The organism is Dankookia rubra, assembly GCF_004355005.1.
GTDB classification, from domain to species: Bacteria; Pseudomonadota; Alphaproteobacteria; order Acetobacterales; family Acetobacteraceae; genus Paracraurococcus; species Paracraurococcus ruber_A.
The window spans coordinates 1-50,291 of sequence record NZ_SMSJ01000041.1; the positions used below are offsets into that span (position 1 = coordinate 1).

At 68.2% G+C, this 50,291-nt stretch carries 51 protein-coding genes and 5 pseudogenes; 41 read left to right on the plus strand and 15 right to left on the minus strand.

From position 1 onward, the window contains the following. The 3 genes and pseudogenes from E2C06_RS22785 to E2C06_RS22795 form a co-directional block, all read left to right on the plus strand. Positions 1 to 110, plus strand: a pseudogene (locus E2C06_RS22785) (IS5-like element ISMex42 family transposase); the annotation flags it as partial. 312 nt (positions 111 to 422) lie between these two features. After that, the gene (locus E2C06_RS22790) at positions 423 to 1,328 is read left to right on the plus strand and encodes an endonuclease/exonuclease/phosphatase family protein (RefSeq protein ID WP_165982596.1); all 906 of its coding nucleotides are present in this window, start codon (positions 423 to 425) and stop codon (positions 1,326 to 1,328) included. A 195-nt stretch (positions 1,329 to 1,523) separates the two neighbouring features. Next, positions 1,524 to 2,906 carry a phospholipase D family protein gene (locus E2C06_RS22795; protein ID WP_206664644.1) on the plus strand — a complete coding sequence of 461 codons (1,383 nt, stop codon included), beginning with the start codon at positions 1,524 to 1,526 and terminating at the stop codon, positions 2,904 to 2,906. Positions 2,907 to 3,824: 918 nt separating this feature from the next. On the opposite strand, the pseudogene E2C06_RS22800 reads toward E2C06_RS22795, so the two are convergent. The 3 genes and pseudogenes from E2C06_RS22800 to E2C06_RS41215 all read right to left on the minus strand — a co-directional run bounded on the left by E2C06_RS22800 (position 3,825) and on the right by E2C06_RS41215 (position 6,931). Further along, a pseudogene (locus tag E2C06_RS22800) lies at positions 3,825 to 5,449 on the minus strand (ISL3 family transposase). 154 nt (positions 5,450 to 5,603) lie between these two features. After that, positions 5,604 to 6,314: an IS66 family transposase gene (gene tnpC, locus E2C06_RS22810; RefSeq protein ID WP_133290914.1), complete on the minus strand. Its 711-nt coding sequence runs from the start codon at positions 6,312 to 6,314 to the stop codon at positions 5,604 to 5,606. After that, the gene (locus tag E2C06_RS41215; RefSeq protein WP_456305188.1) at positions 6,287 to 6,931 is read right to left on the minus strand and encodes an IS66 family transposase zinc-finger binding domain-containing protein; all 645 of its coding nucleotides are present in this window, start codon (positions 6,929 to 6,931) and stop codon (positions 6,287 to 6,289) included. Before E2C06_RS41215 ends, tnpC begins: the two co-directional genes overlap by 28 nt. A gap of 37 nt (positions 6,932 to 6,968) precedes the next feature. On the opposite strand from E2C06_RS41215, the pseudogene E2C06_RS22820 reads away from it, so the two are divergent. Then, positions 6,969 to 7,238 (plus strand): annotated as a pseudogene (locus E2C06_RS22820) (transposase); the annotation flags it as partial. 267 nt (positions 7,239 to 7,505) lie between these two features. Here E2C06_RS22820 and E2C06_RS39625 read toward each other — a convergent pair. Continuing rightward, positions 7,506 to 7,649, minus strand: a pseudogene (locus E2C06_RS39625) (transposase); the annotation flags it as partial. Positions 7,650 to 7,975: 326 nt separating this feature from the next. Here E2C06_RS39625 and E2C06_RS22830 point away from each other — a divergent pair. Together E2C06_RS22830 and E2C06_RS22835 are read left to right on the plus strand one after the other, a co-directional pair. Then, positions 7,976 to 9,316: an NAD(P)/FAD-dependent oxidoreductase gene (locus E2C06_RS22830; protein ID WP_133290917.1), complete on the plus strand. Its 1,341-nt coding sequence runs from the start codon at positions 7,976 to 7,978 to the stop codon at positions 9,314 to 9,316. Next, entirely contained in the window at positions 9,313 to 10,230 is a 918-nt protein-coding gene (locus tag E2C06_RS22835) for a polysaccharide deacetylase family protein (RefSeq protein WP_206664645.1), read from the plus strand. The genes E2C06_RS22830 and E2C06_RS22835 overlap by 4 nt, the downstream gene beginning before the upstream one ends. Here E2C06_RS22835 and E2C06_RS22840 read toward each other — a convergent pair. Together E2C06_RS22840 and E2C06_RS22845 are read right to left on the minus strand one after the other, a co-directional pair. After that, positions 10,121 to 10,903: a glycosyltransferase family 2 protein gene (locus E2C06_RS22840; RefSeq protein WP_133290918.1), complete on the minus strand. Its 783-nt coding sequence runs from the start codon at positions 10,901 to 10,903 to the stop codon at positions 10,121 to 10,123. The two genes, E2C06_RS22835 and E2C06_RS22840, sit on opposite strands and share 110 nt — an antisense overlap. Continuing rightward, positions 10,903 to 11,748 carry a lysophospholipid acyltransferase family protein gene (locus E2C06_RS22845; RefSeq protein WP_206664646.1) on the minus strand — a complete coding sequence of 282 codons (846 nt, stop codon included), beginning with the start codon at positions 11,746 to 11,748 and terminating at the stop codon, positions 10,903 to 10,905. Before E2C06_RS22845 ends, E2C06_RS22840 begins: the two co-directional genes overlap by 1 nt. Before the next feature lie 61 nt (positions 11,749 to 11,809). Here E2C06_RS22845 and E2C06_RS22850 point away from each other — a divergent pair, with 61 nt between their 5' ends. The 16 genes from E2C06_RS22850 (at position 11,810) to fabG (ending at position 24,625) form a co-directional block, all read left to right on the plus strand. Then, positions 11,810 to 12,580 carry a class I SAM-dependent methyltransferase gene (locus E2C06_RS22850; protein ID WP_241671422.1) on the plus strand — a complete coding sequence of 257 codons (771 nt, stop codon included), beginning with the start codon at positions 11,810 to 11,812 and terminating at the stop codon, positions 12,578 to 12,580. Further along, positions 12,564 to 13,250, plus strand: a complete 687-nt coding sequence (locus E2C06_RS22855) for a methyltransferase domain-containing protein (protein ID WP_133290919.1) — start codon at positions 12,564 to 12,566, stop codon at positions 13,248 to 13,250. The genes E2C06_RS22850 and E2C06_RS22855 overlap by 17 nt, the downstream gene beginning before the upstream one ends. 59 nt (positions 13,251 to 13,309) lie before the next feature. Beyond that, the gene (locus tag E2C06_RS22860; protein WP_165982588.1) at positions 13,310 to 14,110 is read left to right on the plus strand and encodes a MipA/OmpV family protein; all 801 of its coding nucleotides are present in this window, start codon (positions 13,310 to 13,312) and stop codon (positions 14,108 to 14,110) included. Between the two features lie 112 nt (positions 14,111 to 14,222). Further along, on the plus strand, positions 14,223 to 14,528 hold the full coding sequence (locus E2C06_RS22865; RefSeq protein WP_133290921.1) for a phosphopantetheine-binding protein: 306 nt from the start codon (positions 14,223 to 14,225) through the stop codon (positions 14,526 to 14,528). A 20-nt stretch (positions 14,529 to 14,548) separates the two neighbouring features. Beyond that, the gene (locus E2C06_RS22870; RefSeq protein ID WP_133290922.1) at positions 14,549 to 15,058 is read left to right on the plus strand and encodes a MipA/OmpV family protein; all 510 of its coding nucleotides are present in this window, start codon (positions 14,549 to 14,551) and stop codon (positions 15,056 to 15,058) included. 112 nt (positions 15,059 to 15,170) lie between these two features. Beyond that, positions 15,171 to 15,476, plus strand: a complete 306-nt coding sequence (locus E2C06_RS22875; protein ID WP_133290921.1) for a phosphopantetheine-binding protein — start codon at positions 15,171 to 15,173, stop codon at positions 15,474 to 15,476. A 4-nt stretch (positions 15,477 to 15,480) separates the two neighbouring features. Beyond that, positions 15,481 to 16,011 carry a hypothetical protein gene (locus tag E2C06_RS22880; protein ID WP_133290923.1) on the plus strand — a complete coding sequence of 177 codons (531 nt, stop codon included), beginning with the start codon at positions 15,481 to 15,483 and terminating at the stop codon, positions 16,009 to 16,011. Then, complete coding sequence (locus tag E2C06_RS22885; protein ID WP_165982590.1) at positions 16,001 to 17,359, plus strand: AMP-binding protein; 1,359 nt, start codon at positions 16,001 to 16,003, stop codon at positions 17,357 to 17,359. Before E2C06_RS22880 ends, E2C06_RS22885 begins: the two co-directional genes overlap by 11 nt. Beyond that, entirely contained in the window at positions 17,356 to 17,652 is a 297-nt protein-coding gene (locus E2C06_RS22890; protein ID WP_206664647.1) for a 3-hydroxyacyl-ACP dehydratase FabZ family protein, read from the plus strand. The genes E2C06_RS22885 and E2C06_RS22890 overlap by 4 nt, the downstream gene beginning before the upstream one ends. After that, positions 17,637 to 18,581, plus strand: coding sequence for an LpxL/LpxP family acyltransferase (locus tag E2C06_RS22895; protein ID WP_133290925.1), 945 nt, complete (start codon positions 17,637 to 17,639; stop codon positions 18,579 to 18,581). The genes E2C06_RS22890 and E2C06_RS22895 overlap by 16 nt, the downstream gene beginning before the upstream one ends. Then, positions 18,578 to 19,147: a LolA-related protein gene (locus E2C06_RS37815; protein WP_165982591.1), complete on the plus strand. Its 570-nt coding sequence runs from the start codon at positions 18,578 to 18,580 to the stop codon at positions 19,145 to 19,147. The genes E2C06_RS22895 and E2C06_RS37815 overlap by 4 nt, the downstream gene beginning before the upstream one ends. Further along, positions 19,144 to 21,465 (plus strand): MMPL family transporter, encoded by a 2,322-nt coding sequence (locus E2C06_RS41220; protein WP_165982592.1) that lies wholly within the window; start codon positions 19,144 to 19,146, stop codon positions 21,463 to 21,465. Before E2C06_RS37815 ends, E2C06_RS41220 begins: the two co-directional genes overlap by 4 nt. Beyond that, a complete protein-coding gene (locus E2C06_RS22905) occupies positions 21,458 to 22,672 on the plus strand; it encodes a beta-ketoacyl-ACP synthase (protein WP_206664648.1) in 1,215 nt (404 codons plus the stop codon). Before E2C06_RS41220 ends, E2C06_RS22905 begins: the two co-directional genes overlap by 8 nt. Continuing rightward, positions 22,669 to 23,463 carry a beta-ketoacyl synthase chain length factor gene (locus E2C06_RS22910; protein WP_165982593.1) on the plus strand — a complete coding sequence of 265 codons (795 nt, stop codon included), beginning with the start codon at positions 22,669 to 22,671 and terminating at the stop codon, positions 23,461 to 23,463. Before E2C06_RS22905 ends, E2C06_RS22910 begins: the two co-directional genes overlap by 4 nt. Next, positions 23,457 to 23,897, plus strand: a complete 441-nt coding sequence (locus tag E2C06_RS22915) for a 3-hydroxylacyl-ACP dehydratase (RefSeq protein WP_133290928.1) — start codon at positions 23,457 to 23,459, stop codon at positions 23,895 to 23,897. Before E2C06_RS22910 ends, E2C06_RS22915 begins: the two co-directional genes overlap by 7 nt. After that, the gene (gene fabG / locus E2C06_RS22920; RefSeq protein WP_133290929.1) at positions 23,894 to 24,625 is read left to right on the plus strand and encodes a 3-oxoacyl-ACP reductase FabG; all 732 of its coding nucleotides are present in this window, start codon (positions 23,894 to 23,896) and stop codon (positions 24,623 to 24,625) included. Before E2C06_RS22915 ends, fabG begins: the two co-directional genes overlap by 4 nt. Before the next feature lie 10 nt (positions 24,626 to 24,635). On the opposite strand, the gene E2C06_RS22925 is transcribed toward fabG, so the two are convergent. Further along, on the minus strand, positions 24,636 to 25,028 hold the full coding sequence (locus tag E2C06_RS22925) for a hypothetical protein (RefSeq protein ID WP_133290930.1): 393 nt from the start codon (positions 25,026 to 25,028) through the stop codon (positions 24,636 to 24,638). A gap of 397 nt (positions 25,029 to 25,425) precedes the next feature. Here E2C06_RS22925 and E2C06_RS22930 point away from each other — a divergent pair, with 397 nt between their 5' ends. After that, positions 25,426 to 25,959: a YajG family lipoprotein gene (locus E2C06_RS22930; protein ID WP_133290931.1), complete on the plus strand. Its 534-nt coding sequence runs from the start codon at positions 25,426 to 25,428 to the stop codon at positions 25,957 to 25,959. 1,403 nt (positions 25,960 to 27,362) lie between these two features. Here E2C06_RS22930 and E2C06_RS38520 read toward each other — a convergent pair. Continuing rightward, positions 27,363 to 27,623, minus strand: a complete 261-nt coding sequence (locus E2C06_RS38520) for a cupin domain-containing protein (protein ID WP_193560492.1) — start codon at positions 27,621 to 27,623, stop codon at positions 27,363 to 27,365. 160 nt (positions 27,624 to 27,783) lie between these two features. Here E2C06_RS38520 and E2C06_RS38795 point away from each other — a divergent pair, with 160 nt between their 5' ends. The 11 genes from E2C06_RS38795 (at position 27,784) to E2C06_RS38815 (ending at position 33,140) form a co-directional block, all read left to right on the plus strand. Beyond that, a complete protein-coding gene (locus tag E2C06_RS38795) occupies positions 27,784 to 28,500 on the plus strand; it encodes a hypothetical protein (RefSeq protein ID WP_206664649.1) in 717 nt (238 codons plus the stop codon). Between the two features lie 341 nt (positions 28,501 to 28,841). Continuing rightward, positions 28,842 to 29,102, plus strand: a complete 261-nt coding sequence (locus E2C06_RS38800) for a hypothetical protein (protein ID WP_206664650.1) — start codon at positions 28,842 to 28,844, stop codon at positions 29,100 to 29,102. Positions 29,103 to 29,200: 98 nt separating this feature from the next. Further along, on the plus strand, positions 29,201 to 29,620 hold the full coding sequence (locus E2C06_RS22945; RefSeq protein WP_241671423.1) for an MFS transporter: 420 nt from the start codon (positions 29,201 to 29,203) through the stop codon (positions 29,618 to 29,620). 54 nt (positions 29,621 to 29,674) lie between these two features. Next, a complete protein-coding gene (locus tag E2C06_RS22950) occupies positions 29,675 to 29,938 on the plus strand; it encodes an FAD-dependent oxidoreductase (protein ID WP_133290932.1) in 264 nt (87 codons plus the stop codon). 242 nt (positions 29,939 to 30,180) lie between these two features. After that, the gene (locus E2C06_RS39630; protein WP_241671424.1) at positions 30,181 to 30,480 is read left to right on the plus strand and encodes an alcohol dehydrogenase catalytic domain-containing protein; all 300 of its coding nucleotides are present in this window, start codon (positions 30,181 to 30,183) and stop codon (positions 30,478 to 30,480) included. Between the two features lie 69 nt (positions 30,481 to 30,549). Then, entirely contained in the window at positions 30,550 to 30,735 is a 186-nt protein-coding gene (locus E2C06_RS39635; RefSeq protein ID WP_241671425.1) for a hypothetical protein, read from the plus strand. Between the two features lie 224 nt (positions 30,736 to 30,959). Continuing rightward, positions 30,960 to 31,523, plus strand: a complete 564-nt coding sequence (locus E2C06_RS22960; RefSeq protein ID WP_133290933.1) for a glycine/sarcosine/betaine reductase selenoprotein B family protein — start codon at positions 30,960 to 30,962, stop codon at positions 31,521 to 31,523. Then, positions 31,508 to 31,831 carry a hypothetical protein gene (locus E2C06_RS22965; RefSeq protein WP_133290934.1) on the plus strand — a complete coding sequence of 108 codons (324 nt, stop codon included), beginning with the start codon at positions 31,508 to 31,510 and terminating at the stop codon, positions 31,829 to 31,831. Before E2C06_RS22960 ends, E2C06_RS22965 begins: the two co-directional genes overlap by 16 nt. A 360-nt stretch (positions 31,832 to 32,191) precedes the next feature. Beyond that, the gene (locus tag E2C06_RS38805) at positions 32,192 to 32,653 is read left to right on the plus strand and encodes an aminotransferase class I/II-fold pyridoxal phosphate-dependent enzyme (protein WP_206664651.1); all 462 of its coding nucleotides are present in this window, start codon (positions 32,192 to 32,194) and stop codon (positions 32,651 to 32,653) included. Continuing rightward, the gene (locus E2C06_RS40850) at positions 32,650 to 32,853 is read left to right on the plus strand and encodes an aminotransferase class I/II-fold pyridoxal phosphate-dependent enzyme (RefSeq protein ID WP_206664652.1); all 204 of its coding nucleotides are present in this window, start codon (positions 32,650 to 32,652) and stop codon (positions 32,851 to 32,853) included. Before E2C06_RS38805 ends, E2C06_RS40850 begins: the two co-directional genes overlap by 4 nt. Next, the gene (locus tag E2C06_RS38815) at positions 32,814 to 33,140 is read left to right on the plus strand and encodes an aminotransferase-like domain-containing protein (protein ID WP_206664653.1); all 327 of its coding nucleotides are present in this window, start codon (positions 32,814 to 32,816) and stop codon (positions 33,138 to 33,140) included. The genes E2C06_RS40850 and E2C06_RS38815 overlap by 40 nt, the downstream gene beginning before the upstream one ends. A 288-nt stretch (positions 33,141 to 33,428) precedes the next feature. Here the strand turns inward: E2C06_RS38815 and uvsE are convergent, their stop codons facing one another. The 4 genes from uvsE to E2C06_RS22990 form a co-directional block, all read right to left on the minus strand. After that, complete coding sequence (uvsE, locus tag E2C06_RS22975) at positions 33,429 to 34,448, minus strand: UV DNA damage repair endonuclease UvsE (RefSeq protein WP_241671426.1); 1,020 nt, start codon at positions 34,446 to 34,448, stop codon at positions 33,429 to 33,431. Positions 34,449 to 34,513: 65 nt separating this feature from the next. Then, positions 34,514 to 35,602 carry a DHH family phosphoesterase gene (locus E2C06_RS22980; RefSeq protein WP_206664654.1) on the minus strand — a complete coding sequence of 363 codons (1,089 nt, stop codon included), beginning with the start codon at positions 35,600 to 35,602 and terminating at the stop codon, positions 34,514 to 34,516. 245 nt (positions 35,603 to 35,847) lie between these two features. After that, positions 35,848 to 36,924, minus strand: a complete 1,077-nt coding sequence (locus E2C06_RS22985) for an SPL family radical SAM protein (RefSeq protein WP_133290936.1) — start codon at positions 36,922 to 36,924, stop codon at positions 35,848 to 35,850. Continuing rightward, positions 36,914 to 38,029 (minus strand): spore photoproduct lyase family protein, encoded by a 1,116-nt coding sequence (locus E2C06_RS22990; protein ID WP_241671427.1) that lies wholly within the window; start codon positions 38,027 to 38,029, stop codon positions 36,914 to 36,916. Before E2C06_RS22990 ends, E2C06_RS22985 begins: the two co-directional genes overlap by 11 nt. 479 nt (positions 38,030 to 38,508) lie before the next feature. Between E2C06_RS22990 and E2C06_RS22995 the strand changes: the two genes are divergently transcribed. Beyond that, positions 38,509 to 39,783: a phosphoribosylamine--glycine ligase gene (locus tag E2C06_RS22995; RefSeq protein ID WP_165982594.1), complete on the plus strand. Its 1,275-nt coding sequence runs from the start codon at positions 38,509 to 38,511 to the stop codon at positions 39,781 to 39,783. 130 nt (positions 39,784 to 39,913) lie between these two features. Here the strand turns inward: E2C06_RS22995 and E2C06_RS23000 are convergent, their stop codons facing one another. Beyond that, entirely contained in the window at positions 39,914 to 41,077 is a 1,164-nt protein-coding gene (locus E2C06_RS23000; RefSeq protein WP_133290938.1) for an aminotransferase, read from the minus strand. Positions 41,078 to 41,415: 338 nt separating this feature from the next. Beyond that, a complete protein-coding gene (locus tag E2C06_RS37820; protein ID WP_165982595.1) occupies positions 41,416 to 41,583 on the minus strand; it encodes a hypothetical protein in 168 nt (55 codons plus the stop codon). Positions 41,584 to 42,147: 564 nt separating this feature from the next. Here E2C06_RS37820 and E2C06_RS23005 point away from each other — a divergent pair. Then, the gene (locus E2C06_RS23005) at positions 42,148 to 43,047 is read left to right on the plus strand and encodes a DMT family transporter (protein ID WP_133290939.1); all 900 of its coding nucleotides are present in this window, start codon (positions 42,148 to 42,150) and stop codon (positions 43,045 to 43,047) included. 644 nt (positions 43,048 to 43,691) lie between these two features. On the opposite strand, the gene E2C06_RS23010 is transcribed toward E2C06_RS23005, so the two are convergent. After that, positions 43,692 to 45,092, minus strand: coding sequence for a hypothetical protein (locus E2C06_RS23010; protein WP_133290940.1), 1,401 nt, complete (start codon positions 45,090 to 45,092; stop codon positions 43,692 to 43,694). Between the two features lie 1,157 nt (positions 45,093 to 46,249). On the opposite strand from E2C06_RS23010, the gene E2C06_RS39640 reads away from it, so the two are divergent. The 5 genes and pseudogenes from E2C06_RS39640 to E2C06_RS23030 form a co-directional block, all read left to right on the plus strand. Then, positions 46,250 to 48,061 (plus strand): HNH endonuclease, encoded by a 1,812-nt coding sequence (locus tag E2C06_RS39640; protein ID WP_133290941.1) that lies wholly within the window; start codon positions 46,250 to 46,252, stop codon positions 48,059 to 48,061. A 58-nt stretch (positions 48,062 to 48,119) separates the two neighbouring features. After that, positions 48,120 to 48,383 carry a hypothetical protein gene (locus E2C06_RS38825; RefSeq protein ID WP_206664655.1) on the plus strand — a complete coding sequence of 88 codons (264 nt, stop codon included), beginning with the start codon at positions 48,120 to 48,122 and terminating at the stop codon, positions 48,381 to 48,383. A 155-nt stretch (positions 48,384 to 48,538) separates the two neighbouring features. After that, positions 48,539 to 49,357 carry a hypothetical protein gene (locus E2C06_RS23020; RefSeq protein ID WP_206664656.1) on the plus strand — a complete coding sequence of 273 codons (819 nt, stop codon included), beginning with the start codon at positions 48,539 to 48,541 and terminating at the stop codon, positions 49,355 to 49,357. Then, a complete protein-coding gene (locus tag E2C06_RS23025) occupies positions 49,354 to 49,674 on the plus strand; it encodes a hypothetical protein (RefSeq protein ID WP_133290942.1) in 321 nt (106 codons plus the stop codon). Before E2C06_RS23020 ends, E2C06_RS23025 begins: the two co-directional genes overlap by 4 nt. A gap of 237 nt (positions 49,675 to 49,911) precedes the next feature. Next, positions 49,912 to 50,291, plus strand: a pseudogene (locus tag E2C06_RS23030) (IS21 family transposase); the annotation flags it as partial.

Here is a 50,291-nt window from a genome sequence, read left to right on the forward strand (position 1 = left end):
GGGCGAGGCTGAAAGAGTGGCGAGCCGTCGCTACCCGCTACGAAAAGACCGCCGCATCCTTCCTCGGCGTGCTCTGCCTCGCCGCCACCGCAGATTGGCTCAGGCGCTAACAGGGCCTAGCGCTGCCAGCGCCAGGGTGACACCGTCGTGGCGCTCACTTGGTAGCCACTGCTGAGCGCCGAACGTGAGGGAGCCCTACTATTCAGGGTCGTCTCAGGGTCGTCTGCGGCGTCTAGAACGACGCATAGCCAGCGTGCCGCCTCAATCTATGGTGTAACACGGCGATACCACCATTCTTTCCGCTGGCGGCATTGTGGGCGCACGCTGCATCGAGTTTGGAAGCTACCGCTTGGATTATTCTTACGGCAGCCAATTTGCTTTGCCGGTCGCACCCCCTTACCCCCTTGGAGTTCAACTGTCCTTTGCAGCAATCAGGTCAGCTATGCGGCGACAATTTTGGTGCGGCTACGAAAGACGGCCGACCTCCCTACGGCTTAGAAAGAACTCCGGTTTGCGTCCCGGAGGGCGTTAGGCCCAGCCCCCAGTACTCTGCCGAACGCCCCACACTTGACCGGTATCAGCTGCGGGTCGCGTCCTACAATGTTCATAAGTGTGTTGGTACGGACGGGAGATTTGATCCCGGTCGAATCACGGCAGTCATTGGCGAGCTTGGCGCCGATCTTATCGCTTTGCAGGAGGTCGATCGTCGGTTTGGCCGCCGCACGGGCTTGTTGAATACCCAGGCGCTCGAGCACGCGACGGGCCTCGTGCCAGTGCCGGCGTCAGAACTGTCCGATGGTCTCGGCTGGCATGGCAACGCGCTTCTAGTGCGTCGGGGCACCATCTGGCGCTTCCGCCGTCTCGATCTGCCCGGGGTCGAGCCGCGTGGCGCTGTGATCGCCGAACTCACCTTGCCGGGCGGCGGTCAGCCATTGCGGGTTGTCGCGGCGCATCTCGGTCTTCTCCGGCGGTGCCGCGCCCGGCAAGTCGCAGCGATCCTCGAAGCGATTGCCCATGGGGCTGGCATACCGACACTGTTGCTCGGCGACCTGAACGAGTGGCGCCTGGATCGAAGTCGCTCGTCCCTGCACGCCCTGGAGCCGCTCTTCGGTCCGGTCGGCCGAAGCCAGCCGAGCTTTCCGTCCCGCCGGCCCCTCCTCGCACTTGACCGAATTCTCGGCTGTTCTCGCGCCCAGGTTCGGTCGGTTGAAAGTCACGATAGCCCGCTGGCGCGGGTGGCCTCCGATCATCTCCCGCTCAAGGCTTGGGTCCACATCCGCGCAGCTGATCGGCATCCCTACTCCACCGGGCTGGCCGAGGCGGCCTGAAGGCGACGTTTCTCAGTAGCGCGTATCCACCAATGAACCGGTGGCCGTTCCGGCCGTTGGCATTCCGACACAGAACAATGCGGATGTCGGAGGCGTCGCATGCGGGACAGGTTGGAGGCGCTGTTGGGAGAGAGAGCGCCGGCCACCGGGACTGATGCCGCTGCGGTTCACTGCTCGCCCCAGTCAGGGGCTTCCATGGTGGCGGATGGAAGAGAGGCGTTTGCGCTCCGTGCGGCAGCGGCACGGGCGGTCCGCCACGGGCTCGACCTGCAGTATTACGCTTGGCACAGCGACCTAACGGGTCGATTGCTGGCGCGCGAGGCACTGCGCGCCGCCGACCGAGGCGTGCAGGTTCGCATTCTGCTCGACGACGTCTTTGCGCTTGGCAGGGAGCGTACTCTGGCTGCGCTCGACACCCATCCTCGCGTCGAGGTGCGCCTCTTCAACGGTACGCGCTGGCGCCGTTTTGGCCGCCTGGGCTTTGCGCTTGAGCTGCTGCTCGGTGGCTGGCATCTGAACCGTCGCATGCACAACAAGGCCTGGATCGCCGATGGGCAGCTCGCCATCGCCGGTGGCCGCAACGTGGGAGACGAGTACTTCGACGCGGCCGAGGCTTTCAACTTCCGTGACCTTGATCTGGTCGTCGTCGGCGCCACAGCCGAGGCGGTCGCGGCCGCATTCGAGCGGTACTGGTCGAGCCCGCTCGCGCGGCGTGCCGGCGAGCTGAGCGCGGCGTGCGACGCGGAAGGTGGATTGCCAACCCTTCGCAAGTCCCTCGACGCCGCGGCGTGTGATCCCGCGGCACGTGCCTTCCTGGCCGCATGCCCGGATGAGGCTGACCTATCACGGTACCTCGAATGTCACCTCGTGCCGATAGCGGAGAGTGCAATGCGGGTCGTAGCCGATCCGCCAGAGAAAGCCCGGCGCGGGCTCGGGGCGCGTCGCCGTGCACGGGCTGCTGGAGGGCTCGGGCCCGAGGTGGCAGAGGCATTGCGCGGCGCACGGCGCGAGGCGTTGCTGATTTCGCCCTATTTCGTCCCGGGCAAAGCTGGGCTGGACCTGCTCCTGAGTCTTGTCCGTCGCGGCGTACGGGTGTCGGTGGTGACGAATTCACTGGCCGCGACCGACGTTGTGGCCGTGCATGGGGGCTACGCGCGCTACCGCCGCCAGCTGCTCGAAGCGGGCGTCGAGATGTTCGAGTTGAAGCCCAGTGGCGGCGAGCCGGCAAGCATATTCGGCTCACGCGGCGCCAGCCTGCATACCAAAGCTCTTGCTGTAGATGACGGGGTGGTCTGTGTCGGCTCCTTCAACCTCGACCCGCGGTCTGCCACGCTGAATACTGAAATGGGCATTTTTGTCGACCATCCAGCACTGGCGCAAGCCTTGCGGGCCGAGCACGTCCGCCTCGCCGATCCAGTGCGTAGTTGGCGTGTGACACTGGATCAGGGACGCCTTGCCTGGATTGATAGCGACGCACAAGGGCCGCGGCGTACCCCATCGAACGAGCCCGGGGCTTCCTTGCAACGGCGAATTCTGGCCGGGCTGGTTCGCCTACTACCGATCGAGGAGCAGCTCTGAAGTAGGCGGACGGAGCAAGTCGAGCCCCATGCTACCCAGGGGTGGCAAGGATTGAGCACCAGACTTCGAGAATGCCATCTTCGAAACCCTGTGTTCGACACCCGGTGAGCCGGGTACTACCGCCCGGAGCCCCGCCGAAATGCCGGTCAGGTCAGGGCAGTGCGCTGGCGTCTACTGTGGCGTGTATCCGACGACTTGCTCTGCCCATGATCCACGCGGATTGTACGAGAATGTTCTTACAATAGGATTTGTCAGGCCGGACGAAACTGGCGAACTGCTGTCCTCCTCCCAACGTTGGCTTTAGAGCTGATGGTGGTTGAAGGAGGGAGATGGTGATGGCCAAAACGCTTCAACAGCCGAAAGCGGTAACTGACGCCGAAGACAAGGCCCGCCCAAAGCAGGGTGGCGGAGCAGCATCGAGTGACCCCTCGTGCGAGATCGCAGAAGGCTCGCCGATTGGGCTGCAGGTGACCGACACCTGGGCTGACGCAGCCGATCAGGCTGACGTGGTAGCAGCCAAGAGGCGCATGCCGGAGCCAGACAGCCTCGGCGGTTAAGACTCCGCCTTGATCGTGAGCTGCACCCGGTTTCCCTGGACATCGATTTGTCTGATCGGAGACCGGCATGATGAAGTGCAGCATGGACCAAAGGATCGAGCTGACCTGGGAGATGGGCTTGTGGTCAGCGAGGGCGGGCATAGCCCGTCCGCTCTGTCCACAGGTCATCGCAGGCCGACGAGTGCCGGGCTGTCCTAGGCCCGCTCTCACTCGGCCAACGCTTGAGTGCCGGCCGCAAGCGTAAGGTGGTTCTGCGACCTATACGGGGCGCGTTTGTCGAGTTGCTCTCCCGCGTGCTCGTTCCATGGCTTTGCTACTGAATGTTGGGTTCTCCCGCACTTTCCGTGCTGTCATTTCGGCATCAGGCCGCATGGAGGACGCGGGCGCGGAGAAGGACAAAGCCGGCTCGGCCGTACATGGTTCGCTTGATCATCTTGAGGCGGTTGATCTGGCCTTCGACCGGGCTGGTGGTCCAGGGAAGGTCGAGTGCTGCCTGCCCCGCGTCGGCGTCGCGGCGCAGGCCTGAGACGAAGCCCGCGAGGGATGTGCGCTCGGCAGTGGCCAGTGCGGCTTCGTGGCCTTCGCCACCGTCCCGGCGAAGGACACGGCGGTGGTTCTTGGCAGCGGCGACAGCCTTGGCCAGATCCGGCGCGTCGGTGAGGAGTTGCATGACGAAGGCGCGTTCGGTCTCGCCGAGCGCATGGGTATCGGCCATGAGCAGCCGTGCAAGGCCCCGCCGCGCGGGAAGTTGCCATACCAGGCGTGCCGACCCGGCGGATGCCGATTTGCTCACCTGCCGCCGGCCCGTGGCCCAGGCGCGGACCGTTGTCGGCCGGTCACTGAAACCGAGCGCGACCAGTTCGCGCCAAAGCTGCGCGGCGTTGTGGCATCCCATCGTCCATCGCCGCTCGAGGAAGGGCATGTGGGCGTTGAGCATGCCGATACGCTTCGGCTTTCGCCAGAGCGGTGCGTGACCGAGACGCAGCCAACTGCGCACCGTCTTGCGCTCGGCACCGAGCAGACCGGCGATGCGACGCAAAGACATGCCCTCATCATGGAGCTTGGCCACCTCCTCGTACCGCGCCTGCCGACGCAGGAGGGATGCCTGGCTCACCTGTTCTGCCCGGCTTAGCGGCCGAGGTGCTGGCGATGGGTCTGGTGTCGCCGTGGCGATCTTTGCCTGCCCGGAGACGACATGCCGCGTTGCGCGCCTGGCGGCAGCACCGTGCCGATCGGCAAGGGACTGCACGGCATCGCCCAGGTTCCGCAGCAGAGACCAGCGGTCTGCAACCTGCCTGGCAGCTGGGGCGCCATGTCTGATCCGATCGGCATAGGCCCCGGCACGGTCGCGTGCGACCACCTCGACACCGGGATGCTGCCGCAGCCATGTCGCCAGCGTCTCCGCCTGGCGGTCCTGCAGGAGGTCGACGACGACGTTCCGCTCCAGGCCGACCAGCGCTGTGCCGTGGCGATGACCGCGGCGCCAGGCCCAGTCGTCGACGCCGAGCACGCGAGGCGCCGGCCGCGGTACCTCGTCGGATTTGCCGGTTGCGCACGCCATCCGCAGCAGTGTGTCGCCGCTGGTCGGCATGGCCAGACGCCGCGCGGGCCGCGCGCCGGCCTCGCCGCCCAGGGCAAGGCCGAGTCAGCGCTGCACCTCGCCCAGCCGCTCTGTCCGCCGCGACGCCACCGTTGTGACGCCGGTTAGGCGTTTGGCGACGGCCCGCCTGAAACAGGCCGGGCTGAGGCAAAGGAACCGCCGGACCCTGATCCGCAGCGACACAGGGCGACCCTGCCAGGGCAGGTCGCCAAGGGTGCGGTCGTACCGGCTGTGCACCCGCGGGACAGCACGGCGCAGCCCGGACATGCAGCCGAAGGCGGGCGTGGGGTGGCAAGGATGGTCAGGTGGTCAGGAGACGGCAGGACCTGCTGAACCAGCAGCCCTGCCGGAATGAGCGGCAACAGGCGCTTGGACAAGGACAACACTTCAACGGAAGAATGGGGTTCCTCTCAAATGCTCATTCCGCCCCGGAACGACGACCCGCAGCACGGGAAGTGCGGAAGAACCCAACATTCATGGACACCGCCACGGATTGACGCCGTCGATGATGGCGGTGCCGATTCGGGTCGCGGCAATGGCTCAGGTCTCGCCGCCACCCTCGTTGCCGGCGAACAGCGCGGCCTTACGGGTGACGACGATGGGCCGGATCTCCCGCTCCACGCTGTTGCTGTCAAGTTCCAGGGAGCCGTCGCCGAGGAACCGGCACAGTCCCTCCCAGTGCCGCAGGCCGTAGCAGATCGGCGCGGCTAGTGCGGAACCCTGGCTGGCGCGCCCGCGCTGGGCGTCGAGCCAGAGACGGGGGTCGCACACTAGGGGTGCGCTGCACTCCTGCCGTGCAGCCCGGCGTTTCTCGGCGGCTTGGCTGCGGATGTCCCATTCGATTGCGTCGAGGGGGCCGATTCGGAGCAGGGCCTCGGCCGCGACCGGCGAGGCGGTGTGGGCATGGATCTTGTGGAAGGGTCGGCGCAGATGCGTCCAGCAGAAGGCGAGCGTGACGGCGCCGTCGTTCCTGCCACGGAGCACCTCCCGGAACCCGCCATAGCCGTCTATCTGCAGCGTGCCGCGGAAAGTGGCGAGGTGTCGGGCGGGGCGGATGCCCTTGCGGTTCGGGGCGTAGACATCGGCGACCGTCGGCGGCCCGGTACCGCCGCAGGCGCGCTCATCGGCGGCATAGGCCCAGATCCGCCCGTCACGCGTCCGACCCCGGCCGGGTGCCAAGGTCGGCAGCGGCGTGTCGTCGGCGAACACCCGGGCGTGGCCGATCACGTGGGCGAGGACCAGCCCGTGCAAGGGCCGGAGCCACCAGCGGGCCTGCCTCTCCTAGTTGCAGAGCGTCGCCCGGTCGAGCTGGATGCCGCTGCGGGCCAGGATTTGGCACTGGCGATGGACTGGCAGGCCGTCGCCGTATTTTGAGACCAGGACGTGCGCCAGCAGCCCTCGGTCGGCAGCCCGCCGGCGACGATCCGCGCCGGTGCGCGTGACTGAGGGACGCCCTCCTCACACCGACGGCAGGCGTAGCGTGGCCGGATGGTGACGCAGACCCGCAGTTGGGCGGGCACCACGCCCAAGCGTTCGGCCCGGTCCTCGCTCACCCTGTGCATTTCGCGCCCGCAGCAGGGGCAGGCGCGGTCGGCATTGTCGATCACCTCCTCGACGCGCTCGGGGTGCGCCGGCTGGCAGCCGCGGTTGCGGTGCCGCACGGAGGTGGGCCTGCGGTCCGGCGCAGGGCTATTGCCGTCGGCAGCCGGGGTCAGTGGCGCTGCCGTCCATAGGGTCAGCGCAAGCTGGCCGGGGTCCACGCGCTCCGCGCTCTGCCCGAAGCGCGCCCGCTGCAGGTCCTGGATGATCTGCTCGAGCTGCACGATGCGCGCCGCGGCCGCCGCGAGCGCAGCGTGCAGTTCCGCCAAGCCAGGCGGCGCGTCATCGGGTACGGCGGCATCGTGGCCAGCCCGCAAGGTCCTGCGCTCCATCCACGAAGGTGCGCGCGAGATGGCACGGGACATCGCCAGGACCGAGCCCTACGCGGTCGCGAGGCGACAGCGGAAAACGGTCGAAATGTTGTTTGCCCATCTCAAGCGCATCCTCGGTCTGGACCGTCTGCGGTTGCGGGGCCTGAACGGCGCCCATGACGAGTTCCACCTAGCGGCGGCGGCCCAGAACCTCCGCAAGCTCGCCAAGCTGGTCCCGCTGCCAACACCAGCACCAAGCGGCTGAACGCCGGGAGTGGCAATCTTCATCTGTCCGGGTCGCGGAACCTCGATCCAGCAGGCCCGAAGGGCGCCCTCTTCAATGGAATCCGACCATAACGGCTAACGGCGCCGAAACCCCGAATGCCGCCATACCCGCGACTTGGGCGTGAGCGGGCATCTGCAGAAGGCAGGCGCAGCCTGGATAGCCGGCAGCGCCAGGAGCTTCTGGCAGAACCGGATGAAAGTTCCGATCTTCGCCGAAACCTGTCGCCGTCACGGATGCACACGGCATCAGGCCGCCGTACTTCGGCTTCCATCGGTGGAACGTCGCCTCGGAGATGCCTATCTTGCGGCATACCTCCGGCACCGCCGTCCTCTCGTCCGCCTGTTGCAGCACGAACGCTATCTGCTGGTCCGCGTACTGGCTTCGCTTCATCGCCAATCCTCCCCTCGGGGGGTCAAACTAGCCGGACTTCCCATTCAGACCGGTTGGACGTTATGACAGGGGACCATCTGCGGTCTGGCACTAGCATGGCGCTATGCCGAACAGGGTGCCGAGGGGCTGCTCCGCGACCAGACAGTTAGACAGTTAAGTGCAGCAGGGTAGGAGGGAAAGCGTTGCTGCCCACCAGTGCGGTCGGTCGCCATTTGGTCAGGTTGTGAGCAAAGAGGCGGTAACCGGCGCCCCGCATAGTATGGAGCCAAGGTCCGTCGCGGCATTGCCGTCTTGACGCCGCAATTTTTTGGACGGAAGCCTTGTGCATGGAACGGACGCAAGTTGAAACCGACGTTGTCGTCATCGGTGGTGGGCCGGCCGGGTCCACCGCTGCCACGCTGCTCGCCCGCAAGGGCCGCAGCGTCGTCATGCTGGAGAAGGATTCGCATCCGCGATTCCACATCGGCGAAAGTTTGCTGCCGCGGAACCTCGATATCCTCGAGCAACTCGGCGTCCTCGACGAGGTGTGCACGATCGGCGTGCACAAGCCCGGCGCCGAATTCGTCTCCGACCGCACCGGCCGGAGCCAAGCCTTTCCCTTCGCCCGCGCCCTCAACCGCGACCGGACTTTTGCCTGGCAGGTGAAGCGGTCCGAATTCGACGAGATCCTGTTCCGCAACGCGGCACGTTGCGGGGTGACAGCGTTCGAGAATGCCAGGGCAGCCGAGGTTGTCCTCGGCGCGCCTGGCGAGGCGACGATCGTGACGGCCCGGACGGCGGACGGGGTGCTGGAGATCCGCGCCCGCTACCTGTTGGATGCTTCCGGCCGGGACACCTTCATGGCCGCGAGGTCGGATGCGAAGGTCGCCAACAAGTACAACAATACCGCCGCGGTCTATGGCCACTTCAAGCAGGTGCGCCGCCTCGGCGAGAACAAGAAAGGGTATATAAGCATCCATCTGACTGAGGATGGCTGGTTCTGGCTGATCCCACTGCAGAACGAGACCGTCAGCGTCGGCTTCGTCGGCAATCAATCGGCCTGGAAGCAGCGCGAGGGCTCGGCCGCCGACCTGTTCATGGCTCGCATCGCCCGGAGTCCGACGGTCGCCGACCGGATGCGGGATGCCGAACTTGTCTCGGAGGTCACCGCCACCGCGAATTACAGCTACCGGGCGAACCGCGGCTATGGCGAGGGCTACTTGATGATCGGCGACGCCTTCGGCTTTGTCGACCCGATGTTCTCCACAGGCGTGCTGATGGCAATGACCGCCGGGACGCTCGGCGCCGAGACGGCGGACGCATGGCTTGATGACCCGAAGCGCGGCCAGGTCCTCGCCCGGCGCACCACGCGCGAGCTTGGCCGGGCGATGGACCGCATCGGCTGGCTAATCTACCGGATCAATGACCCGGTCCTGCGCTCGATGTTTTTCTCGCCGAGCAACCTGTTCCTGATGCGGGACGGCATCGTCAACATGCTCGCAGGCAATTTAAGGCTGAACCTGCGATCGTTGGTGCCGGTGCTGGCCTTCAAGGCAGCCTACCGCCTGCTGTCCGCCCTGCACCGCCATGGCGCCGGGCCCGCCATGCCAGAAGCGGTGCCCTGCACTGCGGCGCCGGCCATGCCACGCGCCAGCGCCTACTCGAAGGCGACGGACCAAGCGAGGTGACTTCGCCCGCAGTGCCGACGCAGCATGACGTTGGCTTCGCGGATGCGCAGCGGTTGGCCAAATGGTCACCGACGCCAGTCGTCAAGGCGTCGATCTGCCTGCATGCGGCGGCCCTCGGCATCGTCGTCACCGAGCCGGCGGGATTGCCGGGCGTCACCGGATTGATCGCCGCGAACCATGCCGTCCTGGCCTGCGGCATGTGGCCGCGCAGCGCCATGCTCGGTTGCAACCTCACGCGGGTGACGCGGCCCGCGCCCGGCGCCGCTGATTCCGTTGTGCTCACCTTCGACGACGGCCCGGACCCCGAGGTAACGCCGCGCGTGCTCGACCTCCTCGACCGCAACGCGGCCAAGGCGAGCTTCTTCGTAATCGGCCAGCGGGCGGCGCGGCAGCCGCAGCTCCTGCGCGAGATCGTCGCACGCGGCCACAGCGTGGAGAATCATACCCATCGCCACCCGCTGAGCTTCGCCGGCTGGCTGCCGGGCGCCATGCTGCGAGAGCTCCGCCGGGCTCAGGAGGCGATCGCTGGGGCCTGTGGCCAAGCCCCACAGTATTTCCGCGCGCCGGCCGGTCTGCGTAGCCCGCTGCTCGATCCAGTGCTGGCCGTGACCGGGCTGCGCCTGGTCTCCTGGACCCGGCGCGGCTACGACGCGGTATCGTCCTGCCCAGACCGCGTATATCGGCGAATGACGCGCAACCTTTGTGCCGGCGACATCCTGCTGCTGCATGACCGCGCCACTGCCGGGCGTTGCATGGCGCTGCAGGTGCTGCCCCGGCTGCTGGCGCGGTTTGCGGCGGAAGGCCTCAGCGCGGCGTCGCTGCGGATGGCGCTGGGCGAGCCGCCACGCGGCGCCACAGCAGGACAGGCAGCCGACCCAGCATGCCAACCACCAGCCGCGCATGCATCCAGGTGAGCCGGACATTATCGCGGACGTAGTGGAAATGGGAGACTCCGCCCTCTTCCGGCTGCAGATAGCGCACCTGTGCGGCGAGGTTGATGGCGCGAACGCCACGCCAGGACAGCCGGACCGCTGCCTCCGGGTCGAAGTCGAAGCGGCGCATCCAGCGATTGCGCTGCATAATCTCGAGCAGCGGCGCAACCGGATAGACACGGAAGCCGAAGAGCGAATCACCGATGCCCCCGCCTAGCGTCTCCAGCCGCGCCCACCAGTTGGAGATACGCCGCCCCTGCACGCGCAGCTGCGGCGCCTCCGGGCCGAAGACTGGTAGGCCGAGCACCATGGCATCTGGTGCAGCCTGGGAGGCCGCCATCATCGCGCCAATTGCCGCTGCTGGGTGCTGCCCATCGGCATCCATCACCAGCGCATGGCTGAAGCCGCGGCGGGCCGCCTCCTCCAGTCCATGCAGCACCGCCGCGCCCTTGCCCTGGTTAGCCGGCAGCATGAAAACCTCAAGCCCAGGGTTGACCTGCGCAGCCGCCTGCAGCGCCGCCGCGGTGCCGTCGGTGCTGCCATCCACCACCACCCAGACCGGGCTCCAGGCGGCGCGCGCCTCGTGCACCACCTGCAGCACCAGGGGGCCGGTGTTGTAGCTGGGGATCAGGACCAGATGGGTGGCGCTCGGCATCAGCGCCGCGCGGTCGCGGGCAGCTCCGCCCGGAAATAACTCTCAAGGCGCGCGACGAAGCCGTCCGCATCGCCGGCCGGATCGAAGCGCTCGCCGAGCCTGACGCGGAAGACCAGGGGCAGGGGCGGACGTCGCAGAAGCGGCCAGGCCTTCGAAAGATAGGGGCTGTCGGCTTCGATCAGCACGGTTTGCACCGGCGCGCGCGTCGCCCGGGCGATCACCGCGAAGCTGCGGTGGAAGGTGTCAACCGGCGGCGTCCGGGTGCGCGAGCCCTCGGGGAAGATCAACAGGTGGCGGCCGCCCTGCACAGCCAGCCCGGCCCGTCGGATCATCGGCAGCGGCACATCGTTGCGGATATAGGAGGCTAGCCGGATGCCGCCGCCGAGGAACCAGTTGTCCCAGAGCGTCGCCTTGGTGATGCAGACGACGCGCGGCAGGCGGGAAATCAGCAGCACGGCATCCATCATCGTCGGGTGGTTCGGGGCAATGACCAGCCCGTCCTGCTCCCGCAATCGGTCGAGCGCAGAGAGATCAGCCCGCAGCACCCCGGTGGCGCGCATGACGAAAAGCGACCAGCGGAACCCCGCCATGATCCCGAACTGCCCGAGCGGTTCGCCCCAGCGTCGTGGAAGGAGACGATAAAGCAGGCCCGCCGGAAGGCTCCAGATCAGGCAGCTTAGGCCGAACACCAGAACGCAAAAGTAGAAGGCAAGGCTGTAGTAGACTTCCAGGAGCCAATTCGGCCTGTCCGTCGTAACGGCCGCCTGATGTGCGCCACTGGTTTGCATTCTTGCCTCATTTTCACCAACAGAGTAGATGGGTGCGGCCTTACGGCGAAGCGGCAATATGTCCGCGCAAACCCGGTGACAGCCGGGCGTGACCAGATCGACGCCGGCGGATGGATCGATGGATATGGCTGACTCCGACCCGCTGGTCGCCCCGCATCCCCCCCTCGCGGCCTATTACCACGGCGGCGCCGCGCGCGACGGTTTCGTCCGCCGACTTTTCGACGAGACTGCCGACTCCTACGACCGCATCAACACCGCTTTCTCGCTCGGCTCCGGCGCCTGGTACCGCCGCGCCGCGCTGCGCCGGGCCGGGTTGCGGCCTGGCCAAGCAGTGCTGGACGTGGCGATCGGCACAGGGCTGGTGGCGCGGGAGGCAGTGCGCATTCTGGGCGGGCCGCGCGGCGTCGTCGGCATCGACCTCAGCGAGGGCATGCTGCGCCGCGCCGGGGCGAGCCTGCCAATCCCGCTGATCTGCGGCCGTGCCGAGGCGCTGCCGGTGGCCGATGTCAGCTTCGACTTTCTCAGCATGGGCTATGCGCTGCGCCACGTGGCGGCCCTGCCGGCCGCCTTCGCGGAATACCGCCGGGTGCTCCGGCCGGGTGGCCGCCTGCTGCTTCTGGAGATCGCCCGGCCGGAGGGACGGCTGGCCTATGCCGCCACGCGGCTCTACCTCGGGCAGGTGGTCCCGGGCATCATTGCCCGGCTGGGTGGCGGGGAGCGTGCGCGGCTGCTGATGCGCTACTATTGGGACACGATCGACCGCTGCGTACCACCGGCAGTCATCCTGGAGAGCTTGGCGGCGGCCGGCTTCACCGAAATCGGCTGCGAGGTCCAGCTCGGCATATTTCGCGCCTATACCGCCCGGCGGCCCGATGCCGGCCAGGGCTGAGGCCAGCTTCGCGGCCGCGGTGCTGGGCCGCGTCGCCGAGCAGGTTACCTGCCGCTATGCCGGGGCCTCGCGCTTCGCCCGGGGCTTCGTTCGCGGCAAGCTGCGTGGCGACCCGGCGACGGCGACGATCCTGCGCCTGGCCGCTGCCGCCCCCTTCGGCTCGGTAGTCGATCTCGGTTGCGGCCGCGGCCAGCTCGGCCTGGCGCTGCTGCTGACGGGCCTCGCCGACCAGCTCACCGGCCTCGACCGCGATGCCACGAAGATCTCCGAAGCGGCCGCCGCCGCTGTCGGCCTGCCGGCGTGCTTCGCTGTCGCCGATCTCACCACCGCGCCGGTGCCAGATTGCGACACGCTTCTCATAATCGACGTGCTGCTGCAGATGCCGGAGGCGGCGCAGCGCGCGCTGCTGGGCCGCATGGTCGCGGCGGCGCGGCGCCGCATCCTGATCCGCGCCTTTGACCCTGACTGCGGCTGGCGCGCGCAGGTCGGCTTCGCCATGGAACGGCTCGGCCGCCGAGTGCGGCGGGACGGGGTCGAAATCCGACCGCTGCCGCTGCCGCTGCTGCAGTCCCACTTGACCGCCGCCGGCTTTGCGGTGCGGGTCGTGCCCTGCTGGGCCGGCACGCCGCTGCCCAACGTGCTGCTGATTGCCGAGCGTCCCCCGGCATGAGGCGCTTGGTCCAGGCCGCGACGGCAGCCATCCTGGCCGCCTTGGGCGGAGCGCCCGCCGTGGCACAGGCGCCGGCGCCCGCTCTGCCCGTCATTGAGGCCGGCGTCTTTGGCGGCGGCGCCCTGCTGCCGGACTACCCCGCCGCCGGCCAGTCGCATGCACGCGGCGTCGTCCTGCCCTGGCTGATCTATCGCGGCGAGTTGTTCCGCAGCGATGACCGTGGCCTCCGTGGCCGGCTCTGGCGCAGCCGCGATCTGGAATTCACGCTGAACGCCAACGGCGCTGTCGGCAGCCGCTCACGCGACAACCGGGCGCGCGAGGGAATGCCCGACCTCGACTGGCTCGGCGAGATCGGCCCCTCGCTGCGTTGGGTGACCTGGCGCAGCGCACCCGGCACCACCCGACTGACGCTGGAGACGCCGGTCCGCGCGGTTTTCTCCACCGACTTTTCCAGCGTGAAGTACCGCGGCTACGTCTTCGCCCCGGAGCTGGCGCTGGAACGCTCCGGGCTCGGCCTGCCGCGGTCGCGGGCGCGGATCGGCCTCGGCCCGGTCTTCGCCTCCGGCGGGCTGATGGACTACTGGTACCGGGTCGAGGAGCGCTACAGCCGGCCCGGCCGGCCGGCCTATGACGCTGCCAGCGGCTATCTCGGGCTCCGCCTGCAATTTTCCTACCGGGTGCCGCTCACCGAGCGGATCTCGGTCTCGGCTGGCGGGCGGCTCGAGAATTTCAGCGGCGCGAGCAATGCCGGCAGCCCGCTCTTCCGCTCGGAGTTGAACGCGACGCTGGTCGGCGGCCTGTCCTTCGCCCTTTACCGTTCGCCGGCGCAGACCGGCTCGGCCGCCGAACCCTTCGACTGAGCGCAGGGCCACACTTCACGCCTTGCACTGGCAAACAAGCTTCTGATAACCGTGATAAAACGCTGCTGACGACAAGCTCGGCGCCCACGCTACTTACGCGGATACAACGAACATGTCCTCCGGCGCTTCCGTCCCCGAACTTGCGGCGCCTTCGCCCGCCTCGCCGCAGCAGGAAGCCGAATTGGCCAAGCTGATCGTGTCTGTCCTCTCGCTTGAGGTGGTGCCCGAGGATATCCAGCCCGAGGCACCGCTGTTCAATCAGGGGCTGGGGCTCGATTCGATCGATGCGCTCGAGATCGCACTGGCCGTGTCGAAGACCTACGACGTCAAGCTGCGCTCCGACGATGAGCGCAACCACCGCATCTTCGCCTCGCTGCGCAGCCTCGCCGCGCATATCGAGAAGCACCGGACGCGGTAGCGGCATACTGGCTCGGCGAGATCGGCCCCTCGCTGCGTTGGGTGACCTGGCGCAGCGCACCGGGCACCACCCGACTGACGCTGGAGACGCCGGTCCGCGCGGTTTTCTCCACCGACTTTTCCAGCGTGAAGTACCGCGGCTACGTCTTCGCCCCGGAGCTGGCGCTGGAACGCTCCGGGCTCGGCCTGCCGCGGTCGCGGGCGCGGATCGGCCTCGGCCCGGTCTTCGCCTCCGGCGGGCTGATGGACTACTGGTACCGGGTCGAGGAGCGCTACAGCCGGCCCGGCCGGCCGGCCTATGACGCTGCCAGCGGCTATCTCGGGCTCCGCCTGCAATTTTCCTACCGGGTGCCGCTCACCGAGCGGATCTCGGTCTCGGCTGGCGGGCGGCTCGAGAATTTCAGCGGCGCGAGCAATGCCGGCAGCCCGCTCTTCCGCTCGGAGTTGAACGCGACGCTGGTCGGCGGCCTGTCCTTCGCCCTTTACCGTTCGCCGGCGCAGACCGGCTCGGCCGCCGAACCCTTCGACTGAGCGCAGGGCCACACTTCACGCCTTGCACTGGCAAACAAGCTTCTGATAACCGTGATAAAACGCTGCTGACGACAAGCTCGGCGCCCACGCTACTTACGCGGATACAACGAACATGTCCTCCGGCGCTTCCGTCCCCGAACTTGCGGCGCCTTCGCCCGCCTCGCCGCAGCAGGAAGCCGAATTGGCCAAGCTGATCGTGTCTGTCCTCTCGCTTGAGGTGGTGCCCGAGGATATCCAGCCCGAGGCACCGCTGTTCAATCAGGGGCTGGGGCTCGATTCGATCGATGCGCTCGAGATCGCACTGGCCGTGTCGAAGACCTACGACGTCAAGCTGCGCTCCGACGATGAGCGCAACCACCGCATCTTCGCCTCGCTGCGCAGCCTCGCCGCGCATATCGAGAAGCACCGGACGCGGTAGCGGCATGGCGGCCGCGCCCTCTTCCGGCGTCGCAGCACTGCGGAACCGACCGGCCACCTCGATCGGGCCGGCCTTCCTGGCGCTGGCGCTGCTCCTTGCCCTGGAGTCCGCCGGCGGCGCCGCCATCCTGCGCTTGGCGGGGGAGGCGGGGCCCGCCCTGCTCGCCGCGCTCGGCAGCCTCGCCGCAGGCATCCGCTTCGGCTGGACCCTGCGACCGGGCGCCGAGCCGTTGATCTCCCGTTACAGCCGCTTCGACGCGGCCGGCCTGCCCGACCCGGACGGCCATTATACCCGCCGGCTGACCGCTGCCTGGGCGGTGCTGCTCGGCGGCTTCGCACTGACTTTCCTGGCCGCCGCACTCGGCCTTTTCCCGGCCGCGCCGCTCTGGCTATTGCAGCCGGCGCTTTGCACCGCCCTCTTCTTCGGTGAGCATGTGCTACGCCGGTGCTGCTTCCCTGAACTCGGCCGAGTCACGCCGCTGCGGACGCTCCAAGCCATCTATCGGTGCCACCGGCAGGTCAGGCATGCCGCCTGACCTAGTTGGCCAGGGGCTCGCCTGGCCACTGATCGACCGGCCCATGTCCGACGTGGTCTGCCGCCGCGCCGGTCGGGCGATCACCGTCGGCCAGTTGTTGGCCGAGGCCGCCACCCTGGCCGCCCGGCTGCCGGCTGCAGCGGAGGCGCATGCGATCAACCTTTGCGCCGACCGCTACCGGATGCTGGTCGGCTTCGTCGCCGCCCTGCTGCGCGGCCATGTGACGCTGCTCAACGCCGATGCCTCGCCGGCCCGGCTGGGCCTGCTCGCGGCGACGCATGCCGGCTGCTACGTCCTGGCGGATGGCACCGCGCCCAATGGACTTCCCATGGTGGCAATCCAGCTCGACCCGGAGCCCCCCGTTCCCGGCCCGCTGCCGCCAGTCCCCGCCATTCCGCTCGACCGCATCGTCGCGGTCGGCTTCACCTCGGGCTCGACCGCCGAGCCGACTGCGCATCCGAAGCCCTGGGGCGCATTAGTCGCCGCTGCAAGCGCGGCCGCCGAGCGTTTCGCACTGCGCGCCGCGGACGGCCCCCGGGCCACCATCCTGGCAACCGTGCCGCCGCAGCACATGTATGGCTTCGAGACCACGATCATGCTGCCGCTGCAGGCTGCGGTCACCATCTATGCCGGCGCCAGCTTCTTTCCCTCCGACGTGCTCGACTCGCTCGCCGCGCTGCCGCCGCGGCGGCTGCTGGTCACCACGCCGCTCCATTTGCGCGCGCTGCTGGCCGAGGGCCGCCGGCCGGCCCCCCTCGCGGCCGTCATCTCCGCCACCGCACCCCTGGCGGCCGGCATCGCCGCCGCGGTGGAGCGCGACTGGCACGCACCGATGCTGGAGATCTACGGCGCCACCGAGGCCGGCTCGATGGCCAGCCGCCGCACCATCCAGGAAGCCGACTGGCTGCCCTATCGCGGCGTCGAATGCCGCGCCGAGGGCGTCTACGTCCCCGGCCTCGGCGAGGTCCGGCTTGGCGACCTGCTGAAGGCGGGGCCGGGTGGCCGTTTCCGCCTGCTTGGCCGGCGCAGCGACATGGTGAAGCTGGCCGGCCGCCGTGCTTCGCTGGCCGACCTCAACCGGCGGCTGCTGGAGGTCGAGGGTGTGCGGGACGGCGTCTTCGTGGCGCCGGACGACATCGAGCGCAACCCGGCGGCTCGGCTCGCCGCCTATGTCGTGGCGCCTGGCCGCTCGGTGCAGGAGATCCTGGCCGGGCTGCGCGCCAAGCTGGAGCCACTGTTCCTGCCGCGTCCGGTGTGGCTGGTGCCGAGCCTGCCGCGCGACCGGCTGGGCAAGTTATCGCAGCGCGCCTTGTCGGATCTGCGCCTGACGACCGCGAGGAACGGATGACCGCGCCGTTGGCCGGCCCGGCTACCCGCGTGACCATCCCGGCCGACCATCCGGCGCTGCCGGGACATTTCCCCGGCCGGCCGATCGTGCCTGGCGTGTTGCTGCTGGATGCGGTCATGCAGGCGGCCGGGCTTGGCCAGGGCCTGCTGCGGCGGGCAAAGTTCCTGGCCCCCGTGCTGCCGGGCGACGCGATCGAGATCGACCTGGTGCCGGGCCCCGGCAGGCTCGGCTTCGCCTGTCGCTGCCGCGGTACCACCGTGTTGAGCGGTGAGTTCGCATGGCCACCCGCCTGAACGCCGAAGCCCTGGCCGCGGAGCGGACGCGGCCGGAATGGACCCGGGTGCCGGAGCGCGGCAGCGTCACGCTGGCGCGCTTCATGCTCTGGTTGGTGCATGGCATCGGCTGGTGGCCGGGCCACCTGCTGCTCTACCCCATCGCCGGCTATTTCCTGCTCGCCTCGCCGCGACCGCGCGCCGCCGCCCGGGCCTATCTGGCGCGGGCGCTCGGCCGCCGGCCGGGGCTGCGCGACCTTTACCGGCTCTACTTCACCTTCGCTTCCACCATCCTCGACCGCGCCTTCCTGGTCAGCGGCCGCGCGGAGCGCTACCGCGTCGAGGTGCATGGGCTGGAGGCGCTGCAGGCGCAGATCGCCGAGGGCCGCGGCTGCCTGATTTTCGGCGCGCATCTCGGCAGCTTCGAGGCGCTGCGCCTGGTCGCCGACCGCGGCTGCCCGGTCGAGCTGGCGATCATGATGCATGAGGCCAATGCGGCCCGGCTGAAGGCGGTCTTCGACGCTGTCGGTGGCACTGCCCGCACCGCCGCGGTCATCCCGCTCGGCACGGCGGAGTCGATGCTGCGGGCGCAGGAATGCCTGCAGCGGAACGGGCTGGTCGGGCTGCTGGCCGACCGGGCGCCGCGCGCCGAGCGGGTGCTGGAGGTGCCCTTCCTCGGCCAGCCGGCGCCGCTGCCGACCGGGCCGCACCTGCTGGCCGCGGTGCTCGGCGCACCGGTCATGCTCGCCTTCGGGATCTGGCGTGGCCCGCGCCACTACGAGGTCCGCTTCGAGCCCTTCGCCGAGCCGCTGCCGCCCAGCCGAGCCGGCCGCGAGGCCGCCATCGCGGAACGCGTCCGCCGCTATGCCGAGCGGCTCGAGGCGCTCTGCCGCGAGCACCCTTACAATTGGTTCAACTTCTACGATTTCTGGCGGCGGGACGCGACATGAGCCGGCGCGGCTTCTTGTTGCTGGCCCTGCTGCCCTGGGCACCGGCACGGGCGCAGCAGCCGGGTTTCGAGGCGCTGATGCGCCGCTTCGCCGCGCTGCCCGAATCCCGCGCCACCTTCACCGAGGAGAAGGCGATCCCCGAGCTCGACCTGCCGCTGCCGAGCACCGGGCTGCTCGCCTGGCAGGCGCCCGACCGGCTGGAGAAGCGGACCACCAGCCCGATCGAGGAGGTGTTGCGGGTCGAGGGCGGCCGGCTGGACTATGCGCGCCCCGACCGCGGCATCCACCGCGAATTCAGCCTGGAGGACCAGCCGGAGATGCGGGCACTGGTCGAGGCGATCCGCGGCACCTTGGCGGGCGATGCTGCGGCGCTGCGGCGCCACTACGAGGTCGGCTTCGCGGGTGCGGCGGAGGGCGCCTGGCGCATGGACCTCGTGCCGCTCTCGCTCCGGGTCCGCGCCGCGGTGCAGCGCATCCGCCTCGCCGGCCGCGGCGCCCAGATGCTCGAGGTCGATACCGAGGGCAATGGCGGGGTCACCCGGATGCGGATCACCCCCCAGCCTTGAGGCGCCTGCTGCTCGCGCTGGCGGCGCTCGCCGGGCTCGGCGCGGCGCTCGGCCTCGGCATCGGCCTGCGCACCGATCTTGCCGACTTCCTGCCGGCCGGCCGCACCCCGGCCAGCGCCTTCCTGGTCCGGGAACTGCAGAGCGGCGCCGCCACCACCCTGCTGCTGGCGGGCATCGAGGGAGCGCCGCCGGCCGAGCTTGCGCGGATCTCGCGTGAGACCGCGGCCGGCCTGCGCGCCTCCGGCCGCTTCGACTTCATCGGCGACGGCACGCTCAGCCTCTCGGAGGCTGAGCAGGCCTTCCTGTTCCGCTACCGCTACCTGCTCTCGCCGGAGACGCGGCCGGAGGCCTTCACGGCCGCCGCGCTGCGGGAGCGGCTGCAGGCGCTGCTCGACGGGCTGCGCTCCGCCGCCTCCCCGCTGCTGACCCGCTTCGGCTTTGCCGACCCGACCGGCGCCTTCCTCGGCCTCGCCCGGGAATTCCTCGGCGAGACACGGGTCGAGACCCGCGACGGCGCCTGGCTCGCCGCCGGGAAGGGGCCGCCGCGCGCGCTGCTGCTCGCCCGCATCGCCGGCAGCGGCGGGCTGGACGCGGCGAGCCAGCAGGCGGCGATCGCCGCCTTCCGCGCCGCCTACGACGCCGCCCGGCCCGGCCCGGCCCGGCTGCTGCTGAGCGGCCCCGGCGTCTTCGGCGCCGAGGCCGCCCGGGCGATCCGCGGCGATGTCGAGCTCATCAGCCTGGCCTCGCTCGGGCTGCTCGGTGGCTTCCTGTGGTGGCGCTACCGCTCGCTGCTGCTGCTCGGCCTGGTCGCCGTGCCGCTCGGCGCCGGCACGCTGGCCGGCTTCGCCGCCACGGCGCTCGTGGCGGGTGGGGCGCCGCACGGCATCGCCTTCGGCTTCGGCATGACCATGCTGGGCGTGACGGTGGACTACCCGATCCTGCTGGTCAGCCTGCGCCGGCCCGGGGAGGCGCTCGCCGACGCCGCCGCGCGCATCTGGCCGACCCTGCGCCTGGCGGCCGCCGCTGCGGCGACGGGGTTGGCGGCGATGCTGGGCTCGGGCTTCCCCGGCCTCGTGCAGCTCGGCGTCTTCGCCGGCAGCGGGCTGCTCACCGCTGCCTCGGTGACGCGCTGGGTGCTGCCGGCGCTGGTCCCGCGGGCGCGGATCGCGCCGCAGCCGATGCCGCGCCCGGTCGCCGCGGCGCTGCGGGCGCTGCGGGGCCGGCGCCGGCTGGCGTTCGGCCTGGTGGTGGTGGCGCTGCTGGTGCTGGCGGCGTCGGGCGGACCACGCTGGCAGCGCGACATCGCCGCGCTCAGCCCGGTGCCGGCCGCGGCCCAGGCGCTCGATGCCGAGCTCCGCCGCCAGCTCGGCGCGCCCGATGTGCGGCTCATCATCGCCGTCGGCCCGGGGACGGAGGCCGCGGTGCTGGCGGCCTCCGAGCGGCTCGGCGCCGCGATCCGGCCGCTGCTCGGGCCCGAGGGGGCGCTGGAGGCGCTCGACCTGCCGAGCCGCTGGCTGCCAGGCCCGGCGACGCAGGAGGCCCGCCGCGCCGCCCTGCCTGGGGCGGACGCGGCCGAGGCGGCGCTGCGCGAGGCGATACAGGGCCTGCCTTTCCGGCCCGGCGCCTTTGCCCCCTTCCTCGCCGCACTGGCGGAGAGCCGGGCCTTGCCGCCGCTGACCACGGCCGGCTTGGCGCAGGAGGCGCCGACGCTCGCGGCGCGGCTCTCGCCCCTGCTCACCCGGCGGGACGGGACGGTGCGCGGCGTGGCGCTGGCCCAGGGGGTGCGCGACCCGGCGGCCTTGGCCGCGGCGGTGGCGGCGCTCGGCGACCCGGCCATCCTGCTGGTCGACGTCAAGGCGGAGACGGAGGGACTGCTGACGGATTACGGCCGGGCGACGCTGCTTTGGGCGCTGGCCGGCGGCGGCGTGGCGCTCGGCCTTCTGGCGCTCGGGCTCGGCGGGCCGGGCGCCGCGCTGCGCGTGGCGGCGCCGATCGGCGGCGCGCTGCTGGTCACTCTGGCCGCGCTGGCGGTGCTGGGGGAGGCGCTGACGCTCTTCCACCTCGCCTCCCTGCTGTTGCTTGCCGGTCTGGCGATCGATTATTCTCTCTTCCTCGCGCGGGCGCCCGACCCTTTCAGCGACGCCGAGGTTGCCCTGGGAGCCGTCTTGAACTGTGCCGCCTGCACGCTGCTGACCTTTGGGCTGCTTTCCCTCTGCGGCACGCCGGTGTTGCGCGGCATCGGGTTGACAGTGAGCTGCGGCGTGGCGAGTGCCTTTCTGCTGGCCTGCATGCTGGCGCCGCGCCTTGCTGATGCCTGAACCCGCTCCCCTGTGGCCGCTGGCGCTCGGCGCCTGCAGCGCCGTCACGGCCATGGGCGCCGGCCTCGCGCCGCTGCGCGCGGCGCTGCATGAGCGCCGGACCGGCCTTCGCCCCTGCACGCTGGAGGGCATGCCGGAGGATATCTGGATCGGCCGCGTGCCGGGGCTCGAGGCGGTGGCGATCCCCGCGGCGCTGGCCGGCTTCGCCTGTCGCAACAACCGACTGGCAGAGCTTGCCCTGGGCACCGACGGCTTCGCCACCGCGGTCCAGGCGGCGCGGGAGCGGCACGGCGCCGAGCGCATAGCCGTGGTGCTCGGCACCAGCACCGCCGGCATCGAGGAGACCGAGCAGGCCTGGCGCCGGCGCGAGCCAGCCGGCGGCGCCCTGCCGACGGATTTCGATTACGCCCGCACCCAGGACCTGCAGGCGCTGCCGCGCTATGTCCGCGCCCGGCTCGGCCTGCGCGGCCCAGCCATCGCGGTTTCCACCGCCTGCACCTCCGGCGCCCGGGCGATGATGGAGGCGGCGGCGCTGATCGCCGCCGGGGTGGTGGACGCGGCGGTGGCGGGCGGGGTCGACACGCTCTGCCGGATGACGCTGCACGGCTTCGCCGCGCTGGAACTGCTGAGCCGCGGCGGGCCGACCCGGCCCTGCGCCGTCGACCGCGACGGCATTTCGATCGGCGAGGGCGCCGGGCTGGTGCTGCTGCAGCGGCCCGCGGAGGCGCCGCCGGGGGCGCCGCTGCTGCTCGGCGCCGGCGCCAGCAGCGACGGCCACCACATGTCCTCGCCGCATCCCGAGGGGCTGGGCGCGGTGACGGCCATGCGGGCGGCGCTGGACGCCGCGGGGCTGGCACCAGACGCCATCGACTACGTCAACCTGCACGGCACCGGGACCCGAGCTAACGACGCCATGGAGGACCGCGCGGTCCATCACCTGTTCCAGGACCGGGTCCCCTGCAGCTCGACCAAGGCCTGGACCGGCCACACGCTTGGTGCCTCCGGCGCGATCGAGACGTTGATCTCCGCGCTCTGCCTCGAGGACGGGCTGGTCCCGGGCTGCCTCGGCGCCGCGTCGACCGACCCGGACTTCCGCAGCGCCGTCGCGCGGGACAACCGCGATCTGCCCGGGATGCGGCGGGTGCTCAGCAACTCCTTCGGCTTCGGCGGCAGCAACTGCGCCCTGCTGATTGGCGGGCCGGCGTGAGCCTCCTCCAGTGCCGGGTCGATGGGATCGGCCTGCTGGGACCGGGCCTGCCCGGCTGGGAGGCGAGCCTCGCCTGTCTTGCCGGCCGTGCGTCCTGGGCACGAGGCGAGATCTCAGCCCCGCCGCCGGGGCTGCTGCCGCCGACCGAGCGCCGCCGCACCGGGCTGCCGGTGCGGCTGGCCCTGGCCGTGGCGGCCGAGGCCACGGCGGCCGAGCCGGACCGCGCCGGGCTGGAGACGGTCTTCGCCAGCGGCAATGGCGACGGCGCCATCGTCGGCGGCATCCTCGAGGCGCTGCACGACCCGGCTGGCATCGCCATCTCGCCGACCGCCTTCCACAACTCGGTGCACAACGCGCCCTCCGGCTACTGGCACATCGCGGTCGGCTCGACCGCGCCCTCGGTCAGCCTGGGTGGGCATGACGGCAGCTTCGCTGCCGGCTTGCTGGTGGCGGCGACGGCGGTCGCGACGCGCCGCCGGCCGGTGCTGTTCTGCGCATATGACGTGCCAATGGCGCCGCCGCTCGACCGCGTGCGGCCGACCGGCTGCGCCTTCGCCGCGGCGCTGCTGCTGCGGCCCATGGGCGCGGCCGGCAACCTGCTGGCGCTGCGGTACGTCGCGGCGCCGGCCGAGGCGACGCCAGCCGCGGATGCGCTCGACCTGCTGGCAGCGGAGAACCCCGCCGCACGCGCCTTGCCGCTGCTGCGCGCCCTGGCCATTCGGCGGGAGGCGGCGCTGCAGCTGCCGCTGGACGAGTCGGCGCATCTGGCGCTGGAACTCGCGCCGTGCTGACGCCGCCGCTGGACCATGCGGCCATTGCCCGGCTGGTGCCGCACCAGGGCGGCATGTGCCTGCTGGACCGGGCGCTTGACTGGAATGCGGAGCGGATCACCTGCGAGGCGGTGGCCCATGCTGCGCCGGACAATCCGCTGCGGCGGGACGGCATGCTGCCCGCCGTCTGCGGCCTGGAATTCGCGCTGCAGGCCATGGCGCTGCACGGCGCCCTGATCGCGGCGGCGCCGCAGCCTGCCGGCTTCGTCAGCAGCCTGCGCGAGGTGCAGCTCGGCGCCGCACGGCTCGACACCGTCCCCGGGCGCCTGCGCATCACCGCCGAGGCGCTGATCGCCGAGGCGCGCGGCTTCATCTACCGCTTCGAGGTCACCGGCGGCGGCGCGGTGCTGCTCAGCGGCCAAGCGGCGGTGATCCTGCCGGAGCCGGCGGCATGAGCACGCCGCGGCGCGCCCTGGTGACCGGCGGCAGCAGCCCGATCGGCGGCGCCATCTGCCGCCGCCTCGCGACCGATGGGCGGGAGGTGCTGGTGCATGCGCATGCCGGGCTGGCCCGGGCCGAGGCGGTGGCGGCGGCGATCCGCGCCGAGGGCGGCCAGGCCCGGGCCTTCGTCTGCGACCTGACCGACATGGCGGCGACCGCGGCGGCCCTGGAGGCGCTGCTGGCGCAGGGCGGGCCGGTGCAGATCCTGGTTCACAATGCCGGCACGCATGACGACGCCCCGCTGGCGGGCATGAGCGAGGCGCAGTGGCGCGGCGTGATCGACGTCTCGCTGCACGGCTTCTACGCGGCGCTGCGGCCGCTGCTGCTGCCGATGATCGGCACGCGCTGGGGCCGCATCCTGGCGATCTCCTCGATCTCCGGCTTGATCGGCAACCGCGGCCAAGTGAATTACGCCGCTGCCAAGGCCGGGTTGATCGGCGCGGTGAAGTCGCTCTCGCTCGAATACGCCTCGCGCGGGGTGACGGCAAATGCGGTGGCGCCCGGGATCATCGACAGCCCGGCGGTGGCGGCAGCAATATCGCGCGAGCGCATCGCGCAACTGGTGCCGGCACGCCGCGCCGGACAGCCGGAGGAGGTGGCGGATCTGGTCGGCTTCCTCGCCTCGGAGCGGGCCGGCTACATCACCGGCCAAGCCATTGCGATCAGCGGCGGGCTCGGCTGAGCGGCGCGGCTCAGGAGGATTTCGGCACCGACTGCTGGATGATGGTGTTCCGCAAATTCTGCACCCAACTGTTGTAGTTGCGGTGGATCATCCCGTTCTCGTAGTTGAGGTTGGTGCTTGAGACGTAGCGGATGGCGAAGCGCTGCGTGTCGTAGGTGATCTGCACAACCGCCTGGTGCGAGCGGAGCAGCAACGTGCCGCGCATCACCCCAGGGCCCTCGGGGTCGATGCGCCAGCCGAGGACGGTGCCGGCGGCGCGGATCTGGTCGGCCCGCTGCGCCAGAGGGGCGCGGCCGAGGAATTCGCCGCTGGCGTCCTGCACCGGGGCGGTGCGGGCGCAGCCGGCCAGCGCGCCGGCGGTGAGCAGGGCCGCAGCGACGAGGCCGCGTCGGGTCGGTTTCATGGCGTCCTCCGGAAGGCTTTCGCTACGTCCGGTGGAGGATGCGCGTTCCGATACGGATCCTCAACCCGGCACGCTGGCCGCATCCCGTCCTGCCGGCGGCTTCGGGCCGGCCGCGCGGCTGCCCGCTATCGGCGATGGCATGCCGACCCGCTCAACGGGCCTCCCATTCGCAACATTAACAGTCACATGATATGTAACCACAATAATTATGAAGTAAGGCCGGCTGCCATTACTTTGACCGAGGGGTGCATCGCCACGCGGCGATTGCTGGTCCGCTGAAAGCTCCATACGGTGAACGGCCTGGATTGTCCCCATTCGAGGCCCAATGCGCGTCCTCGCTGTCCTAGTCCTGCCGGCACTGCTCGCAGTTGCCGCCTGCGGCGCCACCCGGTCTCCCATGGCCTATGCGCCTACGGTCGCGGTCCAGCGTGCCGCCACGGCGCGACCCGTCGTCCAGGTTGTCAACCCGGTCACCAATGAACGCCGCACCGGACGAGAGGACCCGACCTGGATTGGCACCATCCGGGGCGGATACGGCAACCCGGTGAAGGCCCTGCATGCCGACGAACCCGTAAACAGGGTTGTCGGCAAGGCCTTCGCCGCGGGCTTGGCAGCGCGCGGGCTCGATGCCGGGCCGGGCGGCAGTGCGCCTTATCTGCTGGCCGTCACCATCCACCAATTCGACGCGAACCAGTATGTCCGGCGCGAAGCCACGGCGGATTTCACCGTGGTGGTCACCGAGCGCGCGACGGGGCGGGAGGTCTGGCGCGGCCGTGAGAAGGTCTACATCGTCGACGGCAGCATACTGTCGCTGAGCACAGGTGTCTTTGCCTCGGTCGAAGATCTCCGACAGGTCGCACTGAAGGCGATGAACGAGGCGGTCGACAAATTGCTCGACCAGGCGGCCTTGAGGGTCGCCATTCGCGCCTGAACATGCCTGCGGGACGGAGCGGTGCCGCGCCGGCCGGATCACGGCTTCGGCGCATGCTCCGACTTCAGCCATCCTTCAGCCGCATAAACTGCGTCCGACATAGGCGCCACTCGCGGCAAGGAGCACCCGGGACTGCCGTCTGGATTGTTTCAGACAGACATTGGCAACGGCAAGGGTGGCGAAGGTGAGGTGGATTGCCCCGCGCTGCTCATAGCGAATGGTGAGGCGACGGAAGCGAGCCATCAGGCCACCGTTCGCTCGCCCTCCAGCGGTGCCGCACAAACCCGCTGCTAGCCTCGACTCCATATCGTTTAACGTGGGGAATGCGGCGGCGGCGGCGAGGGTGCACGGAGTGCAGCGAGCTTCTGCATCGAGCGCCCCGCCCAGCAGGTCCACCAATCCGTAAACAACTTCGATCCTGAGTCCTCGCCCCGACGGCGTCGGGATTGCATTGGCGTCGGGATTGCATCCGTCCTGCCATAGACTCGCCCAGTCAGTCATTCCGTTCGACGGCGAACCCAGTCGCCCGCCCGTTCCAGAGCTCCGCCGGTGGCCGTGGCAGCGCGGCCTATTGCCTGTCCCGACTCCGTGCCGGCCTTGTCTATCGCGGCGCCGGCGCGGGCGGCCGGCTGTCTGCTCTCACAGCCCGCCACCGCGAGGATGCCGAAGCAGAGAATCCGGCACGCACATCGTCTGCTTGGGCCAAGGTCATCAGCGGGTTGCCGCATTGCTCTGCCATCCTGATTTTTGCACAGACCACCTCTGCACGACCGAATGGCTGTCGCAGCCTAGTTAGCGCCGATATCGGGATCATAAGTTCTTTTATCCCTTATGGGCAGGTTGAGGCCGTACAGCAGGACAGCAAGGCTGAGGTGGACGGCAAGCAATCATGAGCGGCGCCCGGGTGCGACATCCGGTTCGCGCCCAACTAAGCCGTCCAGGTGCTCTCGTCACCATCCCATAAGTGGACGTAGCCCGCAGAGCCTTCGTTAGCTGAGACGGACGGTATCCGGACCTCCATGCAAGGCGGTGAGGCGTCTCTACCTCAAGCTGTTGCGGGCACGGTATTGCGCTGCGCCACTTGCGCGGATCAGTGCGAGCGCTGGGTGACCGCGGTCTGGGCACGGGCAACGCGCTCCTGGCCCGCGTTCATCGGCAGGATCGGCGTAAAGCGTCTCGCACAGTATCCCGAGCGCGCCGTGGCGTGGCTATAGCAGCGCCCCGGCCAGGGGTGGCGCGCGCCGCAACTGATCGAGGATCAGCGCCGTTACCCGACCGGCGTAGCCGTCTTGGTCCTCCTGGTCTTCGATCTCGGCGGCCTCGACGATCAGCGCCGGGAGCAGCGATGAGACGCTGACAACGGTCGGGCTAGGTGGCGGGCTCCGACCGGCCTCGTCGGCGATTCATTGGCTGCGGAACTCTGCCCCGAGCAGGGATCCGATGCGGTGCCGAAGGCCCGCCGGCAGCCCCATCGCCTGTTCGGGCGAGATCACGAGCGACTGACCCTTCACCGCCACCGTCAGCACGCCCGAGATGACGTATACCACTTGGCGCAAGGCATGCGCGCGCGGAAAATAGTGGCGCGCCGGGATGGACTGCGCCCGCGCGGTCATCGGGCGGGGCGCCATGAGCCCGGGGGGCGCGGCGATTGTCTCCCATCGCATGGCGAGCAACCTCTTTTTGTCCTCTATTCTACATGGATTGTCTGCCGGTCAAAATACAGACACTCAACGGGCCGGTATGCGTGAAGCCCCAGGAAGCTAGCGGCGCTCCCGACCGATCGGGCCGCCACCGACGACCACGCCTTCAGGGCGAGGACCCCCCATGGCCCGCCTCGACCGCCGCGGCCTGCCGCTCTCCACCACCTCCGACCTCGCCGTCGAGCGATACCGGGAGGGCGTGGACCTTTTGCTCTCCGCTTGGCCAGGCGCCGCCGAAGCGCTGAAGGAATCAGCCGCGGCCGATCCGGACTTCGCCCTTGCCCGTGCGGCGCGCGCCCGGCTGCATGCCATCCGCGCCGAGCCGACGGAGGCCCGGGCGCAGATCGCGGCGGCAACGGAGATCGTCGCCCGACACGGAACCGAACGGGAGCGGAGTCGTGTCGAGATCCTGTCGCTCTCCATCAACGGCCAGCCGACCTGGGCGCTGGAGCGGGCGATCGCGCACACCGAAGCCTGGCCACGGGACATCCTGATACTTTCGCTGCCGCTCGGTGCCTTTGGGCTTTTCGCCTTCTCCGGCATGGCGGACCAAGACCAGGCCCGCGTGGATCTTTGCGAGCGTCACGCCCGGCACTTCGCCGGGGACGACTGGTGGTTCCTGACCTATCGCGGCTGGTCGCATGCCGAGAATGGCCCAGTCGCGCATGGCCGTGCCCTGACCCAGCGCGGCCTCGAGCTGCGGCAGGCGAACGCGAACGCGGCGCACGCGCTGTCGCACGCGCTCTACGAGGCTGGTGCGAGCGAAGAGGCCGAAGCGCTGATCACGGGCTGGCTGCCCGGCTACGACCGCAGCGACCCCCTGCATGGCCACATCGCTTGACACTCGGCCCTGGCCGCTCTCGAGCATGGGAACACGGAGCGTGCGCTGGCGATCTACGCCGAGCACGTCCAGCCCTCCGTCTCGAAGGGCATGCCGGTGAACGTGGTGAGCGACACGGCCTCCTTTCTTTGGCGGCTGCAGGCTTACGGGCATGAGGTCCCCGCGGGGCTGTGGCAGGCGGCGGCCTAGGCCGCGCCGGCCTTCCCGAAGGCCGGCTTCGCCTTCGCTGATGCGCATATGGCGATCTTCGAAGCGGCCGCCGGCGACCGGGAGGCGGTGGCACGCCGCGCTGCAGCCCTGACGCAACTGCCTGGGGCGGGCAGCCTCGGCGCGGGCCGGTGGTGCCGGCGATCTACCGCGCGGCGCTTGCCTTCGCCGATGCCGACTACGCCAACTGTGCGCGCATCCTGAAGCCGGTCGCGCGCGAGGTGGTTCGCATCGGCGGCAGCGGCGCTCAGCGCGAGATGATCGAGGACATGCGCCTGATCGCCCTCATGCGGAGCGACGAGGCCATGAGGGCCCGCGCGCTGCTCGACCGTCGCCTGCATCGCCGCCCCTCGCCGCGCGCTGGCTCGGCCAGTTGGCCGCTTGAGGCGTCCTGATGACCGCAGGGCCGCGAGCCCGGAGGTCTGAATCGGGCCGCCCAATGGACAGAACGGAACCCCATGTCACACGCCCAAGCTGCCCGGTCGACGGGATCGTGGCTCCGATCGCTTTCGAGCATGAGACCGGCAACGTCGCCCGGCTGACGATCGCCCAGGCGCTGGCCGGTGCCAATTCGACTGTCGTCTATGCCACGGGCGCGATCGTCGGCCACAGCCTGGCGCCGAGCCCGGCGATGGCGACGCTGCCCATCTCGATCTTCGTCGTCGGCCTGGCCGCCTGCATCTTGCCAGCTGGCGCCATCGCCCGACGCCACGGCCGCCGCGCCACCTTTCTGGCCGGGACCGGCTGCGGGGTGCTCGTCGGCCTGCTGGGTGGTCGCGCCTCCATGGACGGCTTCGACTCCGGGCCATCGTGGTTCTGGCCCGAGATGTACCCGGAGATGGCCCGCGTCGTAGGCGAGCTGGGCCTGACCGCCTTCCCGCAGGGTGCCGAGGGCGACGTGATGGTCGAGTGATCGCGTACCGGCCCGCCGCAACGCTACCCGGCCTTCCGGCAGGACCCCCGATCCATGCGCCTCGCTGGCGGGACCGGTGCACTGGTCCGGGCTCTCGCCGCAGGCCTGCCCGGCGATGCCATCCGCCTCGGCGCGCAGGTGACGCGGGTCGCACTCGAGGATGCGGGCGTCCGACTTTCCCTCCGCGGGTCCGAGAACGGCGAGGACGCGACGCTGCTGAAGGATTGGAGCGCGAATCCGCTGACAACGGCCGCGGAGGACCGGCGCGGCGACACGCACCTGCTGCCGCGCCAGGGGTCCTGGGTCACCGGTGCGTGACGGGGCCGCCTGTGCCTGGCAGGCAGCGAGACCAGCGCGGTCGCGCCCGGCTACCTCGCGGGCGCCCTGGACGCGGCGCAGCGGGCTGTGGCGCAAATCCCCGGACGGATCGCGCAGGGCATCGCCGCGGTCCCGGCCCTGGGAGGAACATGAGGTTGAGCTGCCCGGCGAAACCGCGCCGCGCGCCAAGAACCGCGTGCAGATCGCAGTGCTACGGCTGTGATGAGTGCGAGGAGATCCTGATGGCGGGAGTCTGCGGTGCCGTGCAGGTGACGCGCCCGGGCCCGCTCGAGCTCGTGACCCGCCCCGTGCCCAACCCGGCTCCGGGTGACGTGCTGATCGCGGTCGAGGCCTGCAGCATCTGCGGTGCCGATATCGGCGACATCGAGAACTCCGACCCCACGCGACAGCTCCCCCGCATGCCGGGGCATGAGGTGGTTGGCCGCATCGTCACGCTCAGCGAGGGCGTGCCGTCCATCTGGCAGCCTGGCCAGCGGGTCGGCGTCGGACTGCTTGGCGGCCAAGGCAGGCCATGTCGCTAGGGGCGCTTCAATCTCTGCCGCAACCAGCCCGTCATGGGGTCCAGGCGCGACGGTGGCTATGCTGAGATCATGACCGCGCGCGGCACCGGCCTAGTCTCGATCCCGGAGGAACTCAATGCCGAGGAGGCGGCGCCGATCCTCTGTGCCGGCATCGCCACCTTCAACGCGCTGAAGAAATGCGGCGCGGTTCAGCGACCGCCCGTGCGGCTACATTTACCGTCGCTACCAGCGCACCGGCAACCCGACCATGGATGAAAGCTATTTCCCTATCCTCTGGTCCGGCACTGGCCATCGGACCGGCTGGATCAAGAGCTATTGCGAGACCGGCCGCCGAATGCCGCCGCGCGCGGCCTGAGCCGCCGGCACCGGCTTGGCAGGTCATCGACATGATTTGGCGGCTGGTCGAAAGACCGGCGCCGCCTTTTCCTGCCACTGTCCCGCCAAGGCCCTGCAACCGGGCCAGGCAGAGGGAGGACACCATGACGGCACAGGCTGTGACCGATGCGCCCGTTCGCTACATGGAGCGGACGCGGCTCTACTACCGCGCCCTCGGCTACGACAACGACTATGTCTGGGCGCGGCATGACGCGGTGCCCTTCACCCCGCTTCGCAAGCCGCTCAGCGCAAGGACGGTCGGGCTGGTCAGCACGGCGGGGCCCGGCGACCGCTCCCATCGCGACGCGCGCAACCGCCGCCAGGTCTGGAGCGGCCTGGTCGCAAGCCCACCGGCGAGCTTCGACACCGATGTCGCCTGGGACAAGGACTCGACCCATACCGAGGACCGCGAGAGCTTCCTGCCCCTCGAGGCGGCGCAGCACTTCGTCGCCGCGGGAAGGCTGGGCAGGCTGGCCCCGCGATTCCATGCGGCAACCACCGAATACAGCCAGAAGAAGACCATCGAGCAGGATGCGCCCGAGATCCTCCGGCGCCTGCGCGAGGATGGGGCCGATGCGGCAATCCTTTCCGCCCTTTGCCCGGTCTGCCACCAGACGAGAGCCTGGTCGCCCGGCACCTGGAAGCCAATGGCATGCCGACCGTGCTGATCGGGTCGGCCCGCGACATCGTCGAGCATTGCGGCGTGCCGCGCTTCGTCTTCTCCGACTTCCCCCTCGGGAATCCCTGCGGGCATCCCTGGGACCGCGAGATGCAGCGGACGACCCTGGGGCTGGCCCTCGACCTGCTGGAGAGCGCCAGGGGGCCGCGCAGCACGGTGCAGTTGCCCTTCGCTTGGAGGCCCGAGGATCCAGCTTGGCGCGAGCGCTATGCCCGGGTACGGCCGGACGATCGGGAACGGCTGCTGGCGATCGGAGATGAGCGCCGGCGACGGTTCGGCCAGCCGCCGCGGAGCTAGCGGTCAGCCGGAAGGCCTTGCTTCGCCATGCCGAAGGGCGTAGCGCCCGCGGTGATTGGCCGCGGCGGCGGCGTGCAGTGGGCGGCGCTGATGTCCCTTGGACATCGCCGGCCCTCGGGCTTGTCGGATGCTCGATACGGATTGCCATTCAATCTAAAGACGGCCAGGCGAAGGGAGACTACGCTCCGCCCAGGGCGGCGCATGCCGCTGCGGCCCAACGACCGCCGTCGCGCGACCTGCTCCGACGCGGGAGCCTGCCGCGCGCGACGCTGCGCAACGCCGTTCAATACGTCCAGGAACGTCCCATGACCGCCCCAGCCACCGCCCAGCAGATCGCTTGAGCGCGCCTGTTCCGAAGGCATGCCCGCACCCGCACCGCGCTTCACCGGCTTCCCGAAATACAACTTCGTCGGTGGCCATAACGACCCAGCGCAGGTACCAGTCGCGGCGCTGGCGGAAGCCGCCGCCACGGCACTGCGGTGCGAGGGTGCCGGTCTTGCCCTGTACAACCTGGGCCACGGGCCGCTCGGGCACAAAGGGCTGCGCAACCTGGTCGCCGGCAAGCTGAAGCGTCACCGCGTCGTCGCCTGCACCGGCGACGACGTGTTGATCACCTCCGGCTCCTTGCAGGGCCTCGACCTGGTGAATGACCTGCTTCTGGAGCCCGGCGACACGGTGCTGGTAGAGGAGCTGAGATCCCAGGGCGCCGTCTCCCGCCTCAGGAAGCGAGGCGTGACCACCGTGCCGGTGCCGCTGGATAATGAGGGGCTGCGCATGGACGCGCTCTCCGACACGCTGGACAGGCTGAGGCCCGTGGCGTGACGACGAAATACCTGTACACCATCCCGACCATCCAGAATCCCACCGGCTCCATCCTGCCGCTTGAGCGGCGTCAGCAGCTGTTGGCGATGGTTTGTGCACACGGCATGCCGGTGTTCGAGGACGAGTGCTATGCCGACCTGATATGGGCCATACCGGAGAGATGCCACCCGCCCTCTACGCGCTTGACCCGGCGCAGGTGATCCATATCGGCTCCTTTTCCAAGACGCTGTCGCCGGCGTTGCGGTCCGCCTATGCCGTGGCGCCCTGGGAGACGCTGTCGCGCCTTGTCGCGCTGAAGGCCGACGGGGGCACCGGCGCGGTCGAGCAGATGCTGGTGGCGCAGTATTTCTCGAGCCATTTCGACAGCCATGTTGCCGCCCTCTCCAGCCTGCTGGAGGAGAAGTTGCGCGTGATGCTGGAGGCGGTGGCACGCGAGCTCGGCGCGGCCGCCGAGTGCTTCGTGCCGAAGGGCAGCATTTTTCTCTAGCTGCGGCTGCCGGCGCAGGTGGATGTGCGCAAGCTGGTCAAGCCTGTGGCGCAGCGGGGCATTCAGTTCAACCCGGGTCCCGAATGGGCGGTGGATGTGGAGGCAGCGAAATCCCATCTTCGGCTTTGCTTCGCCCTGCCATCCATCGCGGAGATCCGCGAGGGCGTGGCAGCCTTGGCCCGCGTTTGCTTCGAGCAAACCGGCATCCCGGCGCAGAGCGGCAACGCCCGCTCAGCAAACGCCGCTTCGGATGACAAGCTTATGCAGGCTCCCGTCAGACCAGTATCTCTAACTTTCTCCCTGAACGGCCACCGCCCCTTCCTCCGCAAGGAATTCCTGCTCCTCCGCTTCCAGCGCCGGCGCCTTGGACGCCTCCAGCCCGAAGCGCTGCGCCACATCCGGGGCATAGCGCAGCAGGTCCGGGCGAAGGCGGATCAGCGCCAAATCCTTCACCTTCGCTTCCAGCATGACGTCGAAGTCGAGCCCCTCCGCGATCCGCATGAAAGTGATGAACTCGAACGGATTGCAAAAATCGGCGTGGCCCGTGTTCACCGGCGGGACCAGCACGGTCTTTAGCTTGCGCGTCCCCTTCTCCTTGCGCTTGATCTCCCGCATTTCCGTACGCGGCGAGGAGAAATGCACCTTCGGCCGCTGGCCCTCGGGCCAGGTCCGCAGCACCTTCCCGAGCGCATCCCGCATGTCGTGCCCATCCGGGTTCAGGCACCAGAAGTGCTGGTGGTCGAAGATCAGCCGCACACCCGTCCGTTCGTGGATCCAAAGGATGTCCGACACGGAAAAGCGAAGGTCGTCATGCTCCAGCACCAGGCGGCGCCGTACGTGCTCCGGGAGCTTGTTGTCCCAAATTTCCACCCAGCGTGCATTGGCGGCTTCGCGGTCGCCGTAGGTACCCCCGACGTGGATCACCATGACAGCCTCGGGCCCAAGCTCCATGCGATCCAACATCTCCGCCTGGGAGCTCAAATCCCAAATGCTTTTCTCCACCAACGCCGGGTCAGGGCTGTTCAGCACGACAAACTGCGAGGGATGAAAGCTCAGGCGGATATCCAGCGCTTTGGCCTTGGTGCCCAGGGCCCGCAGCTCGGCGCCGCTGTCGCGCACCATGGAGTGGAACTGGGGCATGTCAGGATGGGTAGCATAGGGCGCCAAGTCGGAGGACAGGCGGTACATGCGGATGTCGTGGCGGTCGAGATAGTCGAGCGCCCGGTCCATGTATTCCAGCGAAACCTTCAAATGCGGGCTTTGCTGCCAGCGCCTCGTGTCGTTGCTCCTGATGTCCGGGGCGCCCATCAGCTTCACCGGAAAGCCCAGGCGGAGCGGCGTCGCCGCGGGGGCGGGCGGAGTTTGCCGCGTGCTCATGCCGGCACTTCCAGGTCCGCGCCAAAGCCAAGCCCAGCCAGGAAGCGGTTCCAGGCGCTGGGCGGCAGCGCACCGCCCGAGGCCTGGGGATGGCCATTGCCGTAGTTCATGGGATCGGCACCGTCCGGCCGATGCCGGCGAAGAAAGCCGATCAGGTCGGTGTCCTGGCCGGAGCGTGCGGCGAAATGCACCCAACCCGGGCGGTAGCCGGTATTGGCGGCGATCACGACCTTGTCCTTCAGTCGCCCTTTCCATTGCTGCGCAATCAGCGGGTGGATCTGGCAGGCGGAGTGCAGGGGAATCAGGGCCACCTCACCGCGGATATGCGGGGCGACGCGGCGGCCCTCGGCCAAAGCCTCCTGCACCTCGGCCTTGGAAGCCTGCAGCACCGCGGTTTCGGGGTACTCGCCCGACAGCACGGCTTTGGGCCCATCCGCCTTCAGCAGCAGCGCGAGCGCCGGGGCAGCATCGCCGGCGCTCGCTCGCCGAGGGGCGTTGATGAGCGAGACGGCACGACGCAGCGCGGTGATGCTCCAGCGCTCGCGCGCCGCTGCAAGTTCATGGAAGCCCGATGCCTCTTCCATGTCGCCGATGATGCCGAGCGCCGCGAGCCAGAGCAGGTCGTCCACCTCCGCCACCGCGCCGGCACACCACCAGGCCAGAAGCGAGGTGGTGGGCGTCGGGCGCAGTCCGTGGCCGCTGACCAGCAGCGCCGCCTCCGGGACGCCGGTCGGCACGTGATGGTCCAGGAGCACGGTGGCCATGCCAGCAAGCGGCGGTTCGGCGCGGGTTCCGAGATCGGCCAGGATCAGGCCGCCGATGTCCTGCGCGCGGAGTTCGGACGCCATCTCCGGGGACCAGGCATTCTCGCCGCGACCAAGCAGCCGGACCCTGGCGTGTTGCCCGCTCCGTTCGAGCGCCCGGAACAGAATGGCCGCGGAGGAAAGCCCGTCCGCGTCGTGGTGGCCGAGGATCAGGACCGGCCTTGTGGCGTTGAAAGCCGCCACCGCGTCGCGGAACGCCCTCCGGCGTGCGGCCACCCAGGCGCCGGTCGGATGGGGAGGCTCGATGCTTGCATCCGACATACGCCGGTTCTTCCTTCTGCCGCCTGCGGCCGCGTCATCGGCGCATCAGCGACAACAAGGTCTTTGGCCCAGGCGGGTTTCGGCGTGCCGGCGCGGAAGCCTCAGGCAATGGCAAGGCCGGCCGCGCGGGCAGACCGGCAGGGCCAACAACGGCCAGGCCGGAAAGGCGCCGCAGGGATGTCGGCCCGGTGCTTGCCCCGGGCGTGGCGGCGCCGATGGTCCATCCCGCGGTCCCGCGTCCTATGTCAGGTGAAGTAGAGCACACGCGCCTGGGGCAAGTGGCGGGCGACGCTCGCTTCCAGGCCCGCGCGCAGCTCGGTCATCAGCGCCTTGGGGAAAACGTACTTGGCCGAGCCGAATTTGGTGAGCTTGCGGCTGCGCTGCGCCGGGTCCATCTCCAGGCCGCTACCGGGGTACCAGCCCTGGAGCACCCCCCGCGACCCCTCGGTGAAGCGGTGGGTGATCAGCTCCACCGTCAGGTCCGGGTCCGGCGCGCCGTCCAGGGCAGTGGCGCAATCGGCCAGCAGAGCGTCATAGGCGTCCCGCCAGTCCGGCAGGTTCAGGATGGGTGCGACGGTAAGGCCGATGCGGTAGCCCGCCATGGCGGCCTGCCGCATGGCCTGCAGCCGGTACCGCACGCGCGGCGCCCCGCCCTCGAAGCGCTCCGCCCCGCGCGCGTTGACGGAAAAGCGGATGCGCGTTCGGCGGCTGTGCGGCAGGTCCAGCAGCGGGCCGATGGCGTCGTACTTCGTGGTGAAGCGGAACTGCGCCTCCGCCTCCCAGGCCCCAAAGTAGCGGATCGTCTCGGCCAGGCTGCCGGTGATGTGCTCTATGCCCAAGGGGTCGGTGTAGCAGGAGCCCTCGAAGGTCGTGCCCTCCGCCGCGCGGGCGGCATTGCGGGAAGTGACCTGGCCCTGGCCCAGCAGCGGCGGCAGGGCAGCCAGGATCTCGGGCAGGTTGGCATAGGCGCGGATAATCGGCGGGCCGGCCAGGGAGCCCGCGAGATAGCAGTAGGCGCAATGGGCCGGGCAGCCCTCGGCCAGGTCGAAGCGCCAATCGGCGCTGGGCGGGATGGGCTGCGGCCTACGGCGGCTGGGCGAGGCGACGACGACGGCCATGGTGGTCTTGGCGTCGCGGTAGGTATCGGGCAGGCCCGTCAGGCGGTCGGCCTTCAGCCTCACCACCTCGGCCCCGAGCGCCGCAGCCCGTTCCGCCATGGCCGCGCCCTGCGGCCAGGCGAGGGCGGAGGGTGTGACCAGCAGGCGCTTCGGCTTCCAGAGGGGATGCGGGCGGGCCGGGGCCTGCAGCACGTCAAAAGGCATAGCGCACCCGGCAATAGGGCATGCGGGCGGCCAGCAGGTCCTTGAAGCGCTGCAGCCAGCGGCCCTTCCAGCCCGTGCGGTAGCGTAGGTTCACGCCGCCGCTCTCGGAGACCTTCTGCTCCTGGATGTCCGGGCGCCAGAGCAGGTCCTCGGCCTTCGGATGCCAGGCGAGGTTGATCTCGTGCAGGTCCCGGTTGTGGGTGAGCATGATGATCTCAGCGGCCAGCTGGTCCTTCACGGCGGCAGGCAGCAGGTCGTCGAGCATCTCGAACAGGGCGCCCCACTCCGCCTCCCACCCTTCGTGCAGCACGACAGGGGAGAAGTTCAGGTGAACTTCGTAGCCGGCACGGTGCAGATCCGGGATGGCAGCGATGCGCTCCGCCACGGGGGAAGTGCGTACATCCAGCAGCTTCGCCAGGCCGGGCGGCATGAGGGACATGCGGATGCGCGTGCGGCCCTGCGGATCGTAGCCCACCAAATCCGGGTTCACCCATTTCGTTGCGAAGCTGCCCTTCGCGTTCGGCAAGCTGCGAAATAGGGAGACGAGGTCCCGCACGTTGTCGGAGATGGCGGCATCGACAGACAGGTCACCGTTCTCGCCGAGGTCGTAGACCCAGGACTGCGGATCCACCTGGTTCGGCACCGTCTTCGGACCCTGCCGCGTGGCGTGGCGGGCGGTGGCGGCGAGGATCGGCTCGATGTTGACGAAGACGCTGATGGGATTCGCGTGCCCCTTGCGCCTGGCGACGTAACAGTAGGCGCAGGCCATGGCGCAGCCGTTGGAGGAGGAGGGCGCGATGAAGTCTGCGCTACGCCCGTTGGGGCGAAAGGTCAGGCCCTTCTTGACGCCGAGCACCAGGGCCTTCCGCTTGGCCGCCAAGTAATCGCCGGGATCGCCGCCCCGCAGTTCCGGGATCCGCCAATGGGAAGCGACCGGGATGCGCTCGGCCTGCGAAAAGCGGGCGAGAATCTCCCGACCGCGAGCATGCTCCTCAACGGCGGGTTCGAGGTAGATGCGAGCGATGTCGAGCGGGAAGGCGGCCATCCGCACGGGATGTGGGGGCGCTACCCCGGCTTCCCAGGGGTCAGGCCCCGACGATATCACGATCCGCTTCTCCGTCCCGATCAGGTAGGCGCATCGCTGCCGGTAATGCTGGCCGGACACGGAATGGTGGTTTTCGGCCACAATCGGCCACGGCAACTCCGTGCCCTTCTCGGTCATTTGCCGGGCGAGCCCGCCTCCCTGATAGCGGAGAAGGCGAACACAGCCTTGGCGGCGTTGACGTTAAGGATGCCCTTACCTTGTCAGAGGCCACCGAGATCTGACGACCTTTGTGAAACACTTGAAACGGCTCGGGACGGCACCCTCGTCCCGAGTAGCCCAAGTAGGCACGTCAGACTGGAAGACGCCCATTGCGGACCATGGGTAGGGTCCTGCTGATGCTCCGAAGCGGACCTCGTCGAGGACGCTCGAGCCGGCGGACCCGGCGCTCAGCCTTGAGCAATCGGCTCCGCCGCTCACATGATCCTTTCACGCACCAGGATCGCCGGTCCAAGCGGCATCGGTTCGGAGACAAAACACGCATGCGGATCCTTGCCATCGGGCCTCGCGCCTATCTCGGCGACGTCTACCTGTCGCTCCGCCGCGAGGGTCACGAGGTCCGGGTCTTCGCCGAGGACCCGCCGGAGCAGCGGGCCTTCGGTGGCCTGATCGATTGCGTCGCGGACTGGCGGGCGGAGCTGGACTGGATCGGGCGGGACGGCGTGATCTTCTTCGAGCGGATCGGCCGCGGCGCGCTGCAGGACGAACTCCGTGTCCAGGGCTTTCGCGTTGTTGGCGGCAGCGCCTTCGGCGACCGGCTGGAGCAGGAGCGCGAGTTCGGCCAGGCCGTCCTACGGGAGGCGGGGCTCGCCATCGCCGCGAGCCATTCCTTCGCGCATCCGGCGCTTGCGCTCGAATGGCTAGCCCGACACCCCGGGCGCTACGTGCTGAAGCACGACGACACCGCGCGTACCACCTTCGTCGGCGACCACCCGGAAGGCGCCGACCTCGCCTTCATGCTCCGCCGCGCCGGGGAAGGCCGGGTGCTGCTGATGGAGCGGCTGGAAGGCGTGGAGGTCGGCGTCGGCGCCTATTTCGACGGCACCCGCTTCCTCCGCCCGGCCTGCATCGATTTCGAGCACAAGCGCTTCTTCCCCGGTGAGATGGGCGAGATGACTGGCGAGATGGGCACGCTGGCCGCCTATGAGGGGGCGGAGCCGCTTTTCGCCGCCACGCTCGACCGGCTCGCGCCGCGCTTCGCCGCGGCCAGGCATGTCGGCTACGTGAACCTCAACCTGATCGTCAACGAGCGGGGCATCTGGCCGCTGGAATTCACCTGCCGCTTCGGCAATCCCGGCTTCGCCGTGCTGGCCGCGCTGCAGCCGGATGGTTGGGGCGACCTGCTCGCCCGCATGGCCGGCGGGGGGGCGGCCGGCACGCCGGCGCGCTTCGCCGCGCGCCCGGGCTGGTCCGTCGCCATCGTCCTCACGGTGCCGCCCTTTCCCGCCCATACCGAGACCGCCCCGCCGGAGGAGGACCCACCCGTCTTCTTCCTGCACCCGCCCGAGGGCGTGGAGCTGGACCGCTACCACTTGGTGGACATGCGGATGGAGGACGGCCAGTTGCTGGGTCGCCGCCGCTCCGGCCACTTGATGATCGTCACCGGCGCCGGCCCCACCGTGCAGGCGGCCCAGGAGGACGCCCGGGCACGGGCGCGCAACGTCGTCGCCCCGGAACTGCGCTGGCGTACCGATATCGGCGACCGTTTCCTGACCGGCGAGCGGGAGCGGCTTCGCGCCCTGGGCTGGCTGCCCTGAGCGGCCGACGCCTGCGGTTTTTGGGAAGCGCTGCCATGCGGGTCTCCGTCGCGTAGCCCGCGGCCGCCCGGAACCCGGCCGGCCTCCCCGGGGGCACCGCCTTGCAGGCCGGACCAAAGCCCGGCTGCGATCAGTTGGATGCCGCCCGCAGCCGCTCCTCCATCGACACGATGCCGGCTGCCGCCACGTTGGCGAAAGCGATGCGAAGATGCGCCTCCTCCCCAGCGAAGGCTGGGCCGGGCAGGCACAGCAGCCCCTGTTCGGAGGCCAGCCGCTCCGCCACTTGCCAGGCGGAAGTGCCTTCGAAGGGGTGTTGCACATAGGCGAAGTAGGCCCCGAGCGATTGCAGCTCCCAGCCCGGCAGGCGGGAGAAGGCTGCGCGCATGGTTGCTCCCCTGGCCTGCATCTCCGCGCGATTCGCCGCCCGCCACGCCGACAGTGCCCCGAGCCCCCAGGCCAGCGCGGCCTGTCCTGCCCGCCCCGCGCAGATCTGCACGCAATCCATCACCTTGCCGAGTTCCGGGAACAGCGCGGCGGGCGCGCCCAAGGCGCCCAGACGGTGCCCCGGAATCGCGAAGGACTTAGAAAAGCTGTGGAGCTGCACGAGGTTCTCCGGCCAAGCCTCGCCCGAAAGCAACCCGTGCGGCCGGTTCCGGCCGGGTGGCAGGAAGTCTCGGTAGGTTTCGTCCAGCACCAGCCAGATCCCCCGCTCCCGGCACAGGGCATGGAAGCGGGCGATCACCTTGGACGGGTAGATTGCGCCGGTCGGGTTGTTGGGCGTGACGAGGACGATAGCCCGCACCCGGTCGTCGATCAGCGCTGCCGCCTCCTCCGGGTCGGGCACGAAGCCCTGCTCCGCACAGCAGGGCAGCGCACGCGGCTCGACCCCCAACATGTCGAGCGTCATGCGATGGTTGAAGTACCAGGGCGTCGGCAGCAGGACCGCGTCGCCGCGCTGCGCCAGGGCCATCATGGTCACGAAATAGGCCTGGTTGCAGCCGGCGGTGATGGCCACCTCCGACGCGTCGAGCCGGCCCCCGTACAGCGCGCCGAGATCTGCGGCATAGGCCTCCCGCAGCGCCGCATCGCCCATGATCGGACCATAGGTGGCGCAGGCGGGATCTCCCGCCGCGCGGGCGAGGCGTTCGAGCATGCCGGGTGCGGGCGCATGCGACGGCACTGCCTGGCACATGTTCAGCAGCCCTCCCCGGCCGGCATAGCGGGTGCCCCAGGCCTGGATCTCCGGAATGGGCGGGCTGCCGGTATCGAGGAGGCGGGGGTTCAGGAGCGTCATTCATCATCCAGTCGGGCGAAAGACGCACAACGCGCGGCAGCGTGGCCTATTGCGTCACCGTGCCGAGAGTTGCCGTCCAACGCCCGGCCCACAGTCTGATGGCCGCATCCCGAATGCCACGCCGGATAGTGGACGCGCCACTTCCGGCCAGACCGCGCACGAGCCTATGGCGAGCGCGGATCAAAGTTGATTTAGTTTGGACTTGACCGTCGCCTGCCAATGCCAGGGATAGATGCTCTGCACAACCTATTCGCCCCTGTATTGCGCTTGCTGGTCGATGGTGAACGGTATCACAGCTTGGCCTAAGGACCTGCCAGCTCCGCCTACAGGTCCGCCCGTCAAAGATGCTGGTCGTCTGCACCGGCATCTTCATCGCCTGCCCGACTGCCATCATAAGCCCGGGTCGGAGCGTTGTGCGCCTCCAGCACCGCCTCCTCGTTCAGGTAGCAGCGGGCAAAGGCTGCATAGGTCGTTTTGCCCGTAGCCGGGTCGAGGCTCGGGAACACCAGGCTCAGCGCTGCCAGGTCGCTGCAGCTGGCGAGGTCGAGATGGTACGGCTCGCCGAGGAACCGGTGCAGGTTGAGGTCGGTTCGGTATAAGCCGTCGAGGCAGCAAGGACAGCCAGCTAGAGTAGCGTCACCCTCTGACAGACAGCATCGGGTCCCTACCGATCAGCCTGCTTTCAGCTTTCGGGCTGGATTTGCGGGCTACCGATCAGCCGGAGCCCGCGCAGGTCATCAGCGCGCGGCTCGCTGTGCGTCGTCGACTCAATAGCCGCAATGGAGGCAGTTGGCGCCGTCATGCTCTTTGTTGAGCATGTTGACGGAGACGGCTGCCATCGAGGCCGCACCCTTGCGACGGCAGGCGCTGCGCACAAAATGGCCGAGGCATTCGCCCGAGTGCTCCAACCGCTCTCCGAGCCATAGATTAGGCGTGGCTGCCCGCCTAAACCGTCGGCACCATTCCCGCACGGCGCTGCCGCGTTGGAGTGCCTTGCTTCTCAGGGCGGTTAGAATGGAACACCAACGCACGCTTCCCCGGTGGCGGCGCAGACGCGATGGACGTGCCGAATGACCTGGCCGCTCCTGCTCATCGTCTGGCTCTGCTGGGGCCTCAGTTACCCTTTCATGGCTTGGACGCTGGAGGCGGTGGACCTGATCACCGCGCGTCTGTTGGCCAATGCGGGTGCCGGGACCCTGCTGCTCCTGCTCTGCCTGCACACCCCGGGTCGGCGCATTCTGCCGCACCGCGAGGAGTGGCGCGGCGTGCTCGCGCTCAGCCTGCTGATCATGGTGATTTTCCCCTTCGCGCTGATCGCCGGGGTCATGCTGGTCGGGCCAGGGCAGGCTGCCATCCTGAACTACACCATGCCCCTCTGGGCCTCGCTGCTCGCGGTACCGGTACTGGGCGAGCGGCTGGACCGCCCCACCCTGTTGGCACTCGGTCTTGGGCTCGTTGCCGTGCTGCTGGTGCTGGCCGGCACAACGGGAACCGAGGGTCCGAACAGCCTTGGCGTGGGACTAGGCTTGATAGCGGGCACCACCTTCGGCGCTGGCACTGTGCTGAGCAAGAAGCTGTGCTTCCGCAGCCCCGTGCTGCTGATTACGGCCTGGCAGCTGCTGTTGGGAACGCCGCCGGCCTTTGCCGTGTGGCTGGTGCTGCACGGCCAGACCTACCTGCACCCGGATGCAGGGCGCGGGCTATTCGGCCTGTTCTACATGATCGTCTTCGCCAATGCGCTGGCCTACGCCGCGTGGTTCCCTGTTGTTGGGCGGCTGAAGGCCAGCGTCGCCAGCCTCTCGCTGCTGGTGGTACCCTGCATCGGTGTCGCCAGCAGCGCGGTGCTCGTGCAGCGCGCGATCGGCCCCTTCGACGTGGCGGCCCTGGCGTGCGTGCTGGGTGCGATCGCTCTGGTCGTCCGGCGGACCGCGGCACCTCCGGCGCTGAAGACGCATCAGCAGGCCGACTGAGCGGTGTCCGTGGTCCCGCCAGACGCAAGGGTGCCACCGCGATGGGCGCAGACGGATTATCGACGCTCTGCGAGGGGCAAAAGCTTGGGGGCGGCGAAAGCGATTTAGTTCGCTGCTTTGACCGGCAGGCGATGGGCGTACTGAATGAAGGGCCGGTGCGTCGCCTAAAGATCATTTTATTTCAACGCGCTAAAGCTTGAGGGTTAAATCGGCCAACCCTCAAGGTTCAGAGACTCTCCGACATTTCGGAGAGAAAACCCGCACTCATTTCGGATCAGCACCATCAAGGTAGCGGCTGAAACCTGTCGGAAACCTGCGCCTCAGCGCGGTGTCCAACTCAGGAGAGACAGGTTGTAGGGGTAACGACTGGAGCAGCGGTGGGAACCGGAATACAAAATTCTCTGGCGAGGCCTTCGATCCAGTCTGGGCAGGAGACGCCAGATGGTGCGCTGCAGCCAACGATATTTTTTTGCCGAAGCCATAGCGAAGCCCAGCGCGAGCCTGCATTAAACGTGAGCCGCCTGGGGCGCCGGAAGATCGCCATAAAACAGTCCGCAAACTTCCTGTGCCCGATCGTAAAAACGATCTTGGTAGACGTGCAGCTTCTTCACTAACTTTGGAACAATATTTCTCGACCCGCGTCATTAGAAGCGCCAACGTCGAGGATCGAATACCTGACCTGGGTCTTTAAAAACCGAGCCATCGCCGCCCAGAATCTGGCCAGGATTATTAAAGACCGAGTTCGGTCCGCCCCAAATCTGTGAGGGATTTCGCACGAAGGAGTTTGGTCCTCCACCCGTAGCGTCTACAATAGCCTGAACTGCACGCACAACCTCGTTGTTGCGGCCCGGGCCCTGCGTAATATCGCGGAACGCGTTGTTCAGACCGACCACTATCGTGTTGTTGGGGCCAAAGCAATCCTTGCCGATTTCGCCTCCAAGGCATTTTGTGAACTCGCGGATGGTCAAACGACCCGCGGTGCAACCCGCGAAGGACAGCGGCTCTCCACCCGATTGCACCGCGCACTCCGCCGCGATACGCCACTCTTCGTTCATGGATGGTGCGGCAGCGCAGAGTGCGAAATCGGTCGGTCCCTGGCTGCTCGTTGCACAGCCAACGATGCGCGCAGCTTCCGGGGGTAAAACGGCACCAGCAGCACATCCCGCGATTTCGGCACGATTTCCGCGGGCTTCAGCGACACAGGAAGCAGTCTGGCGGGTTCGAGGATCGAGCAAACCATCAGTGCAACTCGCTATCACTGACGACACGTCCCGGCCAGCAGAAGCGCATTGCCTGACGCGGTTGATGGCCCGAGTGGTCGAGTTGTCGCCAGCGGCACACAAGATCGCCGCTGCTTTATCCGGATTACTGACGCAAGCCATCACGTTCTGGACCGGTCCACCGGTCTGCGTTGCCACACATTGGGCGATCACAGCGTTCGCCGCGTCCATGCTAAAGCAGTCGGCCACGAGTCTCGCGCGGCGAACGTCGGGCGAGATGGAGTCGAAACACCGGAGTGTGTCACTGCTTCCGGCCGAACTGGCGAGGCACTCCGCAGCTTGCCGCTGTTGCTGCGGAATTCGGTCTGATAGACACCCGAGTGCGGAACGCGCGCTAGGTGAGCCGCCGACGCAGTTACGGACCTGATTAACCTGTGTTTGCACATCGGATCGGGTGACGCAGGCAGCGACTTTGTCCGGCGTAGGACGACCACCAGCCAAGCAGCCAATCAACGCCGTAAACTCCTGATTATTGGCGTTCTGAGCAAAGCAGGAGAGTCGCTCTCCGCTGGTCAGCCGGCTGAAGCACGCGATCTGCGTCTGGTGTTGATCTAAAAAAGCTTTGGAGATACACTGACCGAAGTCGTTTTCATTACTTGTTGTGTTTTTGCAGCGGTTGATTGCCTCTGCTCCAGGCATACGCGGCAGGTAGCGCGGCTGGAGTTCTAGTTTGCTGTCCAGGTTGAGGTCAAGTTCTCGGAGAGCGGCGTCCCGGATGGCCCGGTCCTCAAAGGTGTCATGAAGGATAGGACAGGTCGCGCCCATTGCACACGAAGTCAAGGTGCGCGGAGTAACCCAAACCCCTGAGCATTCGAAGATCTCTCGGATACTCGCAGTTCGCGAACCAGTAGAAAGACGGTTATAACAAGCAAGCACTCGGGTTGCCTCTTGACGGCTCGCTGTCGTATTTCCGCCGCGGCTAGCCGGTTCGTTACTGACTGTCGCGCTGAAACCCGGCGGCCGGATTGCAACCGGATTTACACGGATCCTGAGCCATAGCTGGGTCCGGTCGCTCGTAGAGCCGGTTTGCGCAACATCCTCAACAACGACGTGAGTGCCATTTGGAAGCAGTCCGAGATTCGCTGAGAAGTCCCCCGGCCCACGACGAATGTTAATGTTAGTGTTTGAGACAAGACGGTCGCCAACAATGATATCCGATGTATCTCGAGCCGGCAGAACTTTAGACAAAAAAGAAAGAGGAACTCCCACGTCCTGGGCGGCGATCCATATCTCGTCGCACTCCGTTGCCGTAGCACATGCGGCGTTCGCGGTCCAAGAAGAGCCTACTAGAAGGGACGAGAGTAGACCGAGGCGGGTCAGTAGGGCCCAAATACGCATTCGGTACCTCCCCTGGCTTTAAACTAGCATAATAGGACAACAGACGGCTTCGATTGCTGGGCCGCTATAACGGTTACCTGCGGAGTATGTCCGCTTGCTAAATGAACGCCATTTTGCGTGGCAACACTAACAAGTTTTCATCCGTCTGAAGGCTAAACACGAATTTTTGAGATATCACCACGAAGAGCAATGGCCAGTCTGGCTGCACATGTCAGCTTGTCACAATATGTCGGCTGTCAGCCTCGCAATCTGCCGCAAGGATCAACCACAAACGATCCCAGCCATCAGGCTCGACCGGCCGCCTACTGCGCTCGCAGGCGAGGCGGTCCGCGCGCGTCTGCAGCAGTTTATAGGATGAGCCCGCGTCGAGCTCGGTCTGTACGAGTTCGACAATAAGGTCGTTCTCTTCAGTGTTTAGCAGGAACTGATCAACCGTTAGGTTTTTTCAACGATCGATCGAAACGGCGGGGCCGCGGCGCAGGTTGGGTAGGTCAGAAACGCCAACACGCCGGTCCATAAACCTTATGATGCAATGAGTTTTGACATGATTCAATCTGCATATTAGAAGCACCACCGGGGGAGTTATGAGCGACACACCGGGACAGTCGGGCGCGTTCCTGTACTTCTGGGCCCGTTACCTCGCCGACACCCGCGACGGCCCGGCTTTCCGGCTAAACCAGAATAGTCCTGCAATGGCGGGGCTTCGGCCTGGGGACACGATCTGGGCCTTCGCGCCGGTTTCGAAAGGCAGGTACGTGATCGTTGCGCGGCTCGCAGCGTCAGCTACGGGTGAGAACCCCCCCGGGTCGACAGAACGCGAAGCTGATGGCCGCTGGTTCGCCGAAGCCGCCCCGGCCCAGGCACTCTACTTCAGGCTTGAGGGTCAGCCCGACCTTCCCGATCTCATCCGTGGGCTCGGGATCCGCGCTGAAGCGCAGGTGCTGGGCCAGGCCTTTCAGGGCGGGGCCGCAGTTCGCCGCCTCACCTCGGAGGCATCAGCGGCACTCGATGAAGCCTCTCGGAGCTTCATCTTGGACCGTCGCCTGACTCCGGTAGAGGCGGTCCCCAAAGTGAGGATCTCCCGCCTCGAGAGCCGCGAGGCGGTCCTTCGGGCGATAGAGGAACACGACCGTCTTGGTCAGGCTGAGTTTCTGGCCCGCTACGGATACGGGGAGCCGGACAGGTACTGGATCGAGCACGGCGGCACGCTTTATCCCTCGAAGGCGCTACTCGGTGTTGCCTGGCGGTATGATGGGCCTGGCAGGCGGCCTCTCCTCCCGATCCAATTCAGCGGCGGCAAGGACACCGTCCAACCCAAGGCGGAGCAGCTCGGCTTTAGAGTGGTGGTCCGGGAAATCGGCGACCAGCCATTAGCGAACGCGCCGACGGGGCGTGATGGGCACCAAGCTGAGCAGCAGTCGAACCGGCCGAGCTTCTGGTGGGTGAACAATAAGCAGACTCATCGGCATGAGATCCGGGGGGGCTATCTTTGGTTACCGAAGGCGAACAAGAATGGCGCGCGGAACCAGACTTACGACAACATGCGTCGCGTGCGCGCGGGCGACGTGGTGTTCGCCTACTCGGACCAGCGGATCAGCCACGTAGGGGTCGTGACTCGCCCAGCGGCACCGGCAGTAAAGCCCCCGGAGTTCGGCGGTACGGGGGAGCACTGGAGCCGGGAGGGCTGGCTCGTCCCGGTTTCCTGGCGTGCCGCGCCGTCCCCGATCCACCCGCGGGACCTCATCGAGGATCTAAGACCGCATCTTCCTGACCGGCATTCGCCTCTGCGCCCGGAGACCGGAGGGGGTAACCAGAACGTCTATCTGGCTGCGATCTCACCGGCGCTTGCCGGCGTACTCCTGCCGCAGCTCGGACTTTCCAGGGAAGAACTCCGAGCGTCGACCTCCGAGAGCAATGGCGACAGCCGCGCGCTGGATCGTGGGGACGACGCCCTCGAAGCATTGGTGAAGGTGGACCCCGGCCTCTCCGCGACCGAGCGTGAGGCAGTGGTCGCAGCCCGCCGCGGGCAAGGGCGGTTCCGCGCCGCTGTGCTGGTCGTCGAGCCGTGCTGTCGTCTCACCGGAGTCGCCGACCAACGTTTACTGCGTGCGAGCCACATCCGGCCGTGGCGAGCGTGCGAAACGCATGCGCAGCGCCTCGACGGCGAAAACGGCCTGATGTTGACGCCCACCGCCGACCACCTTTTCGATCAGGGCTACATCTCGTTCGCCGACGACGGCACGCTGCTTGTCTCACCGCAAATAGACCCGGCCGACCTGGAGCGCCTCGGCATACCAGCCAAGGTGCCGCGCAACGTCGGCACGTTCATTGAAGGCCAGCAGGCATACCTAGCCTATCACCGTTCCAACATCTTCCTCAGCGAGGGACAGAGATGATCGGCCGAGCTACTCCGTCCATCACCGCACGAAATAAGTCCAGGAGTACCGATGGAAAGTGACCGTGCTACAGTCATCTCGCTTCCGTGAAGCATTCGCGCATTTTCAGCGCCTGATCGCAGCAAACGACAAGGGCCATCCCTTCACGAACTTCCACGAGGGTGTGGCAGCCACGTGGGAGGACTATAAGCCGCGCCTTCGCAAATACGCACTCGGAATGCTGAATCCCGGCACGTGGACGGAAGCGCAAGTCGGCTCCGGGGCCATTCTGCAGCACACGATCTCGGCGATAGAGATTCAAGACAGTCGCGCGAACTTATAGAGCCGGCTTGGGCCATCTTGAGGCCGGCGCCGGGTCGCACGGGGATAATACCTGTAAAACCGGCAAACTCATCCAAGTGCACCCAAGCCGGCTCTATAACAAACAACCTCGTTTTCTGGCAGAATCGCTACGGCCACGCGAACCGAGACCACCGTGTGCTGCTGGAGGCCGTCTCGAGCACGGCTCTGCTCCGCGAGCTCGAACGGCTCCTGTTCGAGTTGTACCGCGGCGGCGGCGACGCAGGAGGCATCTTCGACCGGCTCAGCCACCTGACAGGCGCCAAGTACCCGCTCCTCGCCTATCTCTACTTTCTGATGGATGCCGATCGGTTCATGCCGATTCAGCCGACGACGTTCGATCGCGCGTTCCGCACCCTTGGCATCGAGCTCAGGACGCTGCGCAGTTGCTCTTGGGACAACTACGTCAGCTTCAACGCCGCGCTCGGCGAGGTGCGACGAGCCCTCGCGGGCTTGCCGGGCTTATCGGGCGTTCAACTGATCGACGCCCATTCCTTCTGCTGGATGCTGGAGAAACTTGAGGACCACGGCGAGGGCGACGGCAGCGCAGCACGAAAAGACGCAGGCCGGGTGTTAGGTGGTCGCGACCGATCCATTATCGAGATGCGGCTTTCCATCGAGAATACAACGCGAAACTCAAATGGGCAGATTGTTGAGCGCACGCTGAAGAACAAAGATTTGAGGATGTCCGCGGATGAGCTCGACAGGCTCCTCAGATCCCTCATGACGGTTCAGCAGGACCGCTGCGCCCTGACCGGCATACCCTTCCATTTTCATGGGCCGGACGCGGACAAAAACCTGTTGCCATCGCCCGACCGCATCGACAGCGATGGCCACTACGAAGCCGGTAACGTCCAGATTGTCTGCCGCTTCATCAACCAATGGAAGGGACCGAGCGACAATGAGGAGTTCCGGCGACTGCTGACGCTGGTGCGCGGCGTCGAGTTGGACGCTTGAGCCACATCACCGCTGTGATTTTGATGTTCTCCGGCCTCGAGGAGGACAGCTTCGGCGTCCCACCCCCACCCCTTGCCGAGCTTCAGGCATGGCTCAGGCGGGCGGACGTCGGGCAGCTGGTAGCAGTCGACGGGCTCTTCGGCGGTTGGAAGCATCCCGGCATCGCCTGCCTCGGGGGCGGCTTCAACCATCTCGACGTGGCGGGCTTCGTCGCGATCTTCCGCGAGCAGGAATGGAGACACCCGGAGCAGGCTATCCTCGTCCTAACGACCGAGGACGAGCCGGCCATCGTCGTACGGCCTATGAGTGCGGAGTGACCCAGTGCACGATCGCCGCATTCTGGCGCCCACTCGCCGGCGAAGCCGTGATGAGAAGCTCGGTCGATTCGCATCGCCCGGGACCGCCGCCGCTTGACTGACTTCCTCGCCAAAGCCCCCACTGAGAGCGTCGGAGAGAAAATCCCTCAGGGAGCGGCTGGGTAATCTGGCCGCGGCGGCGTGAAATAGGAGCGCTGCCGAGCCTTTCGTCACGACGGCTGACGGAAGGCCTTGGGGATGAAAGTCGTGGATCTCTATGCGCGGGTTCGACGTGCCTGCCATGCGGAGGGGATGAGCCAACGGGAGGCGGCTCGGATCTTCGGCATCGACCCCAAGACGGTGGCCAAGATGCTGCGGTTTTCCGTGCCGCCTGGATACCGGCGCAGCAAGCCGCCGGTGCGGCCCAAGCTCGACCCATTGCTGCCGGTGATTGACCGCATCCTGGAGGAGGATCAGGGGCGGCCGCGCAAGCAGCGGCATACGGCGCGGCGGATCTTCGAGCGGCTTAAGACGGAGCATGGCTTCGCGGGTGGCGAGACGATCGTGAAGGACTACGTCCGGGAGCGGCGACTGCGTGGGCAGGAGATGTTCGTTCCCCTGGTCCACCCGCCCGGGCA

Excerpts from the sequence above, each read along its gene's own strand:
- E2C06_RS22795 (WP_206664644.1), top strand. The coding sequence starts at position 1,524 with ATGGTGGCGGATGGAAGAGAGGCGTTTGCGCTCCGTGCGGCAGCGGCA.
- E2C06_RS22830 (WP_133290917.1), top strand. The coding sequence starts at position 7,976 with ATGGAACGGACGCAAGTTGAAACCGACGTTGTCGTCATCGGTGGTGGG.
- E2C06_RS22840 (WP_133290918.1), bottom strand. The coding sequence starts at position 10,903 with ATGCCGAGCGCCACCCATCTGGTCCTGATCCCCAGCTACAACACCGGC.
- E2C06_RS22850 (WP_241671422.1), top strand. The coding sequence starts at position 11,810 with ATGGATATGGCTGACTCCGACCCGCTGGTCGCCCCGCATCCCCCCCTC.
- E2C06_RS22855 (WP_133290919.1), top strand. The coding sequence starts at position 12,564 with ATGCCGGCCAGGGCTGAGGCCAGCTTCGCGGCCGCGGTGCTGGGCCGC.
- E2C06_RS22865 (WP_133290921.1), top strand. The coding sequence starts at position 14,223 with ATGTCCTCCGGCGCTTCCGTCCCCGAACTTGCGGCGCCTTCGCCCGCC.
- E2C06_RS22875 (WP_133290921.1), top strand. The coding sequence starts at position 15,171 with ATGTCCTCCGGCGCTTCCGTCCCCGAACTTGCGGCGCCTTCGCCCGCC.
- E2C06_RS22880 (WP_133290923.1), top strand. The coding sequence starts at position 15,481 with ATGGCGGCCGCGCCCTCTTCCGGCGTCGCAGCACTGCGGAACCGACCG.
- E2C06_RS22885 (WP_165982590.1), top strand. The coding sequence starts at position 16,001 with ATGCCGCCTGACCTAGTTGGCCAGGGGCTCGCCTGGCCACTGATCGAC.
- E2C06_RS22890 (WP_206664647.1), top strand. The coding sequence starts at position 17,356 with ATGACCGCGCCGTTGGCCGGCCCGGCTACCCGCGTGACCATCCCGGCC.
- E2C06_RS22895 (WP_133290925.1), top strand. The coding sequence starts at position 17,637 with ATGGCCACCCGCCTGAACGCCGAAGCCCTGGCCGCGGAGCGGACGCGG.
- E2C06_RS37815 (WP_165982591.1), top strand. The coding sequence starts at position 18,578 with ATGAGCCGGCGCGGCTTCTTGTTGCTGGCCCTGCTGCCCTGGGCACCG.
- E2C06_RS22905 (WP_206664648.1), top strand. The coding sequence starts at position 21,458 with ATGCCTGAACCCGCTCCCCTGTGGCCGCTGGCGCTCGGCGCCTGCAGC.
- fabG (WP_133290929.1), top strand. The coding sequence starts at position 23,894 with ATGAGCACGCCGCGGCGCGCCCTGGTGACCGGCGGCAGCAGCCCGATC.
- E2C06_RS22925 (WP_133290930.1), bottom strand. The coding sequence starts at position 25,028 with ATGAAACCGACCCGACGCGGCCTCGTCGCTGCGGCCCTGCTCACCGCC.
- E2C06_RS22930 (WP_133290931.1), top strand. The coding sequence starts at position 25,426 with ATGGCCTATGCGCCTACGGTCGCGGTCCAGCGTGCCGCCACGGCGCGA.
- E2C06_RS38520 (WP_193560492.1), bottom strand. The coding sequence starts at position 27,623 with ATGCGATGGGAGACAATCGCCGCGCCCCCCGGGCTCATGGCGCCCCGC.
- E2C06_RS38795 (WP_206664649.1), top strand. The coding sequence starts at position 27,784 with ATGGCCCGCCTCGACCGCCGCGGCCTGCCGCTCTCCACCACCTCCGAC.
- E2C06_RS22950 (WP_133290932.1), top strand. The coding sequence starts at position 29,675 with ATGCGCCTCGCTGGCGGGACCGGTGCACTGGTCCGGGCTCTCGCCGCA.
- E2C06_RS39630 (WP_241671424.1), top strand. The coding sequence starts at position 30,181 with ATGGCGGGAGTCTGCGGTGCCGTGCAGGTGACGCGCCCGGGCCCGCTC.
- E2C06_RS39635 (WP_241671425.1), top strand. The coding sequence starts at position 30,550 with ATGACCGCGCGCGGCACCGGCCTAGTCTCGATCCCGGAGGAACTCAAT.
- E2C06_RS22960 (WP_133290933.1), top strand. The coding sequence starts at position 30,960 with ATGACGGCACAGGCTGTGACCGATGCGCCCGTTCGCTACATGGAGCGG.
- E2C06_RS22965 (WP_133290934.1), top strand. The coding sequence starts at position 31,508 with ATGCCGACCGTGCTGATCGGGTCGGCCCGCGACATCGTCGAGCATTGC.
- E2C06_RS38805 (WP_206664651.1), top strand. The coding sequence starts at position 32,192 with ATGCCCGCACCCGCACCGCGCTTCACCGGCTTCCCGAAATACAACTTC.
- E2C06_RS38815 (WP_206664653.1), top strand. The coding sequence starts at position 32,814 with ATGCCACCCGCCCTCTACGCGCTTGACCCGGCGCAGGTGATCCATATC.
- uvsE (WP_241671426.1), bottom strand. The coding sequence starts at position 34,448 with ATGGGCGCCCCGGACATCAGGAGCAACGACACGAGGCGCTGGCAGCAA.
- E2C06_RS22980 (WP_206664654.1), bottom strand. The coding sequence starts at position 35,602 with ATGTCGGATGCAAGCATCGAGCCTCCCCATCCGACCGGCGCCTGGGTG.
- E2C06_RS22985 (WP_133290936.1), bottom strand. The coding sequence starts at position 36,924 with ATGCCTTTTGACGTGCTGCAGGCCCCGGCCCGCCCGCATCCCCTCTGG.
- E2C06_RS22995 (WP_165982594.1), top strand. The coding sequence starts at position 38,509 with ATGCGGATCCTTGCCATCGGGCCTCGCGCCTATCTCGGCGACGTCTAC.
- E2C06_RS23000 (WP_133290938.1), bottom strand. The coding sequence starts at position 41,077 with ATGACGCTCCTGAACCCCCGCCTCCTCGATACCGGCAGCCCGCCCATT.
- E2C06_RS23005 (WP_133290939.1), top strand. The coding sequence starts at position 42,148 with ATGACCTGGCCGCTCCTGCTCATCGTCTGGCTCTGCTGGGGCCTCAGT.
- E2C06_RS23010 (WP_133290940.1), bottom strand. The coding sequence starts at position 45,092 with ATGGGCGCGACCTGTCCTATCCTTCATGACACCTTTGAGGACCGGGCC.
- E2C06_RS39640 (WP_133290941.1), top strand. The coding sequence starts at position 46,250 with ATGAGCGACACACCGGGACAGTCGGGCGCGTTCCTGTACTTCTGGGCC.